We start from the raw sequence: 56,528 nt of genomic DNA on the forward strand, positions 1-56,528 counted from the left end.
CACTATGGCCGATGAAATCTATTTGGCGCGCCTGGAAGAAATTGTCACGGAGCTAGGCAATAGTATTAAGGATTTCGAGAATGCGTCTGACTTTGCCAAGGGCATGGCCGGCTCAGTGGGAGACCCGATGGGCAAAGGCGATCTGAAAGACCGAGTCAAGGACTTCGAAGACAACTGGAACGATACCCGTGATGACCTCCTAAAGAATCTTGAAGGAGTGCATACCGGGTTGAAGGACATCAAGGATGGATTCGAAGAGTGGGATCTGGAAACGAAGAAGGCCTTCTTGAATTCACGTGCTTCCGATGCCCCCAAAGAAGCTAAGTAAACTGAGAGAGTTGACGACATGACCTTGGAATCGCCAAAGGGTACAACCCTGCAGCTCATCGACGGAAATCCTGATGACCTGCTCCGGAGCGCCAAGGACTTGATCACCTCGGGCGAGGAGATGGAACGCTCTGCGGCCAGGCTGGAAGACATCAGTAACGGGACGTCGGATCTGAAGTCTGAAGCTATCGCCAAGCTGCGTGAGAACGCTGGAGACGTATTTCCCGAGTTGCGCAAGGCGGCCATTCGATACGACGGCACAGGCCAGGCCCTGAAGAAATATTCCTATGCTTTGGACCGGGTCCAAGGCGCGCTCCAAATGTGCACCGCTGAGGGCGGAGTGGATTCGTACACGACCTTGAACGCGCTGATCACGGACATCGAGGATGCGCACCAGAGCGTGCAAACCAAGAGAAGCCAAGAAGACACCGCCGAAGGCGCGGTAGATGATGCCGACGGATTCCTCGGCTTCAGCGAAGGGACCGACGAGGAAAAAGCGGAAGCCAAAAGCGACCTGACAGAAGCAACCGCTGCGCGCGAAGAAGCCGAAGAAGAACTGCGTGAGCTGTGGGGCAAATTCGACGGTCGCGTTTCCTATTGGGAAGATGCCTACGATGAGGCAGTCGGCGAAATCGAGGATGCCTTCAAAGCCGCGGACAACGATGACAAGTTCCTCTCCACCCTGGGTTCGGTTCTAGGCTGGATTGCCTTGGGCGTGGGTATTGCGGCCTTGTTCATCACTTCGCCGGTGTGGGGACCGATCGCATCAGCAATTGCGGTGATCGCTGCCGTTGCCGTGGTGGCAATCGAGGTCATCAAGATGGTCCAAGGCGATGGCGACTGGACCAGTTTGCTGATAGCGGTAGTCGGAATTATCCCCTTCGGCCGTTTTGCTGGAAAAGCCTTCTCCGGCTTAAGCAAGGCATTTCCCTCGGGGATCAAGGCAGGATCCAAAGCGGGACCTCGGAACATCATCAAGGCCTTTAGCAAAACGCGTTCCAGCACGGGGCGCGGCATTGTCAGGTCTTCCATCAAGTCGGGCACCAAGCGCCCACCGAAAACTACGATCCGTGGAAACCGTCCGACCAAAGCCAAGATCCGGCGAAATAACCGCAAGATCGAGCAAAAGTACCAGCAGACCGTTTCCGGCAAGACCAACAAGTATTTGGATGGCTTCAACAAGGAATTCAAAGGCGACTGGAAGACATACGTGAAGTACATCTCGGAGGGAAGCGCAACAAAGCATCGCGAAATGGCTGCCTACATACTGAAGAACCCTGACGACATGGGTCCTCAGGCCAGAGCCTGGGCGGAAAAGATTGCGAAGCACGGGAACTGGGAAGACCGGGGCAACGTCATAGTGACCGCGCCTCCTAGCCTCTGGGACCTGACTCGCGAGAAGTAGCTTCGGCGCGGAGCAATCCGTAAAGTGAACATCCGAGCCACACATTGAATTTGCGGGAGAAACGATGAGCGCAACACCACCAGCGTCGAAGGCGCGTCCCCGAGGCATCGGATACAGCTTGCTGTATCCGGCAGGTTGGCGCGAATTCAACACCAGTGTTGAGCACGAGCAGGCTTTGACGAAACTGGTGACGGCAGAGCCCAAGGCACTTGGACGCGCAGACCTGGTATTGATGCTTCGACGGCAAATGCACCAGACGTTCGAGTACTTGAGGCGCCGCGGATCACTTGGCTTCGCAATGCCGGTAGAGAAACTTGCCGAGGGGGGAATGCCGGTTTCCGTGATCATGACCCCACTCAAGGTGGGATCCTCCGGCACTCTGCTGGAAGCTGCGCGAAAGGCCGCAGGCGGCAACCAGATCGAAATCGAAGACGCCGACGGAGCAGACTGGTACCTCTGGTCTTCCGTAGAGCAAGCCGCCGAATCCCCAGAGCTCAAGAACAATGGCCTGAACATGGTTGTTCCTCGTCCGTTGCCAGATGGAACCATCGATCCGGATCCAAAAGCCGGATTGTGGCTGCTTTATTCCTACGCGCACGTTGAGTCGGAGAATGGTGAGGCATTCTCCGAAGGATTAAAGTCGTTGGGCTTGTCGATACTGGGAACTTTCAAGTGGGTGCCAATTCAGTGACAACATACGAGATTGAACCGGATCTGGAAATTTGGATTCCGGTACCTCGCTCATTTCCTGAAGATAGTTGGGATACGGCAGAGCAATGGGCACAGGACCTTGCGGAATTGGCCATCCCGGAAGATCTTGAGCTGCGGAAGGTCTATGAGCAGCTTGCTTTGGACGTGGCGAACAACCAAATAGCCGAAGCCGAGCATACGCTCTGGTATTCGCCTGAAGATGGACACGCACTGGGCACTGCCCATTTGATAGTTCTGGATGACGACCCTGCCTTGAGTTTGGAGGAACTGGCCCAGCCGGACTACGAATCGGCGGCACCGGTCCAGATGAGCGAATACCACTCGGAGTCACTTGGACAGATCATCCAATTGGCGTCCGTCATCGCGCTGGATGGGCAGCAGGAAGGAAACGGATCAGCAGTGCTGCCGGCCATCGGGCATGTCAGAACCGTAGCGCGGGGACATGGACTGCTCTTCCTGCTCGAGGCGCTCGACTCCGACCTCTCGACTTTGAATTTCATGATGGACCCGATGATCGATCTTTTCGATGCGGTGATCTTCGACAACGTTGACCATGAAAGCGAATTAGGCAGCATATGAAGACCTCTAGATCCAGATTGCCCGAGCACAATGAATTCGTGGCGTCCTCGCTGTATTTCTATCCGCGGATTGACAAGGGCTTCAGCCTGTTGGCTATTGGAATGATCCTCTTATTGATGGGCATCTACCTGATTGCCAACGACTTGCCGGAAACCTCAAGCTATCTTGCTCAAATTGTCCTTCAGGGTATCCCCACCGTAGTGGGCTCCATACTGCTGATCTTCGGCGCCGTCGCACTTGCCAGCGCAGTGAAGGGTGCCGGTAGAAAAGCGGCCGATGCCATCGATCTGAAGGTCAAGGCCAGTGGCCTAACAGTTCGCGGTGGGCACAAGATCGCTTGGGCTTCGATTGCTTCGGTCATGGGCGTCGAGCACGTCAACAATGCGAAGGTCCAAGTCCTATGGGATCGAGCGGACCTGAACCGGACATTAGAGATTTATTTGCACGAACCCGTGGAGGGTCAACCAGGAAAATTCAGGGAAGGAAAGCCCTATATTCAGGTGTCCCTCCGCCATTATCCTGCCGTAGAGTACCGCGCCCTTTACGAGAAGATAATAGACCAATTCGAGAATCGTGGCATCCCTCTCGTATTCGAGGCTAAACCTACTCAGTTCTGATTCAAGCGGCTACGCCAAATGACGTGCAAGAGGCGCCGCCTCCCCAGGAATTCGTCCGGGGTGGCGGCGCCTCTATTCGTGTACGCCCAGTGTGGGCATTTGCTACAGGGAAAATGCCCAAGGGAAGAGGGCGTTCAACTCCTGCATGAAGGCAACTGCGTCTCAGCTAGGGGGTGGGGAGGAAGCCAGAGGCAGAACTGTGCGCTGAGGAATATGAATCTCATGAGCGGCATGCGTACCGGGGGTAAGCCAGCAAGCGGTTGTGGAGCCAGTTCCTCCAGATTTGTTCCATTATCAACCGGCGGGGATGTGCATTAGCCGGAAGTTCCCTGGTCTTGACGACTGGGTGAGGCGACAGTCGCGTCAGATTCCTTGGATGGTGTGAAAGCGTCCCCGGACCCAGATGGCGGACCTTCGCCGTTTGGTGTTGCGAAGGACGAAAATAAACAGTCGGAAACGTTCGCTCGAGTACTGGCGTAATTCGATTTTCCGTTGTTCCTCGTGAATTGCCAACTGGGTATTGGGAGGCTTTGGGCATGGTGTTCTTTAGTCGTGCTCGGGATCGTATTCAGTGACGTGGCGAAGCGCCGGATGCTGGCCCGCATGCCCGGTGGTGCGAGAGGCGGGGCCAGGTACCCCGCCCGCTCGACGGCTTGCGGCCCATTGCTCTCCAAGCGCAGGCACGGACAACGTGCACAGGATGTGGCAGGCCATGGAACTTTCCTGGTGCATCTGGGCGCGATGCATTGAACTTCACCCGCCAGCACGATCCAGACCCCACTTGCGACGCAGCTGAGTTGTATGTTTTCAGGCGTTTGGCAGGATATGAAGCGACAGCGAAGTCGGGTGCTCAGTCGAGAAATGAACAGTATTTTCAGCGATGAGCTTTTGATTATCGCGGGCTGCGGAACCTCCAGTATTCGGATTGATGTCGAACCGGGGGAAATTGCTTGACGAGACGTCCAACCGAATACGGTGGCCAGCGGCGAACAGGTTTGCGGTCGACGGCGCAGCGACCGTTACCCGGTAGACCTGTCCTTGCTGCATCAACTCCGGATCTTTGTACGAATCCCGGTAACGCACCCGCATGATTCCCTCGGTAAGATTCATCGCGAATCCGTTCGGATAGTCTGCGCTAGGTGGGTACTCATCGATAAGCTTGATGGTCAAGTCGGTATCAGGTGCAGATGACGAAAGGTATATTTCGGCAGTGACGTCGCCCGCGATACTCACGGCAGTGTCGAGCACTGCCGACCGGAATACTAAGACATCGGCACGATCGGCCAGGCTGACGGGGACAGAGTCGAGCGCTCCTGACGGTGCCACTTGGTCGTATGCTCCGCCTCGCATGAGCGGCTCACCGCTGGTTACTTGGCCGCCCACGGTCGGTGCAGGATCATGAGGATCGAAAATCAGCGTTGAATGGGCCTGGCCCGAGAACGGGTCCGCTCGCATGCCACCGTCCGGGTGCAAGTACATGGTTGTCTTCGCCGAAGTCTCTGGCGGCCAGGTAGTTGCGTGCTTCCACTGTCCTCCGTGCAACAGGCGGCCTTCGTCAGTTGCCGTCCCAGGACCACCTCCCATCATGAAGTACGTGACCTTGTGGCGCGGAGTTGCATTCCTAGCCCGGCCGAGCACTTCATCCATCCAGTCGGCCCGGAAGTGCAGGTAAGACGGTGCGAGGTTACCGTCGAAGTAGCCCCCGGTTCCGAAATCCACGTCTCCGGCATAATTCTGGCACCGCTTGCCATGGGTCCAAGGGCCCAGGAGCAAATACGCTGGACTGCTTTTCATGGAAGATAACTGCTGAAAGTTCTCAATGGCTGAGGAAATATATGGATCGTACCAGCTGGAGATATGGAAAGACGGCACGTCGGGAAAGCGATCATAATACCCGCGAGCATAGATTGCCGGGTGACTCCAGTACTCCCCAAATGACTCGCGGGACCACTGGTCAAGCAGATAGCTTTCGTAACTGGGAGCCAGGCTCAGGGGGGACTTGCCAGGGGTCCAAGGGGTCCGTTCAAACCATTCAGCTAGATCCACCTTGGCCAGGCCCGCGGCGATCTCGGGGCTGCTGGCAGCCTCTGGACTTCTGGCCGCGTGGCGGAACGCCCAAGTAGCCTGTTTCAGTTCGAAGGCCCCGCCCATCCTCATGCCCACTTCGTAGGCTGAAGAGAACCCGCCAGAGTCCATGAACATGCCTGCAAGCGATTCGGGAGACAATGCCGCTACTGCCGTCTGCGCGTGGGCAGAATAGGAAACGCCATTCATGAGCACACGCCCATCGCACCATGGCTGGTCGCGTATCCATGCAATGGTCTCGAAACCATCGCGTCCCTCATTGAAGTACTTTACGAATTCGCCGCCTGAACGACCTCTGCCGCGGCAATCCTGTCGAACTACAACGTAGCCCCGGCTAATGAAAAATTCGGCAATCTCCTCCGGCATGGGAACGGCGCTATGGCGAACAGACTGGTCGGAATCCCTTATGGCTCGCTTGCCATAGGGGGTGCGTTCCAGAATCACGGGGAGCGGCCCTTCATGTTGGCTGTTCCGGTAAACATCCGTGGCCAGCTGGACGCCATCGCTTAGAGTCACCATGTACTCCTGGATTTCCACGGCAACTTCTGGAATTGGTGTCATATCACCAGTTCGGATCGACAAGGCTCACTCTTTTCGCGTTCAATGCCGATCAAAATTGCGGGCTTGACCGGCGGCTAATTATCTACAATCGAAGATATCCGTCGTCGAGGTAGTCCATGAGACAATTGGCGCAAGTTAGCCAAATGTTTGTTGTGTACAGGGTCTGGGGAGGGAAAAATGTCTATTGCCTTGCAGTTTTCGGGCTTCAACCCCAGTGACCTCAAAGTGGCGAGTTCACCGCTGGCTGAGTTGATGGCCCTGCTGCATGTATGGGCCGAGCCCGATCACCACCTTGAATTCTCCGATGCTGTCCAGGCCCTCGCCAGCGGCGCGGATGAACCCCTGATCAGCGAATTCCAAGCGCTTTCACCGTTGTGGGCACGATTCAGGGCTCGATTCTTTTTCCCGCTGAGTTTGCAGCCCGGTTCCCTGTTCGATCGCGAGCTAGCCGCTTTGGCAGCAATGCCGGTGAGTGCCTTCGCTGGAATGGCAGCTGAGGCGCTGAGGGGGTTCAGCCAAGTGCAAACTATAGCCATCGATGTGCTCAGTGATAGCCAGGCCCAGCAGGAATTTCTGGATTCCTGTCGGTCACGCTCTGCGAGCCGCTTTGAACTGGCGGAACAATTGGTTAATGATCCGCAAAAATTCAGGAGCCGGATTATTCGGTTCTGCATCGAATGCTGGAACTCTTTCTTCGCGACGGAGTGGGAGAACTTATACCAGGAGGCAAGTGGTTCCGCCGCTCAACTGACAATGAAGTTTAAGCGCTCTGAGCCGACCTCTGTGATTGCAGAAGTAGGCGCCACAGCGAAAGCTTTCCCTGGCGTTGCTGAGGTGCGTTTCGATAAACTCCAGCAACGCAGCGTGCCCTTGGCGCACAGGGAACTTCTGATGATCCCGTCGAAATGGATTGGGAATCATCTTACGGTCAAGGATCACCCCGGCTACCCGGTAATTGTCCACTTCCCGATGCAACGGGACCGGGATCCTATTCTCAAGATCACGCAGGTCCGCGAGCGGCTCCGAGCGTTGAGCGCCGATTCCCGGATGGAATTGTTCCGCCATATTTCGGCCGAACCAATGACGACGTCGGAACTTGCCTCGCGCATGGGACAACCCGCGGCGCAGATCTCCCGGTCCTTGCGAGTTCTGCGCGAGGCTGACCTGGTCGTTTCGGAGCGCAAAGGGAAGCTTGTGTATCACCGGATAGATACCAAGACGGTCCTCAGCCTTGGGCCGGATCTCTTGTCCACACTGACCCGGTGACCGGTGGCCGGGCGGATTACCATGGCTAAAGGGCGGCTAACGATTGTCTGAAATTGGTTAATCATCCTCACATAGCTCAACATCTGTAATAGAAATCACTAGTGGGCGATCCGCCCCATCGTTACCGAGCGCAATGGGAGCTTGGCACGGACCCGCTACTGGAGGAACCATGACTATCACTGAGTCCATAACCCGAAAAGAGCCGCTGGGAATCAGATTCCTGGCGCGACTCGAACGCGCGGGCAACGCCTTGCCGCATCCGTTTTGGCTGTTTTGGATCTTGTTCGCGGTTCTGGCGGTAGCCAGCTGGATTCTTTCTCGTACAGGGGTCGAAGTTGTTGACCCAGCAACAGGCGACACGGTAGGGGTCAACAGTGCGTTGTCGGTTGGTGCCATAAGGGATCTGCTAACTGGCGCAGAGGAATCGTTCGTCACCTTCGGTCCGCTGGGCACAGTGCTGATCGTGATGCTGGGTGTTGCTGTCGCCGACAGATCCGGGCTCTTCGAAGTGATGGCACGACGTGCATTGAGCAACGTGTCGCCGCGGTACGTCGTCTTCGCCGTGGCTTTAGGCGGCGCCCTATCCAAGTTCCTCTCGGACTCCGCTTACGTTGTACTGATTCCCTTGGGTGCGGTGGCCTTCAAAGCGGTGGGCCGCTCGCCGATGCTTGGCATGATCGTCGCATTCGTATCGATTAACGCAGCCGGCGACGCCAATCCGTTGATTGCTCCCGGCGACGTCGTATTCGCCAAAGTGGCGACGGAAGCCGCACAAATCATCGACCCGGCAACCACGGTTCGTGCGACGGATAATATGTACTTCACGACGGTTTCGGCGTTGGTCCTGGCGGTCACGGTCACCCTGGTTACGGAGCTGATTCTGAAACGGCGGGAAGGAACGCTTGTCGTCGAAGCTACCGAGGTGCCGCCAGGCGACAGCCGGGCAGCGGGACTGCGCCTGACCGATGTGGCCGAGCGTCGTGGCCTTCGCACCACTGGTGTGGTGGCATTGGTTTTCGTTGCCGTGATGGCTGTGGCAGTAGCGATTCCTGCGTCACCGCTGCGAGGCGAGAACGGCGAGTTCCTTGAGTCGCCATTCTTGAACGGAATAGCATTCTTCCTTTCCTTGTTCTTCCTGGCCATCGGGACAGCTTTCGCCAAGAGTTCTGGTCAACTGGAGTCCAACGCAGACATTCCCCAGTTCATGGCCGACGGAGTTCGTGCCATCGCACCATTGATTGTCCTGTTCTTCGCGGTGTCGCAATTCCTGGCCCTGTTCAAGTACACGAAAATCAGCACCGTAGTCGCAGTGATGGGCTCCGATACGATCAAGGGCCTGGGAATCAACACGGTCGGGTTGTTCCTGATCGTCGTGTTGGGCGTTGCGACCTTGAACCTGCTGATTACCTCAGGGCAGGCGTTGTGGGCACTGGTGGCACCGGTAATTGTCCCAATGATGATGCTATTAGGCACCAATCCGGCGACGACCATGGCGCTTTATCGGATCGCAGATTCCTGCACCAATTCCATTACACCTATGAGTACCAGTTTCGTGCTCTGCGTAGGGTATCTGCAGACCTTGAACAAGAAGGCTGGCATAGGAACGTTGATCTCCTTCACGCTGCCTTGCGCCGTGATCATGTTCGTGGTTTGGCTGGCGCTTTTCCTTGTATGGTGGGCGCTGGGCATCCCGTTGGGCCCGGGCGCCCCTGTCCGCTAACCAATGGGCCTGGAGTTGCAGCGCTGGGAAGTAAACTCCAATCGAAGCAGCCACGGGTGCCCTGTATTAAAAAGTTCCGCCCCGGAATTGTGGACTGCTCCCCAGAAGATTGTTCTGATTTCTCAGTCCAACTTCTGGGGAGCAGTCCATTGCTCCGGGGCGGAACTCATTTAATCTGCCGTTCGGGAAACTTGCGCCTCCGGATTACTTCTTCAGGTGGTCAACCAGCTGCGAAGCGATGCCGTTGTAGCTGCCCGGGGTCAGCGACTGCAGGCGGGTTTCGGCTTCAGCCGACAGGCCCAGTTCGCCAACGAATTCTTTCAGGCGGGCCGCATCCACGCGGTGGCCGCGGGTCAGGTCCTTCAGGCGCTCGTAGGGGTTGTCCATGCCTTCGACACCGGCGATAGCCTCGGCGCGCATGACCATCTGGATGGCCTCTGCAAGGACCTCCCAGTTGTGGTCCAAGTCGTCAGCCAGCACGGCTTCGGCGACAGACAGTCGATCCAAGCCCTTGGCAACGTTGGAGATTGCCAGCACCGAGTGGCCGATGGCGGTACCGATGTTGCGCTGCGAGGAGGAGTCGGTCAGGTCGCGCTGCCAGCGGCTGGTGACCAGGGTGGAACCCAGGGTGTTCAGCAGGCCGTTGGAGATCTCCAGGTTGGCTTCTGCGTTCTCGAAGCGGATCGGGTTGACCTTGTGCGGCATGGTCGAGGATCCGGTGGCGCCGGCCACTGGGATCTGCGCGAAGTAGCCGATGGAGATGTAGCTCCAGACATCGGTGCACAGGTTGTGCAGAATGCTGTTGAAGCGTGCAATGTCTGCGTAGACCTCTGCCTGCCAGTCGTGGGATTCGATCTGGGTGGTCAGCGGGTTCCAGGTCAGGCCCAGGTGCTCAACGAAACCCTTGGAGATCTGCTGCCAGTCAGCGGTAGGGACCGAAGCGTAGTGGGCAGCATAGGTGCCGGTAGCGCCGTTGATCTTGCCCAGGTACTCGGTCTTCTCTACGCGGTCCAGCTGGCGGGTCAGGCGCCACGCCAGAACTGCCAGTTCCTTGCCCAGGGTGGTTGGGGTGGCTGGCTGGCCGTGGGTGCGCGAGAGCATCGGCACGTCGCGGGAGTCCTCGGCCATCTTGGCCAGCTGTGCCACCAGGTCGCGGGCTGCCGGCAGCCATACCTGCTGCACGCCACCCTGGACGCCCAGAGCGTAGGACAGATTGTTGATGTCTTCAGAGGTGCAACCGAAATGCACCAGCGGCTTGAGGTTGCCAATGCCGATCGCTTCCAGGCGGTTAGCGATGTAGTACTCGACAGCCTTCACATCGTGAACGGTGACAGCTTCGATCTCTGCCAGTTCCTTCACGGAATCAGCGTTGAAATCGGTGACGATCTTGCGCAGTGCTGCCTTCTGTTCCGCAGAAAGCGGGGAGGTGCCTGGAAGAACGGAGTTATCGGTCAAGTGGATCAGCCATTCAACTTCAACGTGAACGCGATCGCGGTTCAAAGCCGCTTCGGAAAGGTAGTCGACCAGCGGTGCCACGGCGCTGCGGTAGCGTCCGTCGAGGGCAGTCAAAGCCAGTGGTTCATTAGCAAGGGAAGTGCGCGCAATCTCAGCCATACTCATATTCTTCCATCCTCGGCGCTACATCACATCTTTTACTTCACTGCTGTTTCCACAACCGGTCGCCAAACGTGCTGGTGCCCCATTGTTGCTGTCCATGATGGTGGACAAATTCTCAAGGATGCGGAGCAAGGAAATGATGTTTCAAGCGACGCTGCTGACGGTGGCAAGTCAGCTCGATGACGCCCAGAAAACCACTAAGTTTGCCATCGCACAGTTGGGTTCAATCCGGGCATTGACTTGGAATTCAAAGGCTGGCAAGGCGTTTCTAGACAATGTTGAGGAGCTGAGCCAGCGACTGGAAATGCTCAATGGCGAGCTGAACAACGCTGAAGAGTACTTGGGGGTTGCCATGCGTGAGATCCAAAACCTCGAAGCGCAAATCATGAACCAGAGAATGGCCTCGTAGCCATGGGATATGAAGTCAATTACAACGAGCCGGATTACGCCCAGGCAGGGGAAATCTGCCAGCGGGTTGCTCGCGACATCAATGGCATATCCGACGCTTTACTCAGGGCCGCGCAGGCTGCGGACAGTTGCCAGGGGGACCTGAATCTGCAGTGCATGGCGGCAGGCATTGAAGCCAGGGGCTATGGCATCGGGCATCTAGGCGATTTGATCAGAGACAGCTATCAGCAGGCCAGGGAAGGCGAAATCACAGCGTTCGAACTTACCGGAAAGGTCTCTGCGGCCATGCGGAATTATGAGGTTGCCGAAGCCGCAGTTGAACGGATGATGCTCGTAAGCACCAGCGCAGTACTGGTCGGGGACTTCATATCCAAGACCCGCGATAACGGCTGGCGTCCGCCGAGGGAAAGCATGGAGACCTTTTTGCGCTTGCTGATGTCCTACATCCCGCACTGGCCCTTGGCGCCGAATATGACCTTGACCGAGCAAATCGAAGGTACCGCCAAGTCGCTGTCGCGGATTATGCGGCTGCTGGGGTCAAACCGGAATACCGAAATAGAGCTCGCAGGGCAAGATCCAGCTCAGACGGTTGAACTGGATGGCAAGATGAGAAGCTATTTCCAGCTGCACGAAAAGCTGGAGGGCGAAGGCACGGAGAACAACGGAAAGATCATGATCGTCGAAGCTGACGATGATACTTATATCGCGCTCTTTCCGGGGACGCAGGATGACGCCGAAGTTCCTTCGCCTTTTGGCCCGGAAGGCATCGCTGACGGCTTCGGGGTGGAATCCGAGAATTTTGTGGAACCGCTCGATGAAGCATTAAGGCTCAGCGGAGCGAAAGAGGGCGATGAAGTAATCCTCTCCGGCTACTCGCAAGGAGGCATTCACGTAGCCCAGCTGACGAAGAACAAGTTCTTGAAGCGCAAGTACAAGCTGAACAAGGTGCTGACCCTTGGTTCTCCCATCGGCACTATTGATCTGCCAGAGGATATCCGCAGCCTATCCGTAGAAGACCGAAAAGATATGGTGCCCGGCACCGATGGCGGACCCAATCCCCGCAAGGGCGAGCATTACACCACCACTTTCCCAGGTCCGCGCGAGCACATGCAGGACATCTTGCCCGAAGACGGGCTCTTTGGCCCGTCGCATCATCTCAAGAATTACGGTGACCACCTCCTGGAACTCGATGAGGACCCGAAACTGGAAATCAGAGAGCATCTGAAGCAGTTCTACCTTCCCGAATCCCCGCTGAAAATCCGCATGTTCAAGCTGGAGCGCAAGCAAAAAGAACGTCCGCCCTTGAAGGAAGAAGACAAGGAGCGGCTCAAGCACATGGCACCACGCCACTAAAGCGCTCAAGAACTGCAACCAGCCGGCCGGATCAGCATCACCGGGTATCACCGTGCTGATGAATGGTGCTGTGGATCAGGGCATAAGATGGGACGCTGATCGGGGGCGGCGAATCGGATATTAACGAAAGAGGACGGCACCTGTCGGATGCCGTCCTCTTCTTGTACTGCGTCGAATACCGCTTACTCGTTCTCGCTCTTGACGAACAATCCGAGGACCGCAGAGACGATGGAGATGATAATCGTGCCGGCGATGGCATCCCACCAGAACTGCTCGATGACCAGTTCAATCGGGGTGAAGGTCGTCAGCCATGAAGTCAGCAGGAGCATCAGGGCGTTAATCACGATAGTGAACAAGCCCAAGGTGAGGCAGGTGATTGGCAAGGAGAACAGCTTGACGATCGGACGGACCAAGGCGTTGACCAATCCGAAGATTGCGCCAACCGCCAAATAGGCGATGACCGTGCTTACTGCACCTTCGCCGGCCGCGACGATCTTGAGGCCGGGCACAATCCAGACGGCGGCGGCGAGGGCAAGCGCATTGACGATGACTCGAATCAGAAAGCTCATGCCTTAACTTTGGCATAGAAATCTGGGATTAGGATGAACCGGAGATATCGCTAAACCCTTAGTGAGGGCTAGGCTTTGAGGTATGACTGAGAACCCGGTGACCCAAGATCAGGTGCAGCCACGCTCTGTAGTTGCACGTTTGCCCAAATACGCTGCGGGCAAGCCGCCTGCCCCTATTGAAGGCGCGAGAGCTTACAAGCTGTCATCGAATGAAATTCCCTTCGGTCCCTTGGACGCTGTGCATCGGGCGGTCGTGGAGCAGTCCAGCCTGAATCGCTACCCTGATCCGCTATCGACCAAGCTGCGCGAAGCACTTTCCGAGTACTTGGACGTTCCTGCGGAAGACATCGTGACCGGGGCCGGTTCCCTTGGCGCGTTGGTGCAGATCCTGAACGCCTTCGCGGGCCAGAACGAAGACGGCATCCAGGATGAAGTCATCTATGCGTGGCGTTCCTTCGAGGCCTACCCAATCCTCGTGCAGACTGCCGGTGCGCTGCCCGTTGAAATCCCGTTGCTGGAAGACGGGCGCCACGATCTGGAATCCATGATCGCAGCGGTGAACGAGAACACTTCAGTCATCTTGCTGTGCACACCGAATAACCCCACCGGTCCGGTACTCAGCCAGGCCGAAGTCGATGACTTCCTGGCACGGGTTCCGAAGAACGTGCTGGTTGTCCTGGATGAGGCCTACACCGAGTTCGTCCGCGACGAGAAATCGGTGGATGGCATCCATACCTACAACGAGAACGAAAATGTGGTTCTCCTGCGCACTTTCTCGAAGGCTCACGGCCTGGCGAATCTCAGGGTGGGCTACTCGGTGGCCCACCCGGAGATCACCGATAACATCCGCGTAGTGGCCACCCCGTTTGCCGTCTCCAGCGTGGCCGAGGATGCCGCGGTCGCTTCGCTGGCCCACATCGACCAGGTGCTTGAGCGCGTTGAGGGCTTGGTCATGGAACGCGAACGAGTTGCCTCGGCCCTGTCCGGGCAGGGCTGGAGGATTCCTTCCACCCAGGCGAACTTCGTCTGGCTTCCGCTGGGCGAAAAGACCGATGAGTTCGTCGAGCGGGCAAACGCCGTGGCGCTGTCGGTGCGCGGCTTCTCGAACGAAGGAGTGCGCGTCTCCATCGGCGAAGTTGAAGCAAACGATCGTTTTATTGAACTGTGCAAGGAATCACTAGACCTGGCATAGGGGCAACTGGTGCTGATTTCTCGCGTTTTAGCGGTCAGTGCCTATAGGCTTAGAAATTAGACAAGCCGTATATGTCCCATGCGGAATGTATTCCGCGTGGGGCATATTTATGACCGAAGGATGATAAATGACGCGTGCTGCGACCGAGGCGACGGAGCCGGATCTGATTCAGATCCTGACTCCGGACGGCCAGCGTCAGTCCCATGGAACGTACGATGCGTATCTGGGTGACGTTGATGATGACATGCTTCGCGGCTTCTACCGCGACATGGCATTGACCCGTCGATTCGACCAAGAGGCCACAGCATTGCAGCGCCAGGGCCAGTTGTGCCTCTGGGTTCCGCTGCGCGGGCAGGAAGCGGCGCAGATCGGTTCCGGCCGTGCCACCCGCCGTAGCGACTACATCTTCCCCACCTACCGCGAGCACGGTGTGGCACTGACCCGCGATGTGTCCTTCTCCGAAATGCTGCGCCTGTTCCGCGGCATCTCCGGAGGCGGCTGGGATCCCCGGGAAAACAACTTCCACATGTACACCATGGTGCTTGCCGCGCAGATGCCGCATGCCGCCGGTTATGCAATGGCTTTGAACATGGAACAGCGCGGCTGGGATGAAGCCCGTCGCGCCAAGGAGGGCAACGCCGTAGTCGCCTACTTCGGCGATGGCTCCTCCACCGAGGGCGAAACCCATGAGTCCATGGTCTTCGCCAGCTCCTTCAACGCACCGGTGGTCTACTTCTGCCAGAACAACCAGTGGGCGATCTCCGTTCCTTTCGAGGTCCAGTCCAAGGTGCCGCTGGTCAACCGCGCCGCAGGCTACGGCATGCCGGGAGTGCGCGTGGATGGCAACGACGTGCTGGCCGTTCTGGCGGTCACTCGCTGGGCGCTGGAACACGCACGCAGCGGCAAGGGCCCGGTCCTCATCGAGGCCGTCACCTACCGCCTCGGCGCGCATACCACCGCCGATGATCCAACCAAATACCGCATGAGCGAAGAAGAGGCCCAGTGGGCCCCGAAGGACCCGCTGATCCGCCTGGAAACCTACCTGCGCGAGAACAACCTGGTTGACGACGCCTACTTCGAGCAGCTGGCCGCCGACGCTGATGCGATGGCTGCCAAGGTCCGCGAAGACGCCATGGCCTTCCCTGTCCCGCCGCTGGCCAAGTCCTTCGAGCAGGTCTACGCCGAAGCGCATCCACTGATCCAGGAAGAACTGGCCTGGCATCTGGAATACGAAGCAGGATTCGCCGATGCGGCTGAGGGAGAGCACTAAATGACCACCACAATGACCCTGGCCAAGGCCATTACCAGCGGCCTGGACAAGGTGCTGGAGTCCAATGGCAAGTCCCTGCTGATGGGCGAGGACATCGGGCGCCTCGGTGGCGTCTACCGCATCACCGACGGGCTGATCGACAAGTATGGCGAGCACCGCGTCATCGACTCGCCGCTGGGCGAGGCCGGCATCGTCGGCACCGCCGTGGGCATGGCCCTGCGCGGCTTCAGCCCGCTGGTGGAAATCCAGTTCGACGGCTTCGTCTTCCCGGCTTTCAGCCAGATCACCACCCAGCTGGCCAAGATGCACGCCCGCTCCGAGGGGCGTCTGACCACGCCTGTAGTCATCCGCATCCCTTACGGCGGCGGCATCGGCTCCATCGAGCACCACTCGGAATCCCCGGAGGCGCTGTTCGCCCACACCGCGGGCCTGCGCATCATCACACCGTCCAACGCGCATGACGCCTACTGGATGATCCAGCAGGCAGCCAGCTGCCAGGACCCGGTGATCTTCTTCGAGCCCAAGCGCCGCTACTGGCTCAAGGGCGAGGTCGATACCGAAACCCCGGCGCTGGATGCCTTCAAGGCGCAGGTGGTCCGCCCGGGCACCGACGCGACCATCGTCGCCTACGGCCCGCTGGTGCCGATCGCGATGGCTGCCGCTGATGCCGCGCTGGAAGATGGCCGGTCCATCGAGGTCATCGACCTGCGCTCGCTGTCGCCGATTGATTTCGACACCATTACCGAATCGGTGCAGAAGACCGGCCGGCTGATTGTCACCCACGAAGCGCCGACCTTCGGCGGCCTGGGCGGCGAAATCGCGGCCCGCATCACCGAGCGCGCCTTCCTCTCGCTGGAAGCCCCAGTGCTGCGCGTGGGCGGATTCCACATGCCTTACCCGATTTCCAAGGTGGAGTCCCAGTACCTGCCGGACATCGACAAGTTGCTTGAAGCCCTCGACCGGTCTTTCGCTTACTAAGCGGAATCCAAGGAGTAGTAATGACAGTCTTTAATCTCCCCGATGTGGGCGAAGGCCTGACCGAAGCGGATATCGCCTCCTGGAAGGTCAAGGTGGGCGACACCGTTGAGGTCAACCAGATTTTCGTGGAAATCGAAACCGCGAAGTCGCTGGTCGAGCTGCCCTGCCCCTTCGCCGGGGTGGTCACCGCATTGCACGCGGCCGAGGGCGATACCGTACTCGTGGACAACCCGCTGATCACCATCGATGAAGAAGGCAACGCGGCACCTCCAACCGGCGTGCCCGAAGCAGCCGAAGCCCTGAGCACCGCCGCACCGCAGGCCTCGGAGGAACCCGGCCCGCTAGTCGGATCGGGCCCCACCGCTGATGCCTCGGTGCGCCGGGCACGCACCACCCGCCCCGCTCCTTCGGCGGCCGGTGCGCGTACCGCAGCGGTGCGCGCCTCCGGATCCGCGTTGGCCGAGACCATCTCGCGCCGCGCGCAGTCCCTGGGCACCGCGGTGACCCGCGAAGTGGATCGCCGCAAGCCTGCGGTGGCGAGCTTCGTGGACCGCGTGCTGGCCAAGCCGCCGGTACGCCGGCTGGCCAAGGAGCTGGGCATCGACATCAACGATGTGGTGGGCACCGGCAACCAGGGCGAGATCACCCGCGAGGACGTCAACAGCTACCAGGCCCAGCGCGAAGCCGAGCACGCAGCGGCACCGACCTACTGGGCCCACGGCCAGCTGGCCGATGCCCGCGTGGAACGCACCCCGGTGCGCGGCGTGCGCAAAGCCACCGCCAAGGCCATGGTCGACTCGGCCTTCACCGCACCGCATGTCTCGATCTTCGTGGACGTGGATGCCAGCCGCACCATGGAATACGTGCAGCGCCTGAAGAAGTCCCGCGACTTCGAGGGCATCAAGGTCTCGCCGCTGCTGGTGCTAGCCCGTGCCGTAATCTGGGCGGCGGCCCGCAACCCTTCCGTGAACGCCAGCTGGGTGGAGACCGCAAACGGCGCCGAGATCCACCAGAAGCGCTTCATGAACCTGGGCATCGCCGCAGCCACCCCGCGTGGCCTGCTGGTGCCGAATATCAAGGACGCCCAGAACCTGAACATGAAGGAACTGGCCATCGCCCTGAATGATCTGGCCACCACCGCTCGTGCCGGCAAGACCCGTCCAGAGGACATGCGCGACGGCTCGCTGAGCATCACCAACATCGGTGCGCTGGGAATCGACACGGGTACCCCGATCATCAACCCGGGCGAAGTAGCCATCGTTGCATTCGGCACGATCCGCCAGAAGCCATGGGTCATCGACGGCGAAGTGGTCCCGCGCTGGATCACCACCCTGGGCGGCTCCTTCGACCACCGCGTGGTGGATGGCGACCTCTCGGCCCGCTTCATGGCCGACGTGGCGTCGATCCTTCAGGAACCGGCGATGCTGCTGGACTAGGCGACTGAGGCGGACACCCCAAGGAAAACTCCTGAAAAAGTTTTCCTTGGGGTGTCACAGTTTAAGCTCCGGATCCGACGTACTTTTGAAGGGCAGCACACTGCCCGGGAAACGACGAAGAAACTGGAGCAAAGCATGCGCATGAATTTGGGCAAGACCCACAAGAAGGGCTACGCCGCGGTACTGGGACTGGAAGCCTATGCCGGCCAATCGCTGCCCAAGGAACTATACGAACTGGTTAAGCTGCGCGCCTCGATCATCAACGGCTGCTCCTTCTGCACCGACATGCACTCCCATGACGCACTGGAGATGGGGATTTCCGCCGCGAAGCTCTTTGCCGTGGCCGCCTACAACGATTCGCCATTATTCAGCGATGCCGAACGTGCCGCGCTGCGGTTGACCGACGCGGTCACCCGGCTGGACCCGCAGCACGGGGTGAGTGACGAGGTGTGGAACAGCGCCGCTGAAGAATTCAGCGAAGAAGAGGTGGGCAACCTGATCCTGGCCATCGCCACGATCAATGTCTGGAACCGCATCGCTATCACCACCCAGCTCGAACCCCCGGTGCGCTGATAGTGCCAGGACCCGCAGGTAGAATCAGGCGCGTGGAAGAACCAAGGGAATCTGCCGCACTCGGGCAGTGGAACTCGCAGCGGCGCCGGCTGACGGTCCTGGCCTACAACATGCTCGGAGCCTGGGCGCAGGCCGAAGACGTCGTCAGCGAAGTGGGCGAGAATCTGCTCAAGCTCGATCCAGCGGCCGCGCAGCAGGTGCGCAATTGGCCGGCGTACCTCACCACGCTGACCACGCGCCGGGCCATTGACGTCCTGCGCTCGGCGCAGCACCAGCGGACAGAGTATGCCGGTTCATGGCTACCCGAGCCGGTGGACCAGCAGGAGCTTCCCGAGGATGCAGCCGTCACCGCGTCGATGCTGCGCCTGGGCGTGCTCTTCCTGCTCGAAGAACTCTCGGCCCCATCCCGAGCAGCCTACGTTCTGCACCATGCGCTGGGGTATACCTCGGTGCGCATTGCCGAGGTTCTGGAGATCTCGCCTGCGGCGGCACGGCAGCTGCTGAGCCGGGCCAGCCGGAAACTCGGGCAGGCCCGGGCGCCAAGCAGGGAATCGGGTCAATTGTCAGCCCTGCTCTCGAAGATCGTTGAGGCCATCCGCGCGGCTGATGCCGGGGAACTGGTCAGCTTGCTGGCCGAGGACGCGGTGCTCTACTCCGATGGCGGCGGCAAGGTCAGGGCCGCGTTGAACCCGGTGATCGGAGCGCATCGCATCGCCCGCTTCCTGATGGGCGTGGAGCGGAAGAATCCCGGGCGAACCGTCTTCATGGGCCGAGTCAATGGGGAGCCTGCGTTGCTCTTCAGGCTGGCGGACCGGCAGGACGTGGTCGCGATCGAAGTGGCCGAGGGATCCATCCGAACGATCTTGCAGGTTTCGAATCCGGACAAGCTCTGGCAGGTGGGGAGCAGGTGGGATCCGCTGACCGGGTAGATGCGTGCTGTTCCACGTGAAGCCAGATTAGTCGAACCCCTGTTGATACAGTAGTTTCCATGACTCGTCCCCGCCGCCTCGGACCGCCGGTACCACGCAGGGCCCTGCTGGCAAGCATGCTCGCGGTCTGCCTCGGACTTGGCCTCGGCGCGGGCAGCATCCCGTCCTTGACAAGCGCGCAAGCCGCCCAATTAGAGGCGCCATCGCCGGCACCGGTCTACCCCTCGGCGACACCCGGCGGGGATTCCGAAGACGAAGGCACCGTCCGCATTCCTTCGGTGAGCTCCCAAGAGGGGAACTTCTATCTGGCGGTCACCGACGCGGCACTCGATGAGGTGGATTCGGAAAGCATCATGGACCAGGTCCGGCAGGCCGTGGGCGAACAAGATGCGAAGATCCTGCTCGGGGTGGACCAAGAACCCAACAACCTCAAGGGCGCCGGGCAGCTGGTGCGCGGGATGCTGATGTTCGGCGACAGCGACGCGCTGAGCGATGACTGGCTGGAGAACGGAAAGACCCTGGGCTATGTCGGGGAAGGCTGGATCGCCATCGGCGTGATGCTTCCCGAGAAAGCCGGGGATCCGGTGGAAATCGCCGTGGATCCCGGGCGCGACGTGCGCGAAACCGCACCGGGAAGCCAGCAGCGGATCCTGGAGGCAGGGCAGGGAGAGTTCGCCGCCGGGGATTACACCGCGGGGATCACCGCCGTCGCGCTGGCCACCACGCAGCAGCTGCAGGCACCGCCTGACCGGACACTGGCCAAGGTGATCGCCGTGGGCGCGCTCGCCGCGGCCATTGCATTCCTGCTCGCATGGGCCTGGCGTGCCAAGCGCCGCAAGGCCCGGCAGGCAGCCGCCGCCGATCGCAACAAGGAGGCCGAGCTGCTCGAATCACGGATCCAGCGAGCAAGCATTTACCTGGGCCGCCATCCGGTGCCCAATCCCGGCCTGCCGCAGGAGAGCCGCTTGGCGCAGGTGATGGCAGAACTTGAAAGGCAACGGGCCGGCTCCCAGCCAGGCGCCTTGCGCGCACTGGACACGGACCCGGATTCCCCGCAGCCACAGCAGGTCTCCGAAGCGCAGCTGGCCCAGCTGCGCGACCGCGAGCACGAGCTCTCGCTGCTGCGCGGCGCGGTGCAGCTGGCCCATGCCTTCACGGCACGGCCACGGGATTCGCGCGAGTCCTGGAACCGGATTTTCGAATACCACCGTGCACGGCTGGAGGACCTGGCGCTGTTCCTCGATCTTCCCGGTGCCGGGCAACTGGCTTGCGCGCAGGCCGCGCGCACCGTGATCATCACGCATACCGATGAGCTGCAGCTGCTGCACACCCGCCTGAGCCGCAGGAGTAGCGGCGCGGATACGGCCCCGGGGATCCTGGACAGGCTGTGGGAACTGCGCGACGAACTCGATGGCGTCTTGCACGATGCACTGGCCCAAGCCGGCCAGGCGAGGCTGAAGATTCCCCACGGCCTGGGCGAGTCGATGGAAAGCGCGCAGCGGAAAACCGATCCGATGGAGGACGATCCCATCGGGGTGCTCCGGAATTTCGCGCCAGGAAGCGGGACCCGCTGATGCCGGCCCGCTTGATGCACGATTCCACCGGGCGGCGGTTGCACCGCCCCTTCCATTGGACCGCCATCGCCGCCATCATCATGGCGCTGGTGACCACCGCGCTGGGCGTGCGCGCGGTGCTGGCCGTGCAGGCAGCCAACGTCCCGGACCCCTACGAGGTCCAGGTGGTGGTCCGCGGCGATAACGGCTTCAACATCACCCAGCAGACGGTGGACGCCGAGCTGGCCCGGCACCCGGTGCGTGCCACGGCCCCGCTGGAACTGGTCATCACCGACCGCTGGCTCACGGGTGATGAACTGCTGCGCGGGCAGGTGCCGGAAAACCAGATCATCGTCTCGACCAGGATGGAGAACAGGGATCCCGGGCTAAGCGACGCTGAACAGCGCTTCGCCGGGGTGGGCCTGGACCGCAGCCTTGCAGCATCCGACGACGCGCATACCGACCTGCGCTTCGACATCGAGCACGCCTTCACCAAGAACGTTTCGGTAGGCCATGGGCCCAAGGCGGCGGTGGCCGCCGCGCATACTGCCGCCGTGCTGCTGGACAATTCGCCCAGCAGCTCGGCGATCTTCTGGTTCGCGGCCGTGGGTGCGAGCGCCATGCTCACCGCCGCGTTCCTGGCCAGCGCCCTGCGCTACCGCTCGCGGTGGGCATCGCGCCACCGGCGGCTGGCCGCGGCGCAGCGCAAGCTGGCCCGCGTGCTCCTAGACCTCGAAGCACTGGAAGCCACCTACCAGGCCACCGAGCAATCGCGCCGTCCTGCCGGCTTCACCAAGGCGTGGCGGCAGCTCGAATCCCTGTCCCTGGATGCCGCCCGCCGCGAAGCGCCCTTGGTGCGCTCGCTGTTCACCCGGGCCGAATGCCTGGAACAGAGCACCGGGCAGCAGCTGGCGGCCTTCGAGGCCGACACGCGCAAGCTGACGGAACTGGCCGACTCGCTGATGGGCGCCGGCTCGGTGCATGCGCACCTGGCTGGCAACGGATCCACCTTCGACAAGCTCAGCAGCCCGATCAACGATGCGGCCACGGCGCTGCTGATCCGGCTGGACACCGCCCCGGGCACCATGGTGGCCGGCAAGGACCTGGCGGATTTCCGCAGTGCCCTCGGCGAACTGCTCAATGCCGCCCATGGCGATACCAGCCAGCGCACCGCCATCGAGCGCTGGGCCGAGGCCGAACGGCGGCTGGCGAAGCTCGCCGGGAAGATCGCTGCCCGGCTGCGCCGGTATCCGCGGGGCCTGCAGCAGCCGGTGCCCCAGATCGGCGCCCAGCACAATGAGCTGCGCTCCAGCCTGGGCTTGCCTCCGGTATCCAAGCAGGGTGCGCTGGCGCAGATCGCCACGGCGAACTCGCTGGCCCGCGGGATTCTCGGCGATACGCTTCAGGCCGATCAGGAGGCAGACGGCATGCCGCGCGAGCCCGGTGCTTGGCGGCGCGCGCTGGCCAAGTTCGCCGGCACCGTCGGCGCCGAGGGCGATGAACCGCCCAAGCTGCGCCGGGCGTGGACGGCCGGCCTGCTCTCTGCCTTGCTGCTGGGCAGCCTGATCGCCGCGGGGGTCATCGTGTCCTCGGTAGCCAGCGAGCCCGGGCGCACCTATGAGGGGTCCGGGCGGGGGATGGAACTTGACATCGATGACCAGGGAAAGCTGGTTGACGAAGCCGAGATCCGCCGGTACATGGAAGAGGACTTCGACACTCCGCAGCAGATCCTGGTTGCGGTGCGCGATGCCGAAGCTTACCTGGAACTCAAGCACTTCGACGGCTCGGAATACCGTGATTCGACGCCCGAGAGCGTGCGCACAGCGATCTTGCGGATCAAGGACGAATACTCCGATCGCGCGGATCCGGCCAACGGCGAGCTGCCCGAGGACCTGACGATCATCCCGCTGCTGATCACCGACGAGGGCAAGGGAATCGTCCCCGGGCTGATCTCGGGGGCAGTCATCAGCGGCACCGCCTCCTGGGGCACGACCGGCGGGTGGGAGCATGGAAGCATCTACGAGTCGAACTATCCGGCCATGGAAGCTGCCAGCGCGGCCGAAGACTTCGCCGTGGTGCTCAAGCAGGCCGGGTACGAGCAGCCGGACTACAGCACCTCGCTGCTGTACTGGATGCTCGTGTTCATGCTGTTCTTCACGGTGGTCAACGTGGTCCAGGTCCTCCAGTACCTGCTCGGGGCGACCTCGCAGCTGACCCGGTTCTCCCGCGGCGCGCGGTCCGTCCAGCATTCGCGCCGGCAGCTGGAGGAGCTGGCCATGGGCTTGGAGGATTCGCAGATCAATGCGGTGGCCGTGCTCGGCGCGATCGCGGCCCCGAATGCGGACGAGGCCGGGCAGCGATTGTTCGAGCGTGCCCTGATGATGGCGTGGCGCGAAGCCCAGGAGTTATCCTCGATGACCCTGGGCCAGCGCCTTGCCGCCGGCTATGCCCAGCGCACGGCGCATCTGGCCCGGCTGGTAGCGCTGCTGGGCGAACGCGATGCCGACGTGGCGCGGCGGGCCAAGGCGCTGGTGCTGGCCAGCCGCGGTGCCGGGGGAGATGCTCCAGCGCCAGTGGAACTGCCGGGACAGAAATGACTCCGCCCCGGCAGTCCGGCACTGCGCGGTTCTAGCCCAGCAGCTCGGGCAGTTCCTGCGGCGCGTTGCCCAGCACCTTCTGGGAAAGGAACTCGGTGACTACCTGGTACCAGATCTTGGCGTGCTGCGGGGACAGCACCCAGTGGTTCTCATCCGGAAAGTACAGGAACTGGTGCTCGGTGCTGCCGTCTTCCTTCTGGGGCAGCCCCGAATCGGCTAGCAGCTCGTACCACAGGCGCAGGCCCTCGCCGATGGGCACCCGGTAGTCCTTGTCGCCGTGGATGACCAGCATCGGGGTGACGATGCTGCCCACCGAATGATGCGGCGAGTTCTGCTCGCGCATTTCGGGGCTCATCTCGCGGGTCCAGTAGAACGCGGCGTCGGTGGTCTTGCCGAAGCCTTCCAGCGCCCACAGGCTGGCATGGGTGACGATGGCCTTGAAGCGGTCGGTGTGCCCAGCCACCCAGTTGGCCATGTAGCCGCCGAAGGAGCCGCCCATGGCGGCGGTGCGGGTTTCATCGATGTCCGGCCGCGCCTCGGCGGCATCGGTGATGGCCAGCAGGTCAGTGTACGGTTCCTGGCCCCAGCGGCCCCAGCCGCGCTGGATGAACTCCTGGCCGTAGCCGGTGGACAGGGCCGGATCCGGCAGCAGCACGGCATAGCCCTGGGCCACCAGCAGCCACGGGCTCCAGCGCCAGCTCCAGGCATTCCAAGAGCCCAGCGGCCCGCCGTGGATCCACAGCAGCAGCGGCGCCTTGTCGGCGGCAGAAGCGGTGGCGGGCAGGGCCAGCCAGGCGCGGATGCTCGACCCGTCATCGGCGGTGGCTGACACCTCGGTGAGCGTTCCGGGCAGGGCCGGGCGGGAGACCGGGGAGCGCAGCTCGGTCAAGGCCGCGAATTCGCCCGGCTCCAGGTCCCCGGTGTGCGCCAGGTCGATGGCCACCGGTTCGGCCGGGTACAGGTAGCTGGAACGCAGCGCGTAGGCGGTACGCGAGTCGCTGCTGATGGCCAGATCGGTGTACGCGCCGTCATCGGTGAGCCGGGTGATCTTGTCGTTGTACAGGCTCAGATGGAAGACCGGTGCGTGGCCGTTGTCATCGGCGGTCAGCAGCAGCGAGCGCCCGTTGGGAACCCACTGCAGGTCATTGACCCAGCGGTCCCAGCCGGCGGCGATCCGGTGGGTGGCGCCGTCGGCCAGATCCATCAGCCACAACTCGAAGACCGGGGCGGTATCGGCGGTGGAACGCTCCCAGCGGGCGTAGGCCAGCTGGGTTGAATCCGGGCTGATCTTGCCCAGCGTATATTCGTACGTGTCGTCGGGGGCCAGCAGCATTTCGTGGGCGCCGGTGTGCAGGTCGATGCGCATCACTCCCGGGGCTGAGGAAGCCCGGCCTTCGGGAACCTGCCATTCGGTGACCAGGAAACTGCCATTGGAAGCAACGTCGTAGGAGGTATCCTCCAGATTCGCGCCGATGCCCGGGGTGAGGTCGGTGAGCTGGGTACTGGTGGCGTCCTGCAGGCCCGGCAGGGACCCGGTGTAGTAGTGCGGGGTGGACGGGCCCAGATCTTCGTCCCAGAAGCGGACCGGGTAGCCGGTGTGCAGGATCGCCGAGACCTTCTTGTCCTTGCGGCCGGTGCGCAGTGCCGCTTCGGCGTCCAGGTCCTTGGCGCGGGAGAAAGCCGAGGTGCGCAGCACGATGGTCTGCGGGGACTGCTGGCAGATCCGCAAGGACTGCACCCCGGCAGGGTGGGAAATCACCGAGCGGGCTTCGCCTCCTGCTACCGGCAGGATCCAGCCTTCGGCCTTGGCGTCTTCCTTCGACGAGCGCTTGGCCACGAAGAGCAGGTCGCCGTTGGCGGTGAACTGCGGTTGCGATTCGCCGTGCTCGCCGAACGTCAGCCTGCGTGCTGGTGCTTCGCCTTTGGGATCCAGCGACCAAAGGGCGCTGTCGTATTTCGTCCCGTCCTCGGAAAGCTCACTGAGGGTGGTGACGAGCTTGGTGCCGTCGGGGGAGAGCGCCAGGCCGCCGAGGCGGCCCAGGCCAATAAATGAATCTAAATTATGAAATGAATGCTTAGAGTGTTCCACTTCACATATCTTGCCACTGTTCGCGGCTGGGCACTACCGGAAATCGAAAATTACCTGGCATCGGCAACAAGATCGGGACAACTTGCAACCAAGGCGTGATGCCGCCGCTATTGGAAAAACCTGCAATTGAGTGGAGGATGAATTCAATGGGGGAGCTCGCGATGTCAGCTGCATGACCGGATCATGGATCAAGGAGTTGGAAAAGATGAACCGTGCCAGAACCCGTCTCGGCGCGCTCCCGATGATGTGCGCAGCAGCCCTGATGCTGGCTGCCTGCCAGGGAGTCCAGCCGGACTCGACACCCAGCCAGAACCCTGCGCCAAGCGGCGCATCGCCATCGGCAAGTGCCAGCTCGCCGGAGGCTTCGAGTCCCGAATCCAGCCCATCGCCAGGCGCCGAAAGCCCGGATGTGCCAAGCACGGCGGCGCCCGAGCTGAGCCAAGAGCATGAAGTGCATAGCGTCCAGTTCATGACCCCGGAGCAGTGGACCGCCACCGGGGATGACTGCGAGGGTGAATGCACCGAATGGGATGAATGGGAGATCAAGGACGCGCAGGGCAAGCATGTGCTCACGCTGATCCCCACCACGGCAACCTCGCCGGATGGGGACATGTCGCTGTACGAGCGGGAGCTACTGGACCGCGAAGAGCTGCCGGACCCCGGAGCTGGCACCGGCTTCCATCCCGCCAGCCTCATTGCCGAGTTCTGGGAATCGACCAGCCAGGAAGATGGCGAGAAGGATTCCGGGTTCGATATTGCCCTGGTCGATGACCAAGTGCTCGCCCAGCGCAATGAGAACCCGGATCTGAACTTCTTCAAGGTCGGCGAGCAGTCGCCGATGATGTGGGTCGAAGAGGACTATCTGGAAGACCACGGCGTCCCGGATGACCCGGTGAAGCAGCAGGCGCAGCAGTTCCTGGATACCCAGGAATACGCGTTGGTGCGCGAAATCCTGCTCAGCGTGCAGCCGGTCAAGGGCTAGGCCAAGCCCGGAACGCAAGAAAAGACCGGCCCGGAAGCAGCGCGGGGCTGCTTCCGGGCCGGTCCCGGGATCCTGCTACCGCTGGTTGGCCGGCTGCTCGTTGTGCAGTCGCGCCTTGGCGATCTCGTTGATCCGTCCGCGGCACAAGTACCAGCCGCCGATGATCAACGGGATGATGACCACCAGCGAGGCAATGGTCCAGGTGCCGATGGGATTATCGAAGGCCATCATCACCAGCACCAGGGCCAGGAAGCCCAGGGTGACCCAGCCGGAGACCGGAGCCAGCGGCATCCGGAAGCCGGGGCGCTGCTGCTCGCCGCGCTTGGCGGACTTCACCAGCGCCATCTGGCACAGCACGATCATCCCCCAGGAGGCAATGATGCCGATGGCCGCGAAGTTCAGCACGATCTCGAAGGCCTTGGCCGGGACCACGGCGTTGAGCACCACGCCGAACACGGCCACCACAGCGGTGATCACGATGCCGCCGTAGGGAACCCCGGCCTTGTTCATCCGCCCGGCGAATTTCGGCGCCGAGCCGTTCAATGACATGGAGCGCATGATGCGCCCGGTGGAGTAGAGCCCGGCGTTCAGCGAGGACAGCGCCGCGGTGAGCACCACCAGGTTCATCACCACGTCCATGCCCTGCACGCCGATGGATCCGAAGAAGGTCACGAACGGCGATTCCCCGGCGCTGTACGCGGTGTAGGGCAGCAGCAGCGAGAGCAGCACCAGCGAGCCGACGTAGAATACGGCGATGCGGATGATCACGGTGTTGATCGCCTTGGGCATGACCTTTTCCGGATTCTCCGTTTCGCCCGCGGCGGTGCCGATCAGCTCGATGGAAGCATAGGAGAAGACCACGCCCTGCATCAGCACCAGCACCGGCAGCAGGCCATTGGGCAGCAGCCCGCCATTGGAGCTGAGCAGCGAGAAGCCGACCTCATGTCCTGCCAGCGGCGTGCCGAAGATGACGAAGTAGCAGCCAATGATCAGGAAGGCCACCAGGGCCACGACCTTGACCAGTGCGAACCAGAATTCCATCTCGCCGAAGGCCTTGACCGAGATCAGGTTCATGGCCAGCACCACGGCCAGCGCCAGCAGCGCCCAGAGCCACTGGGGCACCGAGCTGATCCACCCCACGTACTTGCCGAAGAAGCCCATGTACAGGGCCACCGCGGTGATATCGACAATGGCGGTCATTACCCAGTTCAGCCAGTACAGCCAGCCGGTGGCGAAGGCCGCCTTCTCGCCGTAGAACTCGCGGGCGTAGGACACGAAGGAACCGGTGGACGGGCGGTGCATGACCAGTTCGCCCAGCGCCCGCAGGATCAGGAAGGCGAAGAAGCCGCAGACTGCGTAGCTGATGACAATGCCCGGTCCGGCTTCGGCCAACCGGCCGCCGGCACCCATGAACAGCCCGGTGCCGATGGCGCCGCCAATGGCGATCATCTGCATCTGCCGGGAGGACAGGCCCTTGTGGTAATCGTTGTCGCCGGCCGTCAGCGCGGCATCGGGGACGTGCGCCGCGGTGGCGTGCGGAGTGGAATTATCCATATGATTCCTCGGATCTAGTCGGTGAGGTTGGCGAGGCGCTCGGGGGAGAGCAACTCATTGAGGTCTTCGGCCGAGAGCAGGCCGCGTTCGAGCACCAGCTCGGCCACGCCGCGCCCGGTGTGCAGCGCTTCGAGGGCCACCGAGGTGGATGCCGCGTAGCCCAGCCGCGGGTTCAGCGCGGTGACCAGGCCGATGGAGTTCTCCACCTCGCGGCGCAGCGCCTGCTCGTCCACGGTGATCCCGTCGATGCACTTGTGCGCCAGGGTCAGGCAGCCGTTGGCCAGGTGCTTCAGGGAGAGCCCGATGGAGTGCACGATCACCGGCTCGAAGGCGTTCAGCTGCAGCTGCCCGCCCTCGGCGGCCATGGTCACGGTCAAGTCGTGGCCCACCACCTGGTAGGCGATCTGGCTGACCACTTCCGGGATCACCGGGTTGACCTTGCCGGGCATGATCGAGGAGCCGGACTGCACGGCCGGCAGCTGCAGGTCGTTCAGGCCAGCGCGCGGACCGGAGGAGAGCAGGCGCAGGTCGTTGCAGATCTTGGAGATCTTCAGCGCCACGCGCTTGAGCACGCCCGAGAGGTGCACGAACGCGCCCACATCCGAAGTGGCTTCGATCAGGTCCGGGCTGGTGGTCAGCGGCAGGCCGGTCAGCTCGCGCAGGTGGCGGCAGGCGGCCTCGGCATAGCCGGCCGGGGCGTTCAGCCCGGTGCCGATGGCGGTGGCGCCGAGGTTGATCTCGGTGACCAGGCACAGCGATTCTTCCAGCCGCGCCCGGTCCTCGCCCAGGGTCACGGCCCAGCCGCGGAACTCCTGGCCCACGGTCATCGGCACGGCGTCCTGCAGCTGGGTGCGGCCCATCTTCACCACGGTGCGGAACTCGGCGGCCTTGGCGATGCACGAATCCTGCAGCACCTCGATGGCTGCCAGCAGCGGCTGGGTGGCGAAGTGCGTGGCGATGTTCACCGCGGTGGGGTAGGCGTCGTTGGTGGACTGCGAGAGGTTCACGTGGTCGTTGGGGTGCAAGAAGGAGTACTCGCCCTTGGCATGGCCCATGATTTCCAGCGCCAGGTTGGCGATGACCTCGTTGGCGTTCATGTTGGTGCTGGTGCCGGCCCCGCCCTGGATCGGGTCGATGATGAACTGCCCATGCAGCGCCCCGCCGGCGATGGCCTCGCAGGCCTGGTCGATGGCGTTCGCGCGCTGGGCGTCCAGCAGCCCCAGCTCGTGGTTGGCACGCGCCGCGGCCTGCTTCACGCGCGCCAATGCGCGGATCAGGTGCGGGTTGCCGGACAGCTCGGTGCCGGTGATGTCGAAGTTCTCCTTGGCGCGCAGCGTGTGCACGCCCCAGTAGGCATCCGCCGGGATATCGCGGTCGCCGATCAGGTCATGCTCGCTGCGGGTCTGGCCGCTGAGCAAGGTTTCAGGCATGGTGGATTCTTCTCCAGGATTCGTTGAAATGGTTGGAACGGAAAAAATTACAGTGCGGCCAGCAGGCCCACGGGCGCACCGCCGCCGAAGGCCGGGCTGGTAGCCAGCGGTTCAAGGGCCAATGCGGCCTCGGAGCCCAGGTGCTCGGCGAGCAGCTTGGCGGTGATCGGCATCCGGGCGCGGTCCGAGCCGTCGGCGATCTTCACGGCCAGCGCGCTGCCATCGGGCAGGCCCACGGCCTGGATGCCCTCGAAACCGTCCTTGGCCACGGAGCCGGGCACCGCGCGCATCAGGGCGGTGACATCGCGGCCAACGCCGGCTACCAGTTCCGGGTAGCCGGCCATTGCCGCGGCCACGCGTGCCTCGGCGGTGCCTTGCGCGGCGCTGGCCAGCTTGCCGAAGGCGCGGGCCAATCCGGCCAGGGTCATCCGGTAGACCGGGGTGCCGCAGCCGTCGGTGCTCACCCCGGAGATCTGTTCGCCCGAAAGATCCTCCACGGTGTCCTGCAGCAGCTGCAGGAGGCGCTCGTCGTGCAGGTAGTTGGCGGTGTCCCAGCCCTTGAGCTCGCACAGGGCCGCCAGTGCGGCGTGCTTGCCCGAGCAGTTCTGCGCGAGCGCGGTGGCCTTGCCGTCAGCGGCCAGGTAGTCCTGGCGCTCGGCAACGCCGTAGGGCAGGTCGGTGGAATTGCGCAGCGCTGTGTGGTCCAGGCCGGCGGCGGCCAGCGTGGATTCGGCGACCTGCAGGTGGCGCGGGCTCCCGGAGTGGCTGGCCGAGGCCAAGGCCAGCTGCTGGTCGTCGAGCTGCAGTCCGGCGCGCAGCATGCCCACGGCGAACAGCGGCTTGAGCGCCGAGCGCGGGTAGAACGCGGCCTGGGCATCGCCGCGGCTGGCGGCGATGGAGCCGGCGGGATCCAGCAGCACGGCCGAGCCGTAGTGGATGGACTCCACGGCCTCGCCGCGGGTGGCGATGACCAGCGGTTCGTGCTGCGGCAGTGCCTCAACGACCAGCGAAGCGCGCAGGGTCTGGGGATCGGCGGGGGTCACTTCTTGCTCCTGACTATGGTGGATACTGCTTGCTGCACCGCATTGAGGTGCTTGGCCATCGCATTGTTGGCCGCTTGCGGGTCTTGGGCGGCGATGGCCTGGTAGATTTCCTGGTGCTCCGAGTTCGACGGCGACCGGCGGCCGGCAACCAGGTTCACGGTCTCGGACTGGCGGGCCATGGCCTCGCGGATGTCCGCGACGACCTTGGAGAACACCGAGTTGCCGCTGGCCTGGGCGATCGCGGCATGGAAGGCGGCGTCCAGCTCGACCCAGGCTGCCGGGTCGTCTTCCTGCTCCATCGCCTCGATCAGCCCGCTGATCCGCTCCAGGTCCTCGGCGGTGCGCCGGGTGGCGGCGAGGGTGGCAGCCGGGATCTCGATATGCGGACGGGCTTCGTGCAGGTCGTCGGAGGAGAACGTGCCCAGTTTCAGCTCGCGGGTGGGCCGGTGGGAGACCACGAAGGTGCCGCGCCCGGTTTCGGTGCGGGTCAGGCCCAGGGCCGCGCAGGAGCGCAGCGCTTCGCGGATGACCGAGCGGCTCACGCCGTAGTCGGCCGCGAGGGCAGCTTCGGATCCCAGTTTCGCGCCGATGGCGATTTCCTGGGCTTCAATGGCTAGGCGGAGTGCATGGAAGACGCCTTCGGCAGCGGATCGTCGTTCGATCGGTTGCTGTCCGGGTGTCCAGCTGTCAGACAGGTTCACGTGTACCAGTCTGGGGTGTGATCCACTTAACGTCAAGTCGGGAACTGGAGCAATCGGGAATGCTCAGGTCAGTGACGCGCGAACACCGCGGACACGATGCCACAGGCAAGGTATCCGCGGTGTTCGCCGCTGGTCCTCAGTCTTTCTCCAGGATGCTTTTCAGCGCCCGGAGATCAGCCATATTGGCTCGCCGCATCATCATTTCCATCAGCGGGCCGGCCAGTTTGCCGAAGCCAGTTGGCTCGCCGTCATTGCGCAGCTGGACCCGAGTCGCCGTTGGCCCTATCGCTTCGAAGCGATAGGTGGTGCGCATGGGAAACGGGCCCTGCGCGGTGGCCATGACCAGTTCCTCGTTCTGCGCGAACCTGGTGACTTCGTAGGTGTAGGAAAGCTTCCGTCCAAGGAACCTGGCTTCGAAGGCGGTGCGTGATCCGAGGCCGAAGCCATGGGGATCCAGCCGGCGCACCGAGTGGATATTCCGGTACCACGCCGGAGCGTTCAGCGGGTTCATCGCGTAGCCGGCCACCACCGAACGTGGCCGGTCGATAGCGATGCTCGTGGAGGCATCAACCATGGGAGGTTCTCAGGCTCCTGCGGGAACGCGGCCGGTGAACGCAATCAGGCGATCCAGGCTGCTGGCGGATTCGGCGACCATGGTTTCTTCCGCGAAGGAGCCGGAGGTGCGCTGAGCCGGTCCCACAGTCTTGCGTGCCAAGCCCAGTACGTATTCCGCGTGGCCAGGATGGATCGCGAACTCCTGGCCGGTCGCCTGGGCGAAGTCCCACCCGTGAACCATCAGTTCCAGATTCAGGATCCCGGCAACCACTGAAGCCGGCATGACAGCGAATCCGAGATCAATCTCGCCGGCAACGCCGCGAGCGGCAAAAGCCTCCAGGGTCGGCTGCACCAGGTTGGCGATGCGTGCTTCCGGCGCCAGAGCCGGGTCATCGGATACCGCAGCGCCCAGGGCACCGCCGATCATCGAGACCGAACCCGCAAGGTGATCCAGCAGCTCGCTCACGGAGAACTCGGAGCAGGGAGTGGCTTTGGCCAGGTCCGCTGCGCAGATGTTGTTCAGGATGAACTGCAGGGCTGCCACGGAGCCCTCGGCGGAAACGATCGGATTCTGCGGCTCGGGCACGGCGTTCCACTCGTCGATGGCTGCTTCGCCGGTTTCGGCAAACTCCTTCAGCCGATCCAGGAAGTGGTTCCATCCCTCGGCGTGGCCCGAGGACTGCTCGGCGTCCAGCCCCTCATGGCGCAAGGTCAGGGCCGTGCCCTGATCCAGCGGTTCCAGGGTGATGAAAACCGTCGAATCGCCGGGCGGAACGGCATCCGAACCTTCCCATCCCATGGTGAAGACCAGGCGCTCGCCGGGCTCGATTTCGGTGAAAGTGCCCGAGGCCTGGTGGCCCGGACCCATGGTGAAGCGGTAGTTGCCGCCGGTCTGCAGGTCAACGCGGTTGGCAACGGTTTGCCAGCGGCGAAGGCGTTCCGGGTTGGTGACCAGTGCAAAGGCGGTGTCGGCGTCAACGGGGAGGATGACTGTTCGTTCAAAGCTCATGGCTTTTCTCCTGGTGGCTGGTGCAGTGGCCCATTGAACGACGCCAATTCGGCGGCCTCGGCAACGAGCAGGTCGAGTTCGGTATTCCAGAACGAGTCAAGGAGGGCCTTGAGCTTCGTGATGCCTGCAGGGTCCAGCGAGTAGTAGCGGCTGCGGCCATCCTTGCGGGCTTGCAGCAGTCCTACGTCAATCAACAGCAGCAGGTGTTGCGAGATGGCGGAGCGGCTGACGGCGAAGTTCGCGGCCAGTTCCGTCACCGTGCGTTCCCCGGAACCCAGCAACTGAATCAAGCGCCTGCGCGTTGGCTCGGAAGCGACTTCCAGTAGATCAAGCATGAAAAATACGTTAGCAGTCACTAACGCGTTGTTGCAAGGGATTCGGAGCAGCTTTTTAGGCTGATGCGGAAGGCGCCGTTAAAGCACTAGTGGGCGCCACGGCAAAATGCCGTAGCGCCCACTCATGGCGAAAATACTTAAGGGATCGTGATGATCTGGCCGGCGTAAGCCAGGCCGCCACCGAAGGCGAAGAGCAACGCCTTGGAACCCGAAGGCAATGGCTCATCCGAAGCCATCAACTTGGAAAGAGCCAGCGGAACCGAAGCGGCCGAAGTGTTGCCCGAGTACACCACATCGGTGGCCACGCGCGCGTTCGGTGCGCCGATCTTCTCTGCCAATGGCTCGATGATGCGCAGGTTGGCCTGGTGCAGGACAATGGCGTCCAGCTCCTCAGGCTTCATGCCGGCACGGTCGATGATTTTCGAAGCGATCTTCGGCAGCTGCGTGACGGTCCAGCGGTAAACGCTCTGGCCGTTCTGCGCGAACTTCATGTTGTTTTCCTCTTCGATGCGCACCGCATCGGACAGGGACGGAACCGAACCCCAGACCACCGGCGAGATGCCGTTGTCCTCCGATGCGGTGATCACGAAAGCGCCAGCGCCGTCCGCGGTCAGCACGCAGGTGGTGCGATCGGTGAAGTCGGTGTAGTCGGTGAGCATCTCCGAGCCGATAACCAGGGCATTCGTCGCCGAGCCAGCGGCAATGGCGCCCTGGGCCAGGCCAACGGCGTGGGCAAAGCCTGCGCAAGCCACGTTCACGTCCACCGCTGCCGGCCCTTGGTCCATGCCCAGGGCGTTAGCTACGCGTGCGGCCATGTTCGGCGAACGGTCCGTAGCGGTGCAGGTGGCGACGATGATCATGTCGATATCGGCTGCCTTGATGCCAGCTGCGTTGCCCAGCGCCATCTCTGCGGCCTTGATGGCCATGGAGTCTACAGTTTCAACACCGGTTCCCCAGCGGCGTTCTTCGATGCCGACACGTCGGGTGATCCATTCATCGCTGGTTTCCACCAACTTTTCCAGCTCGGTGTTAGGGACGATGCGCTCTGGCTGGAAGTGGCCAAAGGCGACGACTTTGCTGCCGGTCATGGATATAGCTCCTCGGTGGATTCAAATCTTCTCTTCTAAGATTAGTCGTTTTGGATGCTACTCGCCGTTCATATGCGCCAGAAAGCATGTGTCAGCCAGTTTTACCTGCCTTCCATGGCCCATTTGTCCGATTATCGGCAAAACCCCGATTCTTCAGGACTTCATATGGCGTCGACACCCTGTTCACCTGCTGGCCAGAACCCCGGCGTTCAATGGGATGAAATGCAGCAGCCGTGAAGGAGGAAAAATGGAACCTCTGACGATAATCCAATTGAGCGACACCCACCTGCGTCCCGAAGGGCAGCTGCTTCACGGATCCATTGATTCGTGGCAACGAACAGAACAGGCGCTGGAAGCAGCCGCGTGCCTGGATCCGGATGCCATAGTGGTGACCGGCGATATCGCAGACCGCGGTTCGGACATCCATGAGCGGGCCGCAGGGATCTTCAACCAGGCCCAGCGCGAACTGGATTGTCCGGTCATCACCGTTCCGGGCAACCATGATCCGTTGGGCGCGATTGGAGAATCCTTCAACACCAGGCGCCTGTCCACCGGTCCGCATCCAGCCGACACGGTGCACGAGGTCCTGGGGCTTCGGATTATTGGTTTGGACAGCGGGGGATTCCAGTTGGCCCGGGGACGCTTGGAACAGCGGCAGCTCGATTGGCTTGCCTCGCTGCTGGCGGTTCCGGCGCCGCGCGGATCCCTGCTGCTGCTGCACCATCCTCCGGTGGAAGCCGCCAATGAAGCCCGCGCCGGCCGCGGGCTGGAGAACCCGATGGAGCTGGCGGCCATCGCCGCCGGAAGCGATATCCGTGCAATCCTTTGCGGCCACTACCATCAGGCGTCCACCAGCCAGCTGTTGAGCACCCCGGTGTTCATGGCTCCTGCAGTGTCCTACAACATGAATCCATTTGCCCCGACGCAGATCGTTGACGAGCCCGCAGCGGGATTCAACGTCATCAAGGTCGGGGCGAAATCGGTCGACGCGTTCGCTGCATCCAGCGGCCAGTACGCCGCGCTGCACGCCAGCACCCCGCTGCCAGCGCCGGTCAAGAGTTCGCAGACCGGCAACTGACTCCAAGAACGCTACTTCGCACCGGGCACCTGATGCTTCGGTGCATGCCAGAAAGAAGAAGACGATGAGCGCGAAGAAACTGATCCTGATCCGCCACGGACAGACCGAATGGAACAAGGCAGGACGCCTGCATGGACGCAGCGACCTGCCACTGAACGATACCGGCATCCGCCAAGCCCAGCAGCTGGCCGCGCAGTTGGCGCCCGGAGGCCCTTGGGACGCGGTGTATTCCTCCCCGTTGTTCCGTGCCCGCCAAACAGCGCAGATCCTCGCCAATAGCCTGGGCATCCGTGCCCTGCACGAAAACCAGGAACTGATGGAGCAGGACTTCGGCGATCTCGAAGGCACCCTGGTGGCCGATGGCGCCGACGAACAGCGCCAGCTGCTGGTTGGCACCGGAGAAACCGAAGAGCATCTGGTGGGGCGTGCAGTGAACGCATTGTTCAAGATCTGCCATCAGCATCCCGGGCAGAATGTGATGGTCGTGAGCCACAGCGCCTTGATCTGCTCGGTAATCGCCGCGCTCACCGGCGAAAGCAATCCGCGCATGGCCAATGGAACCTATGTCGAGCTGGATGCGCAGCTACTGGTCAACCACGTCTCGCGCGAACCGCTGTGGCATTAGGAAGCGAAGGGCAAAGCCGCGTGCCGGCCATGGATCATGGCCGGCACGCGGCTTTGCGTTCTAGTCAGCGGCGGGCTAGCAACAGCTGAAGCAGCGGCTTACCACCAGGATGCGCCTTCGACGGTGACCTGGGGCTTCTCGCCGTACCAATCCACGCTGCCCGTCAAGCTGCGGGTGAGCTCTTCTTCGTCGTAATCAATGAACTCCGTGTCATTGAGCTTGTACTTGAAGACGATCTCGGAGCTTGAGAAACTGCCCGATTCCTCGATGGCCACGCTTTCAGCATGCGACTTCACAGAGAACGATGCGATGTCCTTGGACTGCAAGGTGCTCGGGCAACCTTCATCGAGATTGGTTGGAACGGTTACGCAGGCAGTGGCGAACTTCTTGACCTCATCCAGAACCAGCTCGTCGAGCTTCTGGGTGGTGGTCGTAACCAGCGCCGCCTGTGCCGGCTGCGAATCAGGATGGTTGACGCGCAATTCCTGGGCTTCGCTCGTCAGGTATTCGTTGCCAGGCGCTGAGACATCATAGATGCCCGGGTAGGCGTAGAAGCTGCCGGTGAAGGAACGTCCCTCGCCGTAGTAGTCCTCGCTTTCAAGCAGCTTGACCTTGGCCTTGCCGACAGTGACTTCCGAGCTCTTATCGGAGGTGATCTCCACCGGAACAATCAATGATTCATTGAGCACCCAGGTATCGAGCAGGCCGAAGTCCTTGTCGCCCGCGTCGACATTGAAGGAGCGTTCGTGGCGCTCGCCGTTGATGGAGTAGATCGCTCGCACACGGGCCGAGTCCTTGCCCTTGGATTCCTCGATGACATCAACGAGTTCCAAGCGCTGCTTGGCGTTGCCCAGGACATCGTCGCTGAGCAGGACGCGCGAGGCGTTGTCGATCCCCGGGTCGACCATCTCGGTCGCCTTGCCGGCCTGGCCCTCGGCAAGCAGCGCGAGGTATTTCTCAACTTCAGCTTCCGGCTTGCGCTGCCCGTTCAGGTAGGCGATGGCACCGAAGCCCAGACCGGCAATGACTGCCAGCGCAAGAACCGAGAAGCCAACGGCCTTGGCCTTCTTCTTGGACTCTTCCGAGGCCGGGGCCAGCGCCGGAGCCGGTTCACCAGCCATCGGCTGGCCGTTGGCGGCCGCGGCAGGGGTGGATTGGGCTGCGGCGGCAACTGGAGCAGCCTGGCTGGGTGCGGCTGCAAGCGGCGAAGCCGGAGCAACGGCGGGTGCCTGGCCGGAAATCCATCGCGCTGCGGCGTCCTTGCCGGCAATCACTGCCAGCAGGGATGGGGCGAAGCGGTAGACCTGCAAGGGCAGGACTTCTGCCAGCAGCGAGACAACTGCGGCCCCGAGTGCCAGGAAGATCACCGAGTACCAGGTGATGCCGTAGGACATGCTGCCGCTCATGTTGCCCATCTCGTTGGCGGTGATGGCGCCACCCAGGGAGATGTTGGTCAGCCCGGCAAGAATCATCCACAGGACCAAAGCCGCTACTGGCAGCTGCCAAGCGCGCTGCAGGTTGAAACCAGTGGCCAGTCGACCACGGTGCACGCCAATACGGATAGCCGCCAGGAGTACCAGGAGGACGCTCAGGACCAGGAGCCAAGCACCCTTGCCGTCGGCGATATCCCAGATGCGCAGGACGGATTCGGGCAGGGCATCGGCGGTGTATTCGCCCAGGAAGCTGGCCATGCCGGAGACATTCGGAGCCAGCGCCCCGAGGAAGCCCAGCGCTGCCACATATGAACCGATGGTTCCCAGCAGCGGGAGCAGGATCAGGCCCAAGCTCCAGGGCATGTCATCCGGACGCTGGGTGAATGCGGCAATGATGCCGACCAAGGCGAAAGCGGCCAAGGTCGAAACAGCCAGGGCCACGGCCTCGCGGACCCCGGTAAGCAATGGGGATCCGGCGTTGGCGCGCTGGGGCGCGGTGGCAAGGAACTGCGAGAAGAAAACGGCCAAGGCAATCGTGAAGAAGACACCTGCATATCGCGGGGACACCGCGGCGGAGAAGAATTCGCCACCCTGGATGCTGAGCTTCCCGAAGAGCGCAATGACCAGGAAGACCAACGACAGGACCAGCGCGTGCAGTCCGGAGGCCAATGCAGCGCTCTTCCATCCGCCGTTGCGTGCGCCACGACGCAGCTTGCGCACGATCAGGTAGTTCGCGGCGCAGATTGCCACGATGGAGGTGACCGAAACGAGGGCGAATGCGAGGCTGAGCTCGCCGAACATGCCGAATCCGCCCCCGGATCCGGTGATCTTCAGCCCGCCGCCCAGGACGGCACCGAAGACCATGATGAAGGCCTTGAAGGAATTGAGCTGGGACGCCACGTTGAATTCAGCGGAGCTGCCGCCACCGATCTCCTTGGCCATTGAGGCCAGGGGGATCAGGTAGCAAAGAGCCAGGACGATGCCAATGGCCGCAATGGCGCCGGCTTGGAATCCAAGAAGCTGCAGGCTGGCACGGGACTTCAGTTCCAGGACCGCGTTGGTGAATTTCCTGACCTGCCGGTTCTGCCCGGCATTCTGGAACGGGTTCGCCGGTGCCGCCGGCGCTGGCAATGGATCCGAAGGTGCCGGTGGCACCTTCGGATCATCAGGCAATTGCGTATTTTCCAAGGTGAGTCCTCACATGGTGCGATGATGGCGTCACATCCGGGCGTTCTTGGAAACTTAAAGTCGAACAATTGGAATATGACCTTCCAATTACATAACAAGTAAGTGGAAGAACAAAGTCCAGTTAAGAAACATGCGGCGGGTTAAGGAGCGAGTTCCGCCTTTCACTTCACCGGTAAAAGGAAAAGCCGGTGCGGTTGGATCCCGACAGACCCAACCGCACCGGCTAATCGGACAGCGGCTACAGCGAACGCAGCACCATTGCGGTGCCCTGGCCGCCGCCACCGCAGATGCCGATGGCGCCCAGCGAGCCGGCCGGCATCTCGTGGAGCTGGCGGGCCAACGTGCCAATGATGCGTGCACCGGAAGCGCCGATCGGGTGGCCCAGGGCAATCGCGCCACCATGCGGATTCACGATGGAGGCATCGAGACCCAGTGCCTTGGTGGACTGCACCGAAACAGCGGCGAACGCCTCATTGATTTCGACGGCCTTCAGATCCTGGGCTTTGGCGCCGGCCTTCTCCAGGGCTGCGCTGATGGCATTGGATGGCTGCTCGTGCAGGGTGCGGTCCGGGCCGGCAACGAAAGCGTGCGCGAGGATTTCAGCCAGCGGCTCCAGGCCCAGGCGCTCAATGGCCGCATCGCTGGCCAGCACCACGGCTGCTGCGCCGTCGGTGATCTGCGAGGAGTTGCCCGCGGTAATGGTGCCTTCCTTGGCAAAGGCCGGACGCAGCTTGCCCAAGGATTCCACGGTGGTTGCTTCGCGGATGCCATCATCTTCGCTGATCGTGGTGTCGCCGCGACGGCTGGAAATGGTAAATGGCTCAATCTCGCCGGCTGCGAAATCTCGGGCCGCGGCAGCGCGCTGGTGGGATGCGGCCGAGACCGTATCCTGGGCCTCGCGGGTCATCGACAACTTGGCATTGTGCTCCTCGGTGGAAGCGCCCATCGAACGCTTCTCGGCAGCATCGGTCAGGCCGTCGTATTCCAGGGTGTCAATCAGTTCAATGGCACCGTACTTGGTTCCGGCACGGGCGCGCTGCACATGCGGAGCCAGCGACATGGATTCCTGGCCGATAGCCAGGACAACGTCTGCCTCGCCGCTATTGATCAGGCGGGCTCCTGCCACAACGGCCTCGGCACCTGAGAGGCATACGGCATTCACGGCGATGGCCGGAACGTCCAGCGCAATGCCGGCACCCGCAGCGGATTGACGGGCCGGGTTCTGGCCGGCGCCACCTTGCAGCACCTGGCCGGCGATGACCTGCTGGACCTCGCTGGGATCAACTCCGGCACGTTCCAGCGCGGCCTTGCCGGCATGGGCGCCGAGCTCGGTGGCTGGAACAGCGGCGAAGGCGCCGTTGAATTTCACGAATGGGGTACGGGCGTAGCCCACAATCTTTGCTGTCATGCTTTCAGATCCTCCACAATATCCACGGCAAATTCTGCTGCCGTGATTTCCTTGATGGTTTCCACGCTTTCACCCGGGGCTACTGCACGCAGGGTCAAGGTCGAGTTTTCTATATCAAACACTGCTCGGTCGGTGATGATGCGGTTGACCACGCCGACTCCGGTGAGCGGCAGGTCGCATTTCTCCACAATCTTGGATGTCCCGTCCTTGGCCACGTGATCGGTCAGAACGATCACGCGCGGGGTGCCGGCGACCAGGTCCATGGCGCCGCCCATCCCCTTGACCAGCTTGCCCGGGATGGTCCAATTGGCCAGATCGCCATTGGCAGCCACTTGCAGGGCGCCGAGGATCGCGGTCTGGACGTGGCCGCCGCGGATCATGCCGAAGGAGGTCGCCGAATCGAAGAAGCTGCCGCCGGGCAGGATGGTCACGGTCTGCTTGCCTGCATTGATCAGATCCGCATCTTCTTCACCTTCATAGGGGAAGGGACCCATGCCCAGCAGGCCGTTTTCGCTTTGCAGCTTGACCGAAACGCCTTCCGGCAAGTTGTTGGCCACCATCGTGGGGATTCCAATACCGAGATTCACATACTGGCCATCGGTTAATTCGCTAGCGGCAATGGCCGCCATTTCATCGCGAGTCCACATGCTCAGGCCTCCTGTCGGCTGCGCACGGTGCGCTGTTCAATGTCCTTGACCGCATCGGCCTGCACCAGGGTCTGCACAAAGATGCCGGGGGTCTCCACCAGCGACGGATCCAGGTAGCCCTCGACAATTTCCTCGGCTTCGGCGAAGGTATGTCGGCCGGACATGGCGGCCAGCGGGTTGAAGTTCTTCGAGGTCATCCGGTAGCGCAGGTTGCCTTCGGCGTCGGCCTGGTGCGCCTTGACCAGTGCGATATCGGCAAAGATGCCACGCTCGAGGATCGCTGGCTTGCCGTTGAATTCCATGACTTCCTTGCCTTCGGCGATCGGAGTTCCCACGCCGGTGGGGGTGAAGAAGGCGGGAATGCCCACCCCGCCAGCGCGCAAGCGCTCGGCCAAGGTGCCCTGCGGGCAGAATTCAACTTCCAGATCCCCATCGAGGAACTGCTGTGCGAACAGCTTGTTCTCCCCGACGTAGGAGGCCAGGACCTTGGAGACCTGCTTATTTTCCAGCAGGATGCCCAGCCCCTTGCCGTCTACGCCCATGTTGTTTGACACGATGGTCAGGTTGGTTGCCTTCGAATCCCGCAGTGCGGTGATCAGGCGGTTGGGGATGCCGGAGAGGCCGAAACCGCCTACTGCGATGGTCATGCCATCCTTGACGACGGCAGCCAAGGCGGCGGCTGCGTCATCCCGAAACTTCGTTGTCATCGATTCCTCCATGTGTCCACTATGTGGAGCGCGGATCTGCTTATCCTCTAACGTACGTAGTCGCAGGTGAGCATGCAATAGACCCGGTGCATTGCCGGGTAACTGGTCGGATGGTGAGGAGGAATGGCCAAGCGGTCCATATTATGGACGCATCTGAAAGGGCTAGACGATGTCGAACTCATTGCCTTCGATATCGAGCATGCAGATAGCGAAATGGCCCATCTCTGGCATGTCGTGAACGGTGCGGACTTTGGCCCCCAGGGCCACCAGGCGCTCCGCCTCGTCGGTGATGATTTGCCTGCGTTCCTCGAAGCGAACGCCGCGGCCGCCGCTGACCAGCAAGTCCAGATGCAGGCGATTCTTGATGCTCTTGGCCTCCGGTACCTGCTGGAACCAAATCCTCGGCCCACCACCTTGCGGATCGACCAGCGACTCCGGTTCATCACCGGTTCCGGGCGGCAATTCATCATCCGGCACGCCCATGGACTGCCAGTAGGCGCGCCACGTGGGATGCCCCTCCGGGGCGGGCTCGGGAACGTAGCGCAAGGCTTCGGCCCAGAACCGGACCATTGCTTGCGGGCGGGCGCAGTCGACGACGATTTGCCATGTATTTTCCATGTGCTGAATTATCCGCCGATCAGCTCGATAGCAACAGGGGTACGGCGACAAAGTATGAAGCGGGAATTATCCGGCCCGGAACCGATCGTCCATAATGTGGTCATGAGCAATTCCCCGGATGGAACCCAAGTCGTAGGGCGGCTGGCCGCCGTGCTTCGCACCGTGAGCACCGCAATGCCCGAGGGCATCACCACGACGCAAACTGCCCGGAGCACCGGTTTGGCCCGGCCCACCGTGCATCGCCTGCTCAGCGCGTTGGCCACCGAAGGATTCTGCGACCACGATCATCGCACCGGCCGCTGGCTGCTTGGCCCCGAGCTCTACCTCATGGGAGCGGTGGCAGCCGAGCGCTACGACATCAGCGAACTGGCCCGCGAGCATGTTGCCGCGCTGGCCGAGGCGACCGGGGAAAGTGCGTTCCTCTCGGCGCGGCGAGGGGACGAAACCGTGTGCTTGCTGCGCCAGGATGGAGCCTTTCCCATCCGCTCGTTCGTGCTGTATGAAGGACGGCGCTTCCCGCTGGGAGTCGCTTCGGCCGGAATCGCGATCCTTGCTTTCCTGCCTGAACAGGGCATTGAGCGCTACCTGCGCGATGCCGATCTAGAGCCAGGATATGGGCCGGCGCATTCGCGCGAAGAGCTGCGCAAAAAGGTCGCCGAAACCCGCCAGCTGGGCTATTCGGTCAACCCCGGCTTGATCGTCGAGGGCAGCTGGGGCATGGGCGCTGCGGTTTTCGACAACTCGGGACAGCCTGCCTGGGCACTGAGCCTGACCGGGATCCACACGCGTTTTGAAGCGGACCGCCGCGAAGAGCTGGGCAATCTGCTGCTGCACCACGCGCATGAGTTGTCCACCAAGCTGTCGGCCCGGTCAAGCACGCTGCCACGCTAGTTTTTTCCTTCCCCTGTACAAAGCTTCCTGCGGTAATCTTTCAGATCGGCGGGAATGCCTATTTCCAGGATTCCCCGTGACGCAGCCAAGTGCAGAAGGACGGAAAATTTGGGCACTATCCCGGCCGGAATCAACACCCCGCAGGTCATCGTTGACGTAGCGAAGCTCCAGCAGAACATTGACCGGGTGGCCCACCGGGTGGCGAGCCAGGGCCTGAAACTGCGCCCGCATGCCAAGACGCACAAGATGCATGAAATCGCCGAACGCCAGATGGACGCCGGTGCCGCCGGACTCACCGTGGCAACTGTCGGCGAAGCCCTCGCGTTTGCGCTGCACGGGGTCGCGAAGATCTTCATCGCCTACCCTTTGTGGGTCAATGAATCCCAGGCGGCACGCATCCTGGAGCTGATGCGCCGTGCCAAGCTGAGCATCGGCACGGACTCTGTCCAGGCCGTGCAGCAGATGGCCAGGATGCTGGGGGAGAAGGCCTCCAAGATCAAGCTCGTCATCGAGATCGACAGCGGCCATCATCGGAGCGGCACCAGCCCGCAAGGCGCGGTGGAAATAGCCGATGCCGCCCGTGCGGCAGGCATGCGCGTGCATGGGATCTTCACCTTCCCCGGCCACAGCTACTCGCCGGACGGCATCGACGCGGCACTCAACGATGAGCACAAGGCCCTGGCCGAAGCGGCGTGCCTGCTGCGCGAGGCCGGGCATGCCATCAAGCGCATCAGCGGGGGCTCCACCCCGACCGCCGAACTGAGCGACAACTCGGTGCTGACCGAGGTGCGTCCAGGGGTGTACGTCTTCGGCGATGCGCAGCAGTTCGAGCTGGGGCGCGTGCGCTGGGAGGATATTTCCCTGACCGTCGCCTCCACCGTGATCAGCCGCCATGAAGGCGATGGGCAGATTCCCCGGCGCATCGTGCTGGACGCCGGCAGCAAGGTGCTCGGAAGCGACCGCCCGGCCTGGGCCACCGGATACGGGCGCATCGCCCAGTGCCCTGAAGCCCGCATCAGCGCACTATCGGAGCATCACGCCACCGTGCTGTGGCCCGAGCACTTGGACCTGCCGGCCCACGGCGAGCAGCTCCACGTCATCCCGAACCATGTCTGCGTCGCGGTGAACCTGGTCGACAACGTGCTGGCAGTGCATGAGGACGGCACCAGCGAGGTATGGGATGTAGCGGCCCGCGGACTGAACTTCTAGATTCTGAACCTAGCTGGCCCTTTCAAGGAACCGCAGCAGGCAGCGCGAAGCCGGATCCAAATGGTTCTTGGTCCCCAGCTGCCGTTTGGAACGGCGCAGCGCCGCCAATTTTTCCGGATCGTCCGCCAGCTCCAGCACGCGGGGATCGATATAGGAGCCGGCCGCGATTTCGGGAGTATTGCCCAGTTTTCCGGCGGCCTGCTCGATGGCCAGCTTGCGCAGATTCCTGGCATCATCGGCAGCCATAGCCGAGGCGGGAGCCTCGATCAGTGCCCTGAAAGCCGCTAAGCTGCCGCCCCAGGTCCTGAAGTCCTTGGCGGTGAATCCGCTACCCAGATGCTCCTCGAGGTACCGGTTGATTTGCGCAGGCTGGAGCAGGTGCGAGTGCCCCTCGTCATCCAGGTAGCGGAAAAGCTCGTAGCCCGGCTGATCGCGCAATTGGACCAGTACTCGTGCCAGTCGCCGGCTCCTGATTTTCACATGCTGCTGCTGGCCGCTCTTGCCGGGAAACTCGAGGGTGGCGCAACGCCCTTGGACCTCCAGATGCTTGGCTCGCAGCGAAGCGGCCCCGAACGATTGGTTGGAACGCGAGTAGGCGTGCGTGCCGATGCGCAGCAGATGCAGATCCAGCAGCAGGACCACGGCCGCAGTGACCCTGTCCTTGTCGTTTCTTCCCCGGCGCAGATCCCGCAGCAGCTGGCGGCGGAGATTGGGCAGTGCGCGGCCGAACGCCGGCAACCGGTCGAATTTGGCGGCATCCTGCCGCTCGCGGAAATCGGGGTGGTAGATCATCTGGGTGCGTCCTGCCGCATCGATTCCGCGAGCTTGGACCTTGGCCCGCGCACTGGCCGCGATCTGGACCTGTTTCCATGCCGGCGGGATCGACAATTGCCTGATCCGATCCAGCAGGTGCTGGTCCTTCACCGTGCGTGCCCCTTCCAGGTAGAAGAAGCCGGTTCCCGCGCGCCGGCGCGTGATGGGAAGCCGTTTGCTTCGGCGTGCTGGCATGGATGCCTCCCGGTAGTTGCGTAGCCGTGCAATCACGCACACGCTATCGCCGATCGCTGCCCTGCTCCGGGTGTTCGCAGGAAAATCCCAGCTGTGCGGTGCCGGGGCATTGACGCCAGCGGGCGGATCCGCCACCTGCAGCGCGTCGTTTGCACCCGGGAAGACCTGGAATCGCGCCATGTCCCGTAACAGGGCATGATTGGAGGTATGGAAAATAGTGCTGCGCCCGCATGGGTGGCAAATTACCAGCCGGGAGTCCCGGCCGAAATCGAGCTGCCCACCGAACCGCTCAGCCGCATGTTCGAGCGCTCCGTGCGTGAAGCCGGCGAGAGCCCGGCGACCGAATTCTTCGGCCGCCGCACCAGCTACGCCAATCTGGGCGCGCAGGTAGCCAAGGCCGCCGAGGGCCTGCGCAAGCTCGGCGTGCGCGCCGGCGACCGCGTTGCGCTGATCCTGCCCAACTGCCCGCAGCACGTGATCGCCTTCTACGCGATCCTGCGCCTTGGCGCCGTCGTGGTGGAGCACAACCCGCTGTACACTTCGCGGGAACTGCGCCACCAGTTCGAGGACCACCAGGCGCGCATCGCGATTGCCTGGGACAAGGTCGTGGCCAACGTCCAGGAATTCCCCAAGGACGTGCAGCTGGACTCGATCGTCTCGGTCAACCTGCTCGAAGCCTTCCCCGCGGTCAAGCGCCTGGCGCTGAACCTGCCGGTCAAGAAGCTGCGCGAGACCAAGGCGTCGCTCACGGCCCGCACCTCGGGCACCGTGGCATGGAAGGACCTGCTCTCCGGTGCGCAATTGGATGCGAACCACCCGCATCCGGATGTCGATGACCTGGCGGTCATCCAGTACACCTCGGGGACCACCGGCCACCCCAAGGGCGCCATGCTCACCCACTTCAACCTCTATTCCAACGCCTTGCAGGGCGAGGCCTGGATGCTCGGGGCGCAGGAGCGCGAGGAAACCCTCTACGCGATCCTGCCGATGTTCCATGCCTTCGGCATGACCCTGTACCTGACCTTCGGCGTGAAGAAGCAGGGCCTGCTGGTGCTCTTCCCGAAGTTCGATCCGCAGATGATCCTGGATGCCTGGAAGAAGTCCCCGGCCACCGTGTACTGCGCGGTGCCGCCGATCTACGAGCGCACCGCCCTGGCGGCCAAGGAGCGCGACGTCTCGCTGAAGAGCGCCAAGTACTGCATCTCCGGGGCGATGAACCTGCCCGACCATGTGGTGGAGCTGTGGGAATCGATGTCCGGCGGCCTGCTGGTGGAAGGCTACGGCATGACCGAGTCCTCGCCGGTGGCCTTGGGCAACCCGTTCCACCCCAGCCGCCGCACCGGCACCATCGGCGTGCCCTTCCCCTCGACACTGATGAAGGTCGTGGACGTGGAGGACCCGAGCCGGGAAGTGGCCCAGGGAGAACCGGGCGAATTGCTGATCAAGGGCCCGCAGGTGTTCCAGGGCTACTGGAACAACCCGGAGGAAACGGCCAAGGCCAAGACCGGGGACGGCTGGCTGCGTTCGGGCGATGTGGTCACCGTTGACGAGGACGGCTTCGCCCAGGTGGTGGACCGAGCCAAGGAGCTGATCATCACCGGCGGCTTCAACGTTTCACCGACGGAGGTCGAGATCGCCCTGCGCCAGCACGCTGACGTGGCCGATGCCGCGGTCTTCGGAAAGCCATTGGCCCGCGGCGGCGAAATGGTGGTTGCCGCAGTGCAGCTCGAAGAGGGCTGCGGCCTGAACGAGGACGCGCTGCGCGCCCACTGCCGCGAGCTGCTGGCCGCCTACAAGGTGCCTAAGCGCATCGTGCAGATCGATGAGATGCCGCGCTCGCTGCTGGGCAAGATCCTGCGCAAGCAGGTCAAGGACCAGATGGTCGATCTGGTCTAGCGCAACCGCGGCATCGCCGAGAGCAGCAGTTTCGTGTAATCGTGCTGCGGGGCGCTGAAGACCTGGTCAGTAGAGCCCTGCTCGATGATCTTGCCCTCATGCATCACCGCAACCGTGTCGCTCATATGCTCAATGACCGACAGGTCGTGGCTGATGAACAGGTAGCTGGTTCCGGTCTCCAACTGGATCCGATCAAGGAGATCCAGCACGGTGGCCTGGATTGATGCATCCAGGGCGGAAACCGGCTCGTCAAGGACCAGCACCTGCGGCTTGGGCGCTAGCGCACGGGCAATTGCCAAGCGCTGGCGCTGCCCGCCGGAAAGCTCGCGCGGGTTGCGGCCCAGCAATTCGGTGGACAGCTCCACTTGTTCGAGCAGTTCAGCCACCGGCTTGCGGTACTCGGCTGCGCGCTTGGACTTGCCGCGGCTCAGCGCATCGGCCAGCAGCTGTCCCACCGAATAGCGCGGATCGAAAGACCCCAACGGGTTCTGGTAGATCGCGCCCATCTGCTCGCGCAGCTTCCGGTGCTGTGCCTCATGAGCCGGGGCAAAGCGTTCGCCGAGCAACTCAACAGTTCCAGCATCGGGTTTCTGCAAGCCCAGGACCATGCGGGCAGTGGTGGTTTTGCCGGATCCGGATTCGCCAACGATGCCCAGGGTCTTGCCGCGAGGCACCTCGAAGCTGACCGAATCCACGGCCGCGTGCTTGCCAAAGCTCTTCGACAGATCCTTGACCGACAACGCGCTGGATGCTGCCGCTGGGTCTTCCGGGGCCGGTGCGGCCACGGGCTTGCTGGATACCGACAACGGGGCGAAGCGCGGTATCCCCGAAGGCACGGCCCGCAGCAATTGGCGGGTGTACTCGTGCTGCGGGTCGCCCAGGATCTGCCCGGTGCTGCCGGCCTCAACGATTGCACCGTTGCGCATCACCGCAATGTCGTCGGCCAAATGCGCTACCTGGGCCAGATCGTGGCTGATCATCAGCACGCCGCGGCCCTGCTCCTTGAGCTCGCGCAGCTGCGAAAGGACCAGTGCTGTCAGCGCCGAGTCCAAGGCGGTGGTTGCCTCATCGGCGATGACTACCTGCGGGTTGCCGGCCAGGGCCTGGGCAATCAGGGCACGCTGGCGCATGCCGCCAGAGAGCTCGGTGGAACGCTGCTTGGCACGGCGCCCGGGCTCGGGCATGCGCACGGATTCCAGCACCTGGAGCACTCGCTGCTGGCGCTCGGATTTGGACATCTTGCCGTGCGCCTTGAGCGCATCACCGATTTCCCGGCCCACCGGGCGCAGCGGATCGAGCGCCATCAGCGCATCCTGCAAGATCATGGACACCGAATTCCCGCGGATCTGCTGCCAGCCGCGGTCGGCGAGCTCCAAGGCGTCCTGCCCGCAGACAGTCAGCTCGTCGGCTTTCGCGATGCCTCCGGACAGTCCCAGCAGGCTGCGGGCGGTGACGGATTTGCCCGACCCGGATTCGCCGACCAATGCGAGGCAACGTCCGGCCTGGACGGTGAAGGAAATGTTCTTCACCGCCACGGCGGAACCGAAACGGACCGAAAGGTCCTTGACCGTAATCAGTGCTTGCTCGTTCATGCTGTCCTTGCCCTTCCGCCCAGCGCGCGGCCAATCAGCGTGGCGCCTGCGGCCACGACAACTATCGCCAAGCCGGGGAACAAGCTCATCCACCACGCGAAGTGCAGGTAGGTGCGCCCGGCCGAAAGCATGGCACCCCATTCGGGAGCTGGCGGGGGAGTGCCCAAGCCCAGGAAGGACAGGGCAGCAGCCCAGATCACGGCTTGGCCGATCCCCAAGGTCACCAGAGCCAGCAGGGGCTTGAGGGCGTTGGGAACCAAATGGTTGCGGACCAACAGCCACGAGCCGCGGCCCAGCACGGTGGCTGCCTCCAGCATTTCCGAACTCTTCAGCGTGCGGATCTGGCTGCGCACCAGCCGGGCATATCCCGGTGCGGTGGACAGGCCCACCGCGACGATGGCCGGACCGACACCGGGGCCGGTGAAGGCAATGATCAGCAGTGCCATCAGCAAGGACGGAATCGCGTAGAGCGCTTCGAGCACGCGCAGGATGATCTCGTCGAGCCAGCGCGGGGACAATGCCGCAACTGTGCCCAAGACGATGGCCAATCCCATGCCCAATCCCGTAGCCGCCAGGCCGATAGCCAACGAGTCGCGGGCACCATGGATGACACGGGTATAGATGTCGCGGCCCGATTCGTCGGTGCCGAAGAAATGCGCGGCGCCGGGTTTGCTGAATGCCTCGGCCGGGTTGATAGCCAATGGATCGCCCGGGGCCAGCACCGAAGGAACCAGCGCGATGAGCACCCACAAGGCGATGAATGCGGCGGCGAAGATTCTTGCGGTGCGGCTCATGAGCTCGCCCCTGCCGGATTGATGGCTCGCTCGATGCCTTCGGTGATCGCCATGACCACGATGTAGACCAGCGCGGAGAAGAGCGCGATGCCGGTGACCATCGGGATGTCGCGGGCCAGCACCGCAGAAAGCAGCGAGCGCCCCAGACCCGGACGGGCGAAGATCGCCTCGACCACCACCGCGCCGGAAAGCAGCGAGGAGAAAGCCCAGCCGGTCAGGCCCAGGGCAGGCAAGGCGGCATGGCGCAAGCCATGGCGCCAGAAGACCGCCAGCCGGCTTTCGCCACGGGCACGCGCGGCCAGCGCGAACTGGCTGCCCAGGGCTGCACTCAGCGAATCGCGCATCAGCTGGGTGAGGAACCCGGCCAGCGGCAATGCCAAGGTCAGCACGGGAAGTACCAAACCCTGGGCGGTGCTGTTATCCACGGCCGGCAGCCAGCCGAGCATCGAGGAGAAGAGCATGATCAGCACCGCGCCGAGCCAGAAGTGCGGCACGGCGGCGGCAATGATCTCCACGATATTTCCCAGCCATGCGCCATAGCGGTTGGCCCGCATGGCCGATGCCGCGAAGCCCAGGGCCAGCACCCAGGCGGCCGCCAGGGCCAGCAGCGCAAGCCAGAGGGTATTGGGCAGGAGATCGCCCATGATGCCGGCGACCGGCTGCTTGAGCGAATAGGAGGTGCCGAAGTCCAAGGTGGCCAGCTTGCCCAGGTACATCAGGTACTGGGAGATGAGCGGCAGGTCCAGTCCGTACTCGGCGCGGGCCGCGGCCAGCGCTTCGGCCGAGGCCTGGGAACCGGGGCCGCCCATGATTGCTTCGGCCGGGTCGCCGGGGATCAGCCGGATGGCGATGAAGATGGCGGTGGCCACCAGCCACAGCACCACCAGCGCGCCGCCGATCTTGCGCCCGGCCCAAGCAATCGTGCCCAAGGGGTGCTACTTGGTGATGAAGGTGTCGTAGTAGACCGGCGAAGACACCGCGGTGGTGGCGCCGATGCCGTGCACGTTCTTGCCGTAGAGGAAGTGGTTCTGCTGGTCGTAGAGCGGCAGCACGTAGTAGCCCTCCAGGACCAGCTTCTGGGCCTGCTCGTACAGCGCAGCGCGCTGGGCTTCATCGTTGGCCTCTTCGGCCTGGGCCAGGATCCCATCGAGCTTCTCGTTCTTCACCTGCGCGTTGTTGGCGAAGTAGCCCGATGGCGCCGGGACGGTCGAGTCGGAGTGGTACAGGATGCGCAGCACCGACGGGCCGACCTTGGTGTAGGGAGCCGAGACCAGATTGTAATCGTGCTTGGCCAGGGCGCCGTACCAGCTGGACAGGTCCAGCAGCTGGATCTTCACCTCGAAGCCCACGGCCTTGGCCTGGGCCTGGAACTGCTCGAACAGGGACTGCTCGGCAGGAACCGACTGGTTGGTGGAGACCGGGAAGTCCAGCGACAGGCGCTTGCCGTCCTTCACGCGGTAGCCCTCGGCGTCGCGTTCGCTCCAGCCTGCTTCATCGAGCAGCGCGTTGGCCTTGGCAACGTCGGTGGTGAACAGCGATTCATCGGAGTAGCCCAGCGGTTCGGCTGACGACAGCAGCGAGTAGCTGCGCTCGGTGGTGCCGAAATAGAGGGCCTTGACGCCGGCGCTGGCATCCACGGAACGGATGAAGGCCTCGCGCACGCGCTGGTCATCGAATGGCGCCTTGGAGCTGTTCAGCTCCAGGCGGTTGGAAGCACCCGGGCGCGGGGCGTCCAGATGGCCCAGCGAGCCGTCCTGCTTTGCCGTGGCGATGGTGTCCGGCTGCGCGTTGTCGATGACATCGACTTCGCCCGAGACCAGGGCTGCGTAGCGGGTGGCGGCCTCAGGGATGAAGCGCCAGGTGATGGCCTCCAGATAGGCCTTGGAATCGGAGCGCTCCGCGTTCTTGACCGGCGGCACGTAGTCTTCGTTGCGGACCAAGTTCACGGCCTTCTGGTGCTCCCAGGATTCGACCTTGAACGGGCCGGTGCCTACCGGTGAGGCGCAGTTGGTAGCCTGGTCGCGTTCCAGCGCCTTGGGGGATTCGATGGCGGTCCATGGCATGGACAGCGATTCCAGCAGCGCGTTATCCGGGGCGGAGAGCGTCAGCTTGGCGGTGAGCTCATCGGCGATCTCGATATCCACGACCTTGCCCACGGCCAGGTAGCCGGTGGAGGACGCGGTATTCGGATCCTTCAGGTGCTCGATGTTGGCTTCGATGGCTTTGGCGGTGAGCTTCGTGCCGTCGGTGAAGGAAATCCCATCGCGCAGGGTGATGGTGCGAGTCAGGCCGTCCTCGGAAACTTCGGTGCTTTCGGCCAGCCACGGGATGATCTTCCCGTCCGCATCCTTGGTGAACAGGGATTCGAGGTACTGGCTTGCGACCAGGGCTTGCGGGTAGTTGCCGCCCACATGCGGATCCAGGCAGGCCGGCTCGGCGTCGCCCGAAGCATAGACCAGGGTGCCGCCGGCAACCGGCTTCGCCTCCTCTGCGGGGGAATCGGGTCCTGCACCTGCCGAGCAGCTGGCTAGAAGGGATCCAAGGAGCGGGAGCGCGATAGCGCAGCCAAGGATCCTGGACGCGCGCGAGTTTCGTTGCATGGGGAAGGGCTTACCTCGATGAACTAGTGGTGATGACCAAACCAACTCTAGCCATCTGGAACGCATTCGTCAGATCGGAGCGAATCGCTCCGATCCGACGAAACCTGGCTAGCGGCACTGCGCGTGGGATCTACTTTTCGCTGGCCACGGTCATGCGGCGGTTCTGGTGGACCGGGGTTTCGATTTCATCGAGGATGGCCACGGCGAAGTCCTGGGAGGAAACGAAGTCGCCTGCTGGCGAATCGGTGCCCAGGGTGTAGCTGCCGGTGCGGCGTGCAGGCATGATCACCGGGGCTGGAGCCGCGACGGTCCAGGTGATGCCGGAAACCGAGGTGAACATGTCGTAGACCTCGGCGCAGGTGGTGGCTTCGGCCTTGTATTCCTCCGGGAAGCCCGGGGTGTCGACCAGGCGGACGCCGTCTACCTCGGTAGCGCCGGCGCCGCCGACAACCAGCAGGCGGGCTGGGACCAGGGTTTCGGTGATCTGTTCGAAGGCATCCAGGTATTCCTGGTGGTCGCCACCGGTGCGCGATGGCGGTACGGCAATGACGAGCACGTCGTTGTTCTTTCCCAGGTCGCGGTAGGTTGCCCCGTCGCCCAGCTCGGCGGCCACGGTGGTGGTTCCGTCGATTTCCTTGCCCGAGCGGGAGACCGAGGTGACCTCATGGCCGCGTGAAATGGCTTCGGCAACGACTTCCGAGCCGACCATGCCGGTAGCTCCGTAAACTGCAATCTTCATGGTGTTCTCTTTCCTTGGGAAATTGGGTCCGGCACAATGGTATCTTTTAGATACCGCCCACTACAACGAAACTAGGTTTCCTCATGGATAGCCATGGCTCTTTTGACGTGTTCGTGCAGCAATGCCCTTCACGTGAAATCATGCAGCGCCTAGGCGATAAATGGACTCCGCTGGTCCTCTTGTCCCTGGCTGGCGGCCCGCAACGTTTCTCCGCATTACGCCAGCGCATCGGCGCGGTCACCCCGAAAGTGCTCACCAATACCCTGCGCAACCTGGAGCGCGACGGGCTGGTGCAGCGCACCGTATATGCCCAGGTGCCGGTGCGGGTCGACTACGAGCTGACTGATTTGGGACGCGGGATCCTGGAACCCATGGAAATCCTGCGCCTGTGGTCCGAGGAGCATGTGCCCAAAGTGCTCGCTGCCCGTGAGCGGTTCGACGCGCGCGGCTAATGGCCAGGTGGAGCAGCAGGACGCAGCGGCAGGAACATGAAGTGCTGGCCCACCAGCCCCTTGGTCGGATGGTTGAAGGCGCCCGGAATGGTGCCCAGGATCTTGAAGCCCAGCGATTGCCATAGACGCACTGCAGCCTCATTGGTCTCGACGACCGCATTGAACTGGATGCCGTGATAATTTTCCTGCCGGGCCCAGTCGATCACGTATTCGCCCAGTGCTCGTCCCACGCCGCGATTGCGGCATTCCGGATCGACCAGGAAGGACGCGGTGGCGATGTGGGCTCCCCGTCCGGGCTTGTTTGGCCCCATCTTGGCCGAGCCGATGATCCTGCCATCTGCCACGGCAACGACCGTTTGCCCTGGTAGCGTCTCCATCCACCAGGGGCGGGCTTCTTCAAGGGTTTGGCCTTGGGGGAAGGCGTAGGTCTGTCCCTCATCCATGATTTTGCGGTAGAAGCCGAAGATCCCAGGCCAATCCCCGGCGGTGCTTGTCCGGATTTGCATGCGGTTAGCCCAACTCTTTCGAAATGAATGCTTCGGAACTCATCCTATTGGCTCTCATTGTATCTTGCGTCACATAGACTGAGGTCAAAGACGCAAGGTGCAGGCAAAGGAGCCGGTGTTGTTTGAAGTAAGCGAAGACCAGAAGTCGTTGATCGAGATGGTCCATGATTTCGCCGAGACCAGGATTGCTCCCAATGCCCTGAAGTGGGACCAGGAACAGCACTTCCCGGTGGATGTGCTGGCCGAAGCCGGACAGCTGGGCATGGGCGGAATCTATGTTTCTGAAGATCATGGCGGATCCGGTCTGAGCCGCAGCGATGCGGTGCTGGTCTTCGAGGAACTCGCCAAGGCCGACCCGACCTTGGCCGCCTACATTTCCATCCACAACATGGTCGTGTGGATGGTCGACACCTTCGGCAACGACGCGCAGCGCGCCAAATGGCTGCCATCGATGACCGCCATGGACGACCTGGGCTCCTACTGCCTGACCGAGCCCGGAGTCGGCTCCGATGCGGCGGCCCTGTCAACCCGTGCCCGCAAGGACGGTGACGAGTATGTGCTCAGCGGCGTCAAGCAATTCATCTCGGGAGCTGGAAGCTCGGCGCTCTACATCGTCATGGCCCGTACCGCTGATACCGGTTCGCGCGGCATCAGCGCCTTCCTTGTTCCCGGGGATGCCGAGGGCCTGAGCTTCGGGCCGAACGAAAAGAAGATGGGCTGGAAGGCGCAGCCCACTCGCCAGGTGATCATGGAAGGCGTGCGCATTCCCGCCGCCAACCTGCTGGGCGAGGAAGGCCAGGGATTCTCCATGGCCATGCAGGCACTCAATGGCGGCCGCCTGAACATCGGGGCCTGCTCGCTGGGTGGCGGGCAGAGCGCGCTGGAGAAGTCGGCGCTGTATTTGAAGGAGCGCCAGGCCTTCGGCGGACCGCTGACCAGACAGGAAGCGCTGGTCTTCAAGCTGGCCGAAATGGACATGGAGCTGGAAGCCGCCCGCTCCTTGCTGCGCCGTGCCGCCGCCGCACTGGACGCGAAGAGCCCGGACCGCGTCCGCCTCTGCGCGATGGCCAAGAAGATGGCCACGGACGCCGGGTTCAACGCCGCCAACAGCGCTATCCAGCTGCACGGCGGCTACGGCTACCTCGCGGACTACGGGATGGAGAAGATCACGCGGGATCTGCGCGTGCACCAGATCCTGGAAGGCACCAACGAGATCATGTCGCTCATCGTTGGACGCACGCTGCTGGAATCCTGACCGGCGGCAATCAGGCGTTGAACTGCTTTTCCGAATTCCGCACAGCGTTTCCCGAGAGGGAATCGCGGGGATCCGGATGAACCGATGAGATGGCCGGCTCGCTGGAAATGATCTGCTCGATGCCGCCCTGCTCCATCGCATCCCGCAAGGTGCGCTGGGTGGGGCGCATCATTTTAATCTCGCCGCGTTCCAGGGAAGCGAAGAGCTCCTGGGGGCTGATCCATGTGGAGATCACCGCTTCGGTGGTCTGGTGGACTGGTTCCTGGCCGGGGCGCAAGGCCGCGACAAAGAAGTACGTATCGAACCGCCGCGGGAAACCGGCTGGGGTGACCCAATTGGCCCAGGGGCGCAGTTGGCCAGGATCCAGCAGCAGCCCTGTCTCCTCGAAGACTTCACGACGTGCTGCGGCCAGGATCTCCCCGGCCAGATGCTCCGCGCGATCTGGTCCTTCCCCAAGGATCGAGGTGCGCGCCCATTGCCGGGCGTGCTCGCTGAGCAAGGCGGGATCCAGCTCTCCTGCCGCCACCGCTTGGCCGTCTTGGGCATCAACGCGGCCGCCGGGATAAACCACCATGCCGGCTGCGAAGTCCATGGTGTTCACGCGATGCTGGACGAAAACCTCAAACCCGCCAGCTGCCTCGCGCAGCAGCAAAACACTGGCCGCTTTGCGGATCGGGACCTCGGCGGGAGTCGCAGGTATCGGGGAAGTCGTCATTGCCTACCATGTCCTTGGCTCTTGGAAGTGAAAATAGCCTTCGAGAGCCAGCTTAGCTTCCAGCGCACAGCAAACGGGCAACCGGCAGAAGCCGCTGTGCATGCTTGCACATTGACCTGCGGAATCTGCACAGCAAATGCCGTTGACCGGATTCCTGGCGGAGCCTAGTTTGAATCACAGAGACCTGCGCGAAGCTGCGGGCATCGCAACTGGAAGCCGCAGGGGAGCCGAGCAGAGGATGAGCGCAATGGCGGAACAAATTGGCCCATGGCCCCAAGGGCTGAAGGGGCGCCGCGCTTTGGTTACCGGTGGCGCCTCCGGCATAGGCCTGGCCAGTGCCCGGGCATTGGCCGACGCCGGTGCCACCGTGACGATTGCCGACCTCAATGAACAGGCCGCTGAAGAAGCGGCCCGCGAGCTTGGCGGAAAAGCATGGGCCGTGGATCTTTCGGATACCGCGCCGCTGGAAGATCTCAGCTTGGATACCGACATCCTGATTAACAACGCCGGCGTGCAAAGGGTGGCTCCAATCCACGAGTACGACCCCGAAACCTGGAGGCTGATCCATCGGCTCATGCTGGAGTCGCCGTTCCTGTTGATCCGGGCAGCACTGCCCGGCATGCGCGAGCGCGGCT

At 62.6% G+C, this 56,528-nt stretch carries 51 protein-coding genes (1 of these 51 running past the window's edge); 26 read left to right on the forward strand and 25 right to left on the reverse strand.

Annotated features, from left to right (window positions below; translation table 11 throughout):
* The 5 genes from ACI2JZ_RS16530 to ACI2JZ_RS16550 all read left to right on the forward strand — a co-directional run.
* On the forward strand, window positions 1–328 hold a 328-nt coding region (locus ACI2JZ_RS16530), incomplete at its 5' end, for a hypothetical protein (RefSeq protein WP_404598593.1).
* Window positions 329–346: 18 nt separating this feature from the next.
* Window positions 347–1,732, forward strand: a complete 1,386-nt coding sequence (locus ACI2JZ_RS16535) for a hypothetical protein (protein WP_332498720.1) — start codon at window positions 347–349, stop codon at window positions 1,730–1,732.
* Between the two features lie 64 nt (window positions 1,733–1,796).
* Window positions 1,797–2,423, forward strand: coding sequence for a hypothetical protein (locus ACI2JZ_RS16540; protein ID WP_388023343.1), 627 nt, complete (start codon window positions 1,797–1,799; stop codon window positions 2,421–2,423).
* A complete protein-coding gene (locus ACI2JZ_RS16545; protein ID WP_404598594.1) occupies window positions 2,405–3,022 on the forward strand; it encodes a hypothetical protein in 618 nt (205 codons plus the stop codon). The genes ACI2JZ_RS16540 and ACI2JZ_RS16545 overlap by 19 nt, the downstream gene beginning before the upstream one ends.
* A gap of 38 nt (window positions 3,023–3,060) precedes the next feature.
* The gene (locus ACI2JZ_RS16550; RefSeq protein WP_404598595.1) at window positions 3,061–3,639 is read left to right on the forward strand and encodes a hypothetical protein; all 579 of its coding nucleotides are present in this window, start codon (window positions 3,061–3,063) and stop codon (window positions 3,637–3,639) included.
* A gap of 807 nt (window positions 3,640–4,446) precedes the next feature.
* Here the strand turns inward: ACI2JZ_RS16550 and ACI2JZ_RS16555 are convergent.
* A complete protein-coding gene (locus tag ACI2JZ_RS16555; RefSeq protein WP_388023336.1) occupies window positions 4,447–6,306 on the reverse strand; it encodes a CocE/NonD family hydrolase in 1,860 nt (619 codons plus the stop codon).
* Between the two features lie 156 nt (window positions 6,307–6,462).
* On the opposite strand from ACI2JZ_RS16555, the gene ACI2JZ_RS16560 reads away from it, so the two are divergent.
* Window positions 6,463–7,551, forward strand: a complete 1,089-nt coding sequence (locus ACI2JZ_RS16560) for a DUF5937 family protein (RefSeq protein WP_404598597.1) — start codon at window positions 6,463–6,465, stop codon at window positions 7,549–7,551.
* Between the two features lie 169 nt (window positions 7,552–7,720).
* Entirely contained in the window at window positions 7,721–9,271 is a 1,551-nt protein-coding gene (locus tag ACI2JZ_RS16565) for an AbgT family transporter (RefSeq protein WP_402735097.1), read from the forward strand.
* A 204-nt stretch (window positions 9,272–9,475) separates the two neighbouring features.
* Here ACI2JZ_RS16565 and purB read toward each other — a convergent pair whose 3' ends face one another.
* The gene (gene purB, locus ACI2JZ_RS16570; protein WP_332489310.1) at window positions 9,476–10,885 is read right to left on the reverse strand and encodes an adenylosuccinate lyase; all 1,410 of its coding nucleotides are present in this window, start codon (window positions 10,883–10,885) and stop codon (window positions 9,476–9,478) included.
* On the opposite strand from purB, the gene ACI2JZ_RS16575 reads away from it, so the two are divergent.
* Both ACI2JZ_RS16575 and ACI2JZ_RS16580 read left to right on the forward strand, forming a co-directional pair.
* Complete coding sequence (locus ACI2JZ_RS16575) at window positions 10,866–11,297, forward strand: hypothetical protein (protein WP_133834095.1); 432 nt, start codon at window positions 10,866–10,868, stop codon at window positions 11,295–11,297. The genes purB and ACI2JZ_RS16575 overlap by 20 nt on opposite strands.
* A 2-nt stretch (window positions 11,298–11,299) precedes the next feature.
* Window positions 11,300–12,649, forward strand: coding sequence for a hypothetical protein (locus ACI2JZ_RS16580; RefSeq protein WP_332489308.1), 1,350 nt, complete (start codon window positions 11,300–11,302; stop codon window positions 12,647–12,649).
* A 182-nt stretch (window positions 12,650–12,831) separates the two neighbouring features.
* Here ACI2JZ_RS16580 and ACI2JZ_RS16585 read toward each other — a convergent pair whose 3' ends face one another.
* Window positions 12,832–13,218, reverse strand: a complete 387-nt coding sequence (locus ACI2JZ_RS16585; protein WP_105656214.1) for a phage holin family protein — start codon at window positions 13,216–13,218, stop codon at window positions 12,832–12,834.
* A gap of 82 nt (window positions 13,219–13,300) precedes the next feature.
* Here ACI2JZ_RS16585 and ACI2JZ_RS16590 point away from each other — a divergent pair, with 82 nt between their 5' ends.
* From ACI2JZ_RS16590 to ACI2JZ_RS16625, 8 genes are all read left to right on the forward strand, one after another.
* Window positions 13,301–14,410 (forward strand): histidinol-phosphate transaminase, encoded by a 1,110-nt coding sequence (locus ACI2JZ_RS16590; protein ID WP_404598598.1) that lies wholly within the window; start codon window positions 13,301–13,303, stop codon window positions 14,408–14,410.
* 127 nt (window positions 14,411–14,537) lie between these two features.
* The gene (gene pdhA / locus ACI2JZ_RS16595; RefSeq protein ID WP_105656216.1) at window positions 14,538–15,680 is read left to right on the forward strand and encodes a pyruvate dehydrogenase (acetyl-transferring) E1 component subunit alpha; all 1,143 of its coding nucleotides are present in this window, start codon (window positions 14,538–14,540) and stop codon (window positions 15,678–15,680) included.
* Window positions 15,681–16,658, forward strand: coding sequence for an alpha-ketoacid dehydrogenase subunit beta (locus ACI2JZ_RS16600; RefSeq protein WP_404598600.1), 978 nt, complete (start codon window positions 15,681–15,683; stop codon window positions 16,656–16,658).
* Between the two features lie 20 nt (window positions 16,659–16,678).
* A complete protein-coding gene (locus ACI2JZ_RS16605; RefSeq protein ID WP_332489306.1) occupies window positions 16,679–18,094 on the forward strand; it encodes a dihydrolipoamide acetyltransferase family protein in 1,416 nt (471 codons plus the stop codon).
* Window positions 18,095–18,235: 141 nt separating this feature from the next.
* Window positions 18,236–18,667 carry a carboxymuconolactone decarboxylase family protein gene (locus tag ACI2JZ_RS16610; protein WP_404598602.1) on the forward strand — a complete coding sequence of 144 codons (432 nt, stop codon included), beginning with the start codon at window positions 18,236–18,238 and terminating at the stop codon, window positions 18,665–18,667.
* A 32-nt stretch (window positions 18,668–18,699) separates the two neighbouring features.
* A complete protein-coding gene (locus ACI2JZ_RS16615) occupies window positions 18,700–19,596 on the forward strand; it encodes a sigma-70 family RNA polymerase sigma factor (protein ID WP_400341286.1) in 897 nt (298 codons plus the stop codon).
* 59 nt (window positions 19,597–19,655) lie between these two features.
* Entirely contained in the window at window positions 19,656–21,170 is a 1,515-nt protein-coding gene (locus ACI2JZ_RS16620; RefSeq protein WP_402696867.1) for a hypothetical protein, read from the forward strand.
* Window positions 21,171–21,184: 14 nt separating this feature from the next.
* Window positions 21,185–23,746 (forward strand): hypothetical protein, encoded by a 2,562-nt coding sequence (locus tag ACI2JZ_RS16625; protein WP_404598603.1) that lies wholly within the window; start codon window positions 21,185–21,187, stop codon window positions 23,744–23,746.
* 31 nt (window positions 23,747–23,777) lie between these two features.
* Here the strand turns inward: ACI2JZ_RS16625 and ACI2JZ_RS16630 are convergent, their stop codons facing one another.
* Window positions 23,778–25,835: a S9 family peptidase gene (locus ACI2JZ_RS16630; protein WP_404598605.1), complete on the reverse strand. Its 2,058-nt coding sequence runs from the start codon at window positions 25,833–25,835 to the stop codon at window positions 23,778–23,780.
* Between the two features lie 130 nt (window positions 25,836–25,965).
* On the opposite strand from ACI2JZ_RS16630, the gene ACI2JZ_RS16635 reads away from it, so the two are divergent.
* Window positions 25,966–26,817 (forward strand): hypothetical protein, encoded by an 852-nt coding sequence (locus ACI2JZ_RS16635; RefSeq protein WP_105656222.1) that lies wholly within the window; start codon window positions 25,966–25,968, stop codon window positions 26,815–26,817.
* 75 nt (window positions 26,818–26,892) lie between these two features.
* On the opposite strand, the gene ACI2JZ_RS16640 is transcribed toward ACI2JZ_RS16635, so the two are convergent.
* From ACI2JZ_RS16640 to ACI2JZ_RS16675, 8 genes are all read right to left on the reverse strand, one after another.
* Window positions 26,893–28,371: an amino acid permease gene (locus ACI2JZ_RS16640; RefSeq protein WP_105656223.1), complete on the reverse strand. Its 1,479-nt coding sequence runs from the start codon at window positions 28,369–28,371 to the stop codon at window positions 26,893–26,895.
* A gap of 14 nt (window positions 28,372–28,385) precedes the next feature.
* Window positions 28,386–29,801, reverse strand: a complete 1,416-nt coding sequence (locus ACI2JZ_RS16645) for an aspartate ammonia-lyase (protein WP_332488849.1) — start codon at window positions 29,799–29,801, stop codon at window positions 28,386–28,388.
* 47 nt (window positions 29,802–29,848) lie between these two features.
* Complete coding sequence (locus ACI2JZ_RS16650; protein ID WP_404598609.1) at window positions 29,849–30,844, reverse strand: asparaginase; 996 nt, start codon at window positions 30,842–30,844, stop codon at window positions 29,849–29,851.
* Window positions 30,841–31,545: a FadR/GntR family transcriptional regulator gene (locus ACI2JZ_RS16655; protein WP_105656225.1), complete on the reverse strand. Its 705-nt coding sequence runs from the start codon at window positions 31,543–31,545 to the stop codon at window positions 30,841–30,843. Before ACI2JZ_RS16655 ends, ACI2JZ_RS16650 begins: the two co-directional genes overlap by 4 nt.
* 136 nt (window positions 31,546–31,681) lie before the next feature.
* Window positions 31,682–32,119 (reverse strand): SRPBCC family protein, encoded by a 438-nt coding sequence (locus ACI2JZ_RS16660; RefSeq protein ID WP_402696875.1) that lies wholly within the window; start codon window positions 32,117–32,119, stop codon window positions 31,682–31,684.
* A 9-nt stretch (window positions 32,120–32,128) separates the two neighbouring features.
* Window positions 32,129–33,109 carry a TIGR03086 family metal-binding protein gene (locus tag ACI2JZ_RS16665; RefSeq protein ID WP_404598611.1) on the reverse strand — a complete coding sequence of 327 codons (981 nt, stop codon included), beginning with the start codon at window positions 33,107–33,109 and terminating at the stop codon, window positions 32,129–32,131.
* Window positions 33,106–33,444 carry a metalloregulator ArsR/SmtB family transcription factor gene (locus tag ACI2JZ_RS16670; protein ID WP_332502965.1) on the reverse strand — a complete coding sequence of 113 codons (339 nt, stop codon included), beginning with the start codon at window positions 33,442–33,444 and terminating at the stop codon, window positions 33,106–33,108. Before ACI2JZ_RS16670 ends, ACI2JZ_RS16665 begins: the two co-directional genes overlap by 4 nt.
* A 137-nt stretch (window positions 33,445–33,581) precedes the next feature.
* Window positions 33,582–34,532, reverse strand: a complete 951-nt coding sequence (locus tag ACI2JZ_RS16675) for a beta-ketoacyl-ACP synthase III (RefSeq protein ID WP_105656229.1) — start codon at window positions 34,530–34,532, stop codon at window positions 33,582–33,584.
* Between the two features lie 247 nt (window positions 34,533–34,779).
* Between ACI2JZ_RS16675 and ACI2JZ_RS16680 the strand changes: the two genes are divergently transcribed.
* Complete coding sequence (locus tag ACI2JZ_RS16680) at window positions 34,780–35,610, forward strand: metallophosphoesterase (RefSeq protein WP_332498835.1); 831 nt, start codon at window positions 34,780–34,782, stop codon at window positions 35,608–35,610.
* 64 nt (window positions 35,611–35,674) lie between these two features.
* Window positions 35,675–36,235 carry a histidine phosphatase family protein gene (locus ACI2JZ_RS16685; RefSeq protein WP_404598613.1) on the forward strand — a complete coding sequence of 187 codons (561 nt, stop codon included), beginning with the start codon at window positions 35,675–35,677 and terminating at the stop codon, window positions 36,233–36,235.
* 98 nt (window positions 36,236–36,333) lie between these two features.
* Here ACI2JZ_RS16685 and ACI2JZ_RS16690 read toward each other — a convergent pair whose 3' ends face one another.
* From ACI2JZ_RS16690 to ACI2JZ_RS16710, 5 genes are all read right to left on the reverse strand, one after another.
* The gene (locus ACI2JZ_RS16690) at window positions 36,334–38,856 is read right to left on the reverse strand and encodes a hypothetical protein (protein ID WP_404598614.1); all 2,523 of its coding nucleotides are present in this window, start codon (window positions 38,854–38,856) and stop codon (window positions 36,334–36,336) included.
* 238 nt (window positions 38,857–39,094) lie between these two features.
* Window positions 39,095–40,264, reverse strand: coding sequence for an acetyl-CoA C-acyltransferase (locus tag ACI2JZ_RS16695; RefSeq protein WP_404598615.1), 1,170 nt, complete (start codon window positions 40,262–40,264; stop codon window positions 39,095–39,097).
* Window positions 40,261–40,911, reverse strand: a complete 651-nt coding sequence (locus ACI2JZ_RS16700; protein ID WP_105656234.1) for a CoA transferase subunit B — start codon at window positions 40,909–40,911, stop codon at window positions 40,261–40,263. The genes ACI2JZ_RS16695 and ACI2JZ_RS16700 overlap by 4 nt, the downstream gene beginning before the upstream one ends.
* A gap of 2 nt (window positions 40,912–40,913) precedes the next feature.
* Window positions 40,914–41,618 carry a CoA transferase subunit A gene (locus tag ACI2JZ_RS16705; RefSeq protein ID WP_332502959.1) on the reverse strand — a complete coding sequence of 235 codons (705 nt, stop codon included), beginning with the start codon at window positions 41,616–41,618 and terminating at the stop codon, window positions 40,914–40,916.
* Between the two features lie 162 nt (window positions 41,619–41,780).
* Window positions 41,781–42,236, reverse strand: a complete 456-nt coding sequence (locus tag ACI2JZ_RS16710; RefSeq protein ID WP_402696881.1) for a VOC family protein — start codon at window positions 42,234–42,236, stop codon at window positions 41,781–41,783.
* 102 nt (window positions 42,237–42,338) lie between these two features.
* Here ACI2JZ_RS16710 and ACI2JZ_RS16715 point away from each other — a divergent pair, with 102 nt between their 5' ends.
* Entirely contained in the window at window positions 42,339–43,127 is a 789-nt protein-coding gene (locus ACI2JZ_RS16715; protein ID WP_404598618.1) for an IclR family transcriptional regulator, read from the forward strand.
* Between the two features lie 108 nt (window positions 43,128–43,235).
* A complete protein-coding gene (locus ACI2JZ_RS16720; RefSeq protein WP_105656383.1) occupies window positions 43,236–44,336 on the forward strand; it encodes an alanine racemase in 1,101 nt (366 codons plus the stop codon).
* Between the two features lie 9 nt (window positions 44,337–44,345).
* On the opposite strand, the gene ACI2JZ_RS16725 is transcribed toward ACI2JZ_RS16720, so the two are convergent.
* Window positions 44,346–45,524, reverse strand: a complete 1,179-nt coding sequence (locus ACI2JZ_RS16725; RefSeq protein ID WP_404598619.1) for a DNA topoisomerase IB — start codon at window positions 45,522–45,524, stop codon at window positions 44,346–44,348.
* A 27-nt stretch (window positions 45,525–45,551) separates the two neighbouring features.
* Here ACI2JZ_RS16725 and ACI2JZ_RS16730 point away from each other — a divergent pair, with 27 nt between their 5' ends.
* On the forward strand, window positions 45,552–47,240 hold the full coding sequence (locus ACI2JZ_RS16730) for a long-chain-fatty-acid--CoA ligase (RefSeq protein WP_404598620.1): 1,689 nt from the start codon (window positions 45,552–45,554) through the stop codon (window positions 47,238–47,240).
* Here the strand turns inward: ACI2JZ_RS16730 and ACI2JZ_RS16735 are convergent.
* The 5 genes from ACI2JZ_RS16735 to ACI2JZ_RS16755 form a co-directional block, all read right to left on the reverse strand.
* Window positions 47,237–48,832: a dipeptide ABC transporter ATP-binding protein gene (locus ACI2JZ_RS16735; RefSeq protein ID WP_404598621.1), complete on the reverse strand. Its 1,596-nt coding sequence runs from the start codon at window positions 48,830–48,832 to the stop codon at window positions 47,237–47,239. The genes ACI2JZ_RS16730 and ACI2JZ_RS16735 overlap by 4 nt on opposite strands.
* A complete protein-coding gene (locus tag ACI2JZ_RS16740) occupies window positions 48,829–49,626 on the reverse strand; it encodes an ABC transporter permease (RefSeq protein WP_359185361.1) in 798 nt (265 codons plus the stop codon). The genes ACI2JZ_RS16735 and ACI2JZ_RS16740 overlap by 4 nt, the downstream gene beginning before the upstream one ends.
* Entirely contained in the window at window positions 49,623–50,555 is a 933-nt protein-coding gene (locus ACI2JZ_RS16745; protein ID WP_404598622.1) for an ABC transporter permease, read from the reverse strand. Before ACI2JZ_RS16745 ends, ACI2JZ_RS16740 begins: the two co-directional genes overlap by 4 nt.
* A 6-nt stretch (window positions 50,556–50,561) precedes the next feature.
* Window positions 50,562–52,226, reverse strand: a complete 1,665-nt coding sequence (locus ACI2JZ_RS16750; protein WP_332727526.1) for an ABC transporter substrate-binding protein — start codon at window positions 52,224–52,226, stop codon at window positions 50,562–50,564.
* 130 nt (window positions 52,227–52,356) lie between these two features.
* Complete coding sequence (locus ACI2JZ_RS16755; RefSeq protein ID WP_359185366.1) at window positions 52,357–52,965, reverse strand: NAD(P)H-binding protein; 609 nt, start codon at window positions 52,963–52,965, stop codon at window positions 52,357–52,359.
* A gap of 83 nt (window positions 52,966–53,048) precedes the next feature.
* Between ACI2JZ_RS16755 and ACI2JZ_RS16760 the strand changes: the two genes are divergently transcribed.
* Complete coding sequence (locus tag ACI2JZ_RS16760) at window positions 53,049–53,417, forward strand: helix-turn-helix domain-containing protein (protein ID WP_105656244.1); 369 nt, start codon at window positions 53,049–53,051, stop codon at window positions 53,415–53,417.
* Here ACI2JZ_RS16760 and ACI2JZ_RS16765 read toward each other — a convergent pair.
* On the reverse strand, window positions 53,414–53,923 hold the full coding sequence (locus ACI2JZ_RS16765; RefSeq protein ID WP_332504326.1) for a GNAT family N-acetyltransferase: 510 nt from the start codon (window positions 53,921–53,923) through the stop codon (window positions 53,414–53,416). The genes ACI2JZ_RS16760 and ACI2JZ_RS16765 overlap by 4 nt on opposite strands.
* 118 nt (window positions 53,924–54,041) lie before the next feature.
* On the opposite strand from ACI2JZ_RS16765, the gene ACI2JZ_RS16770 reads away from it, so the two are divergent.
* Window positions 54,042–55,178 carry an acyl-CoA dehydrogenase family protein gene (locus tag ACI2JZ_RS16770; RefSeq protein ID WP_332488881.1) on the forward strand — a complete coding sequence of 379 codons (1,137 nt, stop codon included), beginning with the start codon at window positions 54,042–54,044 and terminating at the stop codon, window positions 55,176–55,178.
* Between the two features lie 10 nt (window positions 55,179–55,188).
* Here the strand turns inward: ACI2JZ_RS16770 and ACI2JZ_RS16775 are convergent, their stop codons facing one another.
* Entirely contained in the window at window positions 55,189–55,893 is a 705-nt protein-coding gene (locus ACI2JZ_RS16775; RefSeq protein WP_332730912.1) for an NUDIX domain-containing protein, read from the reverse strand.
* Window positions 55,894–56,140: 247 nt separating this feature from the next.
* On the opposite strand from ACI2JZ_RS16775, the gene ACI2JZ_RS16780 reads away from it, so the two are divergent.
* Window positions 56,141–56,528 carry the 5' portion of a 3-hydroxybutyrate dehydrogenase gene (locus tag ACI2JZ_RS16780; RefSeq protein WP_404598626.1) on the forward strand. 383 nt of this gene lie beyond the right edge of the window, so 388 of the gene's 771 nt are visible here — the first part of the coding sequence; it begins with the start codon at window positions 56,141–56,143; its stop codon lies off the right edge, out of view.

Source organism: Microbacterium sp. NPDC087868 (assembly GCF_044900755.1).
In the GTDB taxonomy this organism is placed as follows: domain Bacteria; phylum Actinomycetota; class Actinomycetes; order Actinomycetales; family Microbacteriaceae; genus Microbacterium; species Microbacterium galbinum.

Excerpts from the sequence above, each read along its gene's own strand:
- ACI2JZ_RS16535 (WP_332498720.1), top strand. The coding sequence starts at position 347 with ATGACCTTGGAATCGCCAAAGGGTACAACCCTGCAGCTCATCGACGGA.
- ACI2JZ_RS16540 (WP_388023343.1), top strand. The coding sequence starts at position 1,797 with ATGAGCGCAACACCACCAGCGTCGAAGGCGCGTCCCCGAGGCATCGGA.
- ACI2JZ_RS16560 (WP_404598597.1), top strand. The coding sequence starts at position 6,463 with ATGTCTATTGCCTTGCAGTTTTCGGGCTTCAACCCCAGTGACCTCAAA.
- ACI2JZ_RS16565 (WP_402735097.1), top strand. The coding sequence starts at position 7,721 with ATGACTATCACTGAGTCCATAACCCGAAAAGAGCCGCTGGGAATCAGA.
- purB (WP_332489310.1), bottom strand. The coding sequence starts at position 10,885 with ATGGCTGAGATTGCGCGCACTTCCCTTGCTAATGAACCACTGGCTTTG.
- ACI2JZ_RS16580 (WP_332489308.1), top strand. The coding sequence starts at position 11,300 with ATGGGATATGAAGTCAATTACAACGAGCCGGATTACGCCCAGGCAGGG.
- ACI2JZ_RS16585 (WP_105656214.1), bottom strand. The coding sequence starts at position 13,218 with ATGAGCTTTCTGATTCGAGTCATCGTCAATGCGCTTGCCCTCGCCGCC.
- ACI2JZ_RS16590 (WP_404598598.1), top strand. The coding sequence starts at position 13,301 with ATGACTGAGAACCCGGTGACCCAAGATCAGGTGCAGCCACGCTCTGTA.
- pdhA (WP_105656216.1), top strand. The coding sequence starts at position 14,538 with ATGACGCGTGCTGCGACCGAGGCGACGGAGCCGGATCTGATTCAGATC.
- ACI2JZ_RS16600 (WP_404598600.1), top strand. The coding sequence starts at position 15,681 with ATGACCACCACAATGACCCTGGCCAAGGCCATTACCAGCGGCCTGGAC.
- ACI2JZ_RS16605 (WP_332489306.1), top strand. The coding sequence starts at position 16,679 with ATGACAGTCTTTAATCTCCCCGATGTGGGCGAAGGCCTGACCGAAGCG.
- ACI2JZ_RS16610 (WP_404598602.1), top strand. The coding sequence starts at position 18,236 with ATGAATTTGGGCAAGACCCACAAGAAGGGCTACGCCGCGGTACTGGGA.
- ACI2JZ_RS16620 (WP_402696867.1), top strand. The coding sequence starts at position 19,656 with ATGACTCGTCCCCGCCGCCTCGGACCGCCGGTACCACGCAGGGCCCTG.
- ACI2JZ_RS16625 (WP_404598603.1), top strand. The coding sequence starts at position 21,185 with ATGCACGATTCCACCGGGCGGCGGTTGCACCGCCCCTTCCATTGGACC.
- ACI2JZ_RS16640 (WP_105656223.1), bottom strand. The coding sequence starts at position 28,371 with ATGGATAATTCCACTCCGCACGCCACCGCGGCGCACGTCCCCGATGCC.
- ACI2JZ_RS16645 (WP_332488849.1), bottom strand. The coding sequence starts at position 29,801 with ATGCCTGAAACCTTGCTCAGCGGCCAGACCCGCAGCGAGCATGACCTG.
- ACI2JZ_RS16660 (WP_402696875.1), bottom strand. The coding sequence starts at position 32,119 with ATGGTTGATGCCTCCACGAGCATCGCTATCGACCGGCCACGTTCGGTG.
- ACI2JZ_RS16665 (WP_404598611.1), bottom strand. The coding sequence starts at position 33,109 with ATGAGCTTTGAACGAACAGTCATCCTCCCCGTTGACGCCGACACCGCC.
- ACI2JZ_RS16670 (WP_332502965.1), bottom strand. The coding sequence starts at position 33,444 with ATGCTTGATCTACTGGAAGTCGCTTCCGAGCCAACGCGCAGGCGCTTG.
- ACI2JZ_RS16675 (WP_105656229.1), bottom strand. The coding sequence starts at position 34,532 with ATGACCGGCAGCAAAGTCGTCGCCTTTGGCCACTTCCAGCCAGAGCGC.
- ACI2JZ_RS16680 (WP_332498835.1), top strand. The coding sequence starts at position 34,780 with ATGGAACCTCTGACGATAATCCAATTGAGCGACACCCACCTGCGTCCC.
- ACI2JZ_RS16685 (WP_404598613.1), top strand. The coding sequence starts at position 35,675 with ATGAGCGCGAAGAAACTGATCCTGATCCGCCACGGACAGACCGAATGG.
- ACI2JZ_RS16695 (WP_404598615.1), bottom strand. The coding sequence starts at position 40,264 with ATGACAGCAAAGATTGTGGGCTACGCCCGTACCCCATTCGTGAAATTC.
- ACI2JZ_RS16700 (WP_105656234.1), bottom strand. The coding sequence starts at position 40,911 with ATGTGGACTCGCGATGAAATGGCGGCCATTGCCGCTAGCGAATTAACC.
- ACI2JZ_RS16705 (WP_332502959.1), bottom strand. The coding sequence starts at position 41,618 with ATGACAACGAAGTTTCGGGATGACGCAGCCGCCGCCTTGGCTGCCGTC.
- ACI2JZ_RS16710 (WP_402696881.1), bottom strand. The coding sequence starts at position 42,236 with ATGGAAAATACATGGCAAATCGTCGTCGACTGCGCCCGCCCGCAAGCA.
- ACI2JZ_RS16715 (WP_404598618.1), top strand. The coding sequence starts at position 42,339 with ATGAGCAATTCCCCGGATGGAACCCAAGTCGTAGGGCGGCTGGCCGCC.
- ACI2JZ_RS16725 (WP_404598619.1), bottom strand. The coding sequence starts at position 45,524 with ATGGCGCGATTCCAGGTCTTCCCGGGTGCAAACGACGCGCTGCAGGTG.
- ACI2JZ_RS16730 (WP_404598620.1), top strand. The coding sequence starts at position 45,552 with ATGGAAAATAGTGCTGCGCCCGCATGGGTGGCAAATTACCAGCCGGGA.
- ACI2JZ_RS16735 (WP_404598621.1), bottom strand. The coding sequence starts at position 48,832 with ATGAACGAGCAAGCACTGATTACGGTCAAGGACCTTTCGGTCCGTTTC.
- ACI2JZ_RS16740 (WP_359185361.1), bottom strand. The coding sequence starts at position 49,626 with ATGAGCCGCACCGCAAGAATCTTCGCCGCCGCATTCATCGCCTTGTGG.
- ACI2JZ_RS16750 (WP_332727526.1), bottom strand. The coding sequence starts at position 52,226 with ATGCAACGAAACTCGCGCGCGTCCAGGATCCTTGGCTGCGCTATCGCG.
- ACI2JZ_RS16755 (WP_359185366.1), bottom strand. The coding sequence starts at position 52,965 with ATGAAGATTGCAGTTTACGGAGCTACCGGCATGGTCGGCTCGGAAGTC.
- ACI2JZ_RS16760 (WP_105656244.1), top strand. The coding sequence starts at position 53,049 with ATGGATAGCCATGGCTCTTTTGACGTGTTCGTGCAGCAATGCCCTTCA.
- ACI2JZ_RS16765 (WP_332504326.1), bottom strand. The coding sequence starts at position 53,923 with ATGCAAATCCGGACAAGCACCGCCGGGGATTGGCCTGGGATCTTCGGC.
- ACI2JZ_RS16775 (WP_332730912.1), bottom strand. The coding sequence starts at position 55,893 with ATGACGACTTCCCCGATACCTGCGACTCCCGCCGAGGTCCCGATCCGC.